This window comes from Lactonifactor sp. BIOML-A5 (assembly GCF_009677585.1).
Lineage (GTDB): Bacteria > Bacillota > Clostridia > Lachnospirales > Lachnospiraceae > Lactonifactor.
Map to the genome: position 1 here is coordinate 1 of NZ_WKYV01000011.1, position 56,063 is coordinate 56,063.

Below are 56,063 nucleotides of genomic sequence, written 5' to 3' on the forward strand. Positions count from 1 at the left end.
TCAAAATGGACGATTAAAAGTTTAATAGGGATAGTATGCGCTTTTTTGGCTATCCGATGGTTTTTGTTTCATAGTAAATAGTTCGATTCTTTCTCGATGATAATCGCTATGCCGTTGTGTTCTTCAACTGCGTTTTTAAGGAACGAACCTATATCAGAAAGAAGCATGTGTGTACCAAGCACGCCATCAAGATTGCCTGATTCATTATATACCGGCCATGCTGCGGACACGGTTAGATCATCCATAACGAAATGTTTATACACAGGGGAGTACACTGGGCCTTTAGCCTCCACCGCAGCTTTATACCAAGCGCGGGTGCGGGGATCGAATTTACCTGCCTGAACTACACGATCACCTGCAGTCAAGTCCTCATTTACGGAATAATACCAGGAGTTTCCGCCGGTCTCAACGTTGTTTCTCATGATCTCAACCACGCCGTTTTCATTTCTGCGAGCGCCGTAGTATTCACCATTTGCAGTGCCGTAACTAAAACTGTATATACTATTGCTGTGAGACTCAAGTACGCCAACAAAAAAACGATCCCGCTGTTTTTCGTCAGATAAATTCAGCATTCCATTCTCTATAACTTTATGATTGACTTCATTCACATGATAAGGAACCTGCATGAAGCTATCGATCCTGTTATAGATTTCTTCGTTGATATCAGCGTCCATATGCGCCGTTGTTTTTGTGGCTGAAGAAACCCAATTCGTAAAAATCAACGCACCATAACAAGCCGCTGATATGAACAAGGAGATAATGAATATCAGCAGGATGCATCTTCTTAATGATAGTGTTGTTCTCTCTTTTGTCATAACTCCACCATCCTCAATTACGGCTGTCATTTGAATGGCAGTCGTATTTATTTTTGCTTTTCAAAAACTCGAGCGCGTCTTCTTCATTAAGAGGCTTGCTGAACAGATATCCCTGTATCCTATCACAGTTGTGTTCTTGCAAATACTGTAACTGGCATTCGTGTTCGACCCCTTCAGCAATTGTACAATGCCCCAGTTTGTGTGACATCGAAATAATATCGCTTGTTATTGCTTTACTCAGGTCTGCATCTAACAGCTTATCGATGAAATATTTGTCAATTTTCAAGCAGTCGAAGCTTAACTCTTTTTCTCTGGCTAAAGAGGAATAGCCAGTTCCAAAGTCATCTATAGCTATGTGAAGTCCGGCTTCTCTCAGCTTCTCGATAATGCTATTGATGTTTTCATAATCGGAGGCAAAGACCGATTCCGTAATTTCAATACCAATATTCCGTGGATTAACCTGCATCTCGTTCATCAATTCCAGAAACCTGCTTGTAAAATCAGGTTTTAAAAGCTGAATAGCAGAAATGTTGATTGAAACGCCGACTTCATCATATCCACTTACTTTGAGCTTATTTAGGAAATAAAACGCGTTGACAATCACTTTTTCACCAATCGGTATAATAAGCTTTGTCTTTTCGGCAATCGGTATGAATTCAACAGGAGACACCAGTCCGAGCTTTTCTGTTTTTAATCTAGCAAGCGCTTCAAACCCGCAGACAGCATTTGTCTGCAACTCAATAATCGGTTGGTATTGCAAAAACAACTTATCATTAGTACTTCCAAGCACTACGCCCGTAAGCGCTTCCCTGATGTCTCCCTCGCGGTTTACCTCAGCCTCCAGTTCCTCGTTATAAAAACAAGCATCAAAGTCTTTTCCCGAAACAGCAATAGCTCTTTCTGATGCAATCAAAAGCTTTCTCAAAAGTAAATCCACATCGTTTTCATCATCGTCCTGCTCAATTTCCAATATCCCAATCCCGCCGCCTATTCGCTCAGTTACAAATAAGGCTTCTACGGCTTCTGCGATGATATCGCTAAATTCAACCAGCTCGTTTTTGTCTTTGTAATCAATGAGATAGAAGACAAACCGATTTTCATAGGCTTGGAACAGTAGGCGATTGTCAGAGCAATACTGGCTGAGTGTTTCAGCAGTTACTTTTATTAGGTTCTGTGTATAGTGAAACCCATAATTAGCGGTTAACAGCTGAACGGTGCTCAAATTGATACTGATGACCGCTCTATTTAGTCCATCCTTTTTTTTGAGGTCATGATTCAGAAGGGCTTCCAAATAATCACGATTATACAAGCCTGTCCAATTGTCATGCTCATTCATGTATCTGAGATGGTTCTCCATCTCTTTTCTGTCTGAGATATCAAGAATAATTCCCTCCAGAGCTTCAACTTCGCCCTCATCGTTATAAATACCTTGCCCCATTTCAAGAACCCATTTCCGCTCACCGGTGGCAGTTGTGATTTCATATTCAAATTTAAACGTCTGCCTTTTTGAAAGAATTTGCGCCCATTTGTTCCACAATGCTTCGCGGTATTCAAGAACAATCAAATCATTAAAAGATAAATCTCTATTATTGACCAAGCTTTCCGTCAAATATCCTGTCAGTTCATAGCAGCCTTCTGAGACAAATTGCATAGTCCAATCGCGGTCATAATTGCACCTATATGCCAATCCTGGCAAATTCGATAACAGAACAGATTCTCTCCGTTCATTTTCCCTTAATGCAATCTCAGCAAGTTTGCGTTGCGTAATGTCACAAGATGAGCCTTGAAACCCGATCGCATTGCCTTTATCATCGCGGATGAAAGAAATACTCAACTCCAGCCAGATAACGGTGCCGTCTGCTTTATAATGTTCAATTTCGATCGTCAGTGACCTGTTTTTATCAATTTCGGGATCTTTTTCTTTTTCTAACTCTTCATAAAAAATCGATTGGATTTTATGCAACGTTTGTGCTGGAAATTTTTCTTCCATCTTCCTATTCATATGCTCTTCGATGGATTCTCCAAGGAGTTTTTCAACAGAGGGACTTACATAAGTCGTTTTCAGGTCTAAATCCATCTGCCAGACAACGTCTGACATATTTTCAGTGATACTTCGATATTTTGTTTCACTTTCAATCAGCGCAGCCAAAGCGGCTTTTTGGTTGGTAATGTCCTGAATAAGACACATATGATTAAGCTTGTTTCCCGCTAAAGGAGCAAGAGACGCAACGACCATGTATACCCATACAACCGATCCATCGGGTTTAACATATCGCTTCTCCATTGAATAGCTTTTAATTTCACCGGCCTGCAGTTTATTAAAATTTTCAATATCTTCATCCAAGTCGTCAGGGTGTGTGATCTTTGCCCAGCCTGAATCAATGAGCTCTTCTTTAGTCCTGCCTGTAATTTGTTCAAACGCAGAGTTTATTTTTATAATATCCTTGTCAGAGAGTTTGGGATCACGGCTGTGAGAAATCGCTATGCCAATAGGTGCCTGGTCGAAAATCATGTCAAAGGTAAGTGTCTGTTCGTCAATTCTCTGCTCCAGCGCTTGCTGCGCTCGCAACAATGCTACGTGAACATTGATCCTGGCTTTCAATGAATCCATATGAAGTGGCTTTCGGATATAGTCTACGGCACCAAGCTTTAAGCCCTTGATTTCATTATCCAATTCATCATAATTAGTCAATATTATGGTGCGCAGCTTCCGAAACCGCTCATCCCGATTCAATGATTCGAGAACCTGTAAACCATTCATATTAGGCATATTGAGATCGAGTATGAGCAAGTTGATTTCATCATTCTCCGCAAGTACACGCAAAGCCTCTATACCGTCGCAAGCAGTTAGCACGTTATACTCACTAAGCATGTTTTTGATGATCAATCTGTCCGATGCCGAATCGTCAACTACCAAAATTTTAATTAGCATTTTAAATCCTCCTCTTTAACCCACACCCACTCTAGGCTTTCTTATTTTAGTTCCTCAAGCAGTTTCCCAAGTAATTTAGAAAACCTGTCTTGCAATGGCACTATTTCGTTTTCCTTTTCTTCATTAAGAGCTTTCTGTAATAACGCAGCTACAGCCTGCAGTGATTTAGCACCGATACTTCCGGAACTGCTCTTAACCTTATGTACGATTTGTGTAGCTTCAGCGTATCTTTTTTCACGTACTGCCGCTTCAAGCTTGTCCAAAGTATCTTGATTCTCATTGCGGTACTCGATTAGCACCTGATTATACAATTCTTCGTTGCCGCCCATATTTTTAAAGCCTAGCTGCCGGTCAAGGACAGCTGTATCCGGTTCTATATTAGGTTCATTTTCAAGGATAATATCTTTTATGGTTTGAATAAAGTGATCGGGATTAATGGGCTTACTGATGTAATGAAATATTCCGCTTTGCTCGCACTTGTCCCGAACACCTAAAATCACATCCGCTGTCATTGCTATAATAGGGACTTGGCTTGAAATCGATCGGATATTCTCCGCCGCTTCATAGCCGTTCATGACAGGCATGTGCAAATCCATCAATATCAAATCGATGATGTCACGATGCTTCTGATATAGCTCAACAGCTTCCTTTCCGTCGTTGGCAATATGAACCTGTTGACCTCATCGCGCTTCATTCGCATGATACGGTAGATGCCGAAATCAAGGTCAGACTGGTCAAACTGAAACATCTCGCGGAGGATGCTCATTAATTTTTTCTGGTTATCAGTCATTTTGTGGTACCTTCTTTCCCGCTGCCCGTGGCAGCGGCATCATCGGGAATTGTTTCCATGATGTCTGTTATATCGCACTGAAGAACATCGCATATCTTTAACAGAACAGCGGTTGTAACATTCTCGTCTTTTCCGAGCTTCGCAAGTGAGGACGAGCTGATACCCGCTGCTTGTCGTAGCTCAGTTTTCTTCATGTTTCTGTCAATTAACAACTTCCACAGCTTCTTATAACTCATCTTCATTGTCTGTCACCTCTTTATTCCATGATTCGCCGTACAGTTCGCAATTACCATCCGACAATTTCAAAACAGTATTACCCGTCAGAATGCGCTGCGTGTCTGGTTTATACGCAGCCTGTTTATCAAAGGCGATAAACACCTGTTTTGTACTTTGAACGTATATTTTCATAATGCCGTCGACAGCACCATCGCCGATGTTTTTCAAAATTAACGAATCGTGCGCTATGGCCGGTAGTGCAGTCAGGTTGAGTATTGCCAAGTCATAGATGACCATGCCTTTGTAATTCGAGCCTGTGCCGGTATCATCCGGCGTTTCAAACCTGTAACTGTTGTACTCGTTGAATGTGAGGCGCGGCGCTTTCCGCACGTCTGCAAAGAGCGAATCGTTATATTCCTTCATTCTATCATTGATAGCACGTTCAATCTCATCAAGGATGCTTTCTATCGCGTGTTTCAACATTTCGTCAGCTTTTTTCTTTGCATCCTGCAGCTCGGTCAATGTAAGGTACGCTTCATTCTGTGCTTTCAGCGCATCAATATGACCTTTAATTTCCGAATGCATATCCAAAAATTCTTTGGACAGGTTGCCGACAAAACCGAGCTGGTTGATTTCTGTCTGCACTGACTGGATTTGTTCCAGCAAAGCAGCAATCTCCAACTCGACCGATTGGCGCTCGCTTTTGAACTGTTCATCGAGTATGGTCGCCAGCTTCTGATGGTATTTTTCTACTTCATACAGCTTCCGAATGTTCACATCAGGGAAAAACTCCTGTAAAGCAGATAAATCTGCTTCTGTCGGATATAGACCATACGCGAGGCTAATATCCAGGAGGCTTACTCGGCGGCGTTTTGCCTGCAAATCGGTTTCGAGACGCAGCTTACTGCCCTGAAGCTGTGATTTTAAACGACTCTTTTCAATGTCTGCTTCGTTATGGCCTTCCACCTGTTCATCAGTCAGATTATCAAGCTGAACCTGCAGGCTGTGTATTTGCGCCAGATTTTCGTCATATTTTGTTTTGCCTCCAACGAGGTCAGGGACAAAGCGATACTTTCGGGCTTCTCGGAAAATCGACAGCCGCTTTTTCTGCTCCTCAAGATTGCCGTTGAAGGCTTCAATGTCCTTATATCTGTCAAACAGGCGGACAAGAATTTCGATGGATTTTTGCATTCCTTCTCCGGGCAAGCCCTTGAGAGGTTTGCGCTCATCGGTATTTTCTTTTCCGTATATCCTGAAGAAGCTGCTCATTGTCTCGCGGAAGGATAGCCCTGCGAAATCAATATGGTATTTTTCTTTCAACCAGTCGGCAAACTGCTGCTTCGTCCATACAACTCCTGTCAGCACATATCCCTCTGAGCATACATGAATATCGGTGGGCGATTCGGTACTGCGGGCAAAGTAGTACGGCGTTCCATCAAATTCAAATGTAAAGAAGATAGTGTGATTGCCAATGTGCTTCACACCATCACTGACAAGGTACGAGTTGCCACCAAAAGCAAAATCAATGGCAAGCATGGCAGAGGATTTTCCGATTGAGTTTTCGCCATCCTCTTTTCCGAGAACGACGTTCAATCCCTCTTTGAAGCGGATTGGAGGTCGTTCTTTTCCTTTTTCCTTAAAGACCGGCGAGGTGATTTCTATAAGCATGAATATACCTCTCCTTTCTCATTGATGTCTATTGCGTTAAGCGCATATAGGCAGTCCATAACCGACAAAAAATCCGTTGCGTCGGAAAGCGAAGGCTTTATCCGAAGATAAAGGTCTTTCACTGCGATTGGATTATCTTGTACCTCTTTGAGCACCGTTGGAATCATCGCCAAGGTGCTGTTTTTATATGAATACAGCTTATTCGGTAATTGCATCGAACACCTCACAGCTCTGCACGAAGTACGAAACCACAATCTGGCAGAAAATTGCGTCCTGTAGCGTAACACGATGTATTTTATCTGCGATTTCATTGAAGATTTCGAGATGCGGTTTGTTTGCCTTTTTTAGTTTCTTATACAATGCGTGAATCTGGTCTTGGATTTCATCGTAGTCAATTTCGCCGCTTTTATCCAGATTTATCATTATTTCTTTTATGCGTATGAAGTATGTGGTGACGTAGTTGGTTACCGCATTGTAAAGCACCATGTCCTGAGACGGGCTAAGTTTCTGCTTGACTTCCTTTGGTTCAAAGGAAGCATCAGACAATTCCTTTTCCCCGAGTTTCCGTATTCTTTTGATTACGCCGACAATGCCCTTTTCCAAAGGCAGGTCATCAAGAAGACGGATGCTTTGTTTATGCGTAGACAACACCGTTTTTATTTCCTTTAGTTCAGCCATCAACTTCTTGCTGTCATCAAGGAGATATGTGGCATAGCACTGCGGGCACATTGCCATGAGGTTTTCGGGCGTAGTCGCTTTAGATTTATCTATCAAGCTAACTTCAAATGTATGAATGGCTTTTCCGTTTTTTGAAATAGTTAGCTGCCTCCCGCACCCCGGGAATGGACAGCACCCATCTGTTTCTGCAAGTAAATAATCGCCGTACTTTTTCTTCAAATCGGATGCAAGAATCTGTTGCTGCTGTTTCTGGAGTTCATCCTGCGGAATCAGCCCAGCAGACTCCTGAATAATTTGTTCCAGCCATTCGGTGACTTTTTCTGCAACATTATCTGCATTTATGGTCGGTTCATAACCGACTAAATCCTCTGCAAATAAAGCCCTTGAAGCGGGGCTTCGCTTGCTTATGCTCCGTGTAAGTATTTTAGGTGTTAGATGATACACGATATTTCCCGCTAAATTCTTGGATAAACCTCGTTTTACATAGCTGCGAATGGTGTTATCGCTGAGTTTTGCGGAAGGGTCTTTACCCTTTGCCCAGTCAGCCTCAGATACAGTCGTAATCTTTGCCATTAATTCGCGGAAAAAATACGGCACATCATCACCGTCGGCTAAATGCTTTTTCATAATTGGGAAAAGTGTTTTGAATTCCACGTCGGCTCGACACTCCTTTACTGAGATTTGCACCACGGTGCACTATGGTGCACCAAACCATCCCCAGATTTCGAAGCCCCATTTTATATAATGAGAGCAGGTTAGGAACGGAAGGCGCTCCTGAGGAAACCCCAAATATAGTATATCACACTTTTGTCCAAAAGTCAAATATTATGTTTGAAAAAAGGATTAAATATTTCCTTGCGCATTCATTCCATAGCCCACCATCAAATGGTGCGTTCCCTGATCTGGAACGGCTCAACGCTATGCGACGGTAGAACTTAATACACTCAGCTGACTATTGAGCAGGAAGCTGCATTCCGAAACGGAGCAATCTGTGAAGGACTGCGGTATGGTATCTTATTGCCATTTTTCAGCCAGCTGCTGCAGACCTCCGTTTCGAGACAACGAAAACGGAGGTCATTTTAATGAAAATTCAATGGCACTTTGCAGACGGCACGAAATCCGAGGTCGAGGTCAATGAGGAGCTTGGGGAATTTATCACCGCATCGCGGCGCGAGGAGGACAACCTTAGTCGCAAGGAACGGTATCACTGTTATTCGCTAGATGCCATTCTCTTTGAGGGCAAGGAGTACGGGGACAATCACACACCCGAAACGGAACTGGAGACAGCGGAAATAAACAAGCAGATCTATCACGCCATGAAAACGCTGACGGCGGTACAGCAAAGGCGTTTGCTTATGCTGGCGGACGGGCTTTCCTTGCGGGAAATCGCACGAGTCGAGGGCGTAGATCATCGTGCTGTCCGTGAGTCTATCGACAGCGCGAAGAAAAAATTCAAAAAAGTGTTCTGAGTACCTCCCCAAAACACCCCTCATTTCTCCGTATGCCGAGGGACACACAAAACCGTCCCTCGGAAAGGACGGATGAAAAATGAAGCACGATTTGAAGATCAGCGTTTCAAAGAAGCCCACCGAAGACGGCGTCGTCAGATGCAAGCGCGTAGCGCTTCGGGAACGATTGCTCCGTTACCTGTTCGGCGAAAAGCGTCGGGTAATGGTCATCGTTCCCGGCGACACCGTGGAGAGCATTTCCATCACGGAACTGCCCGGAGGTGACGAGCTCCGATGAAAAAAGACACTGCTCCGCTGCTTCCAATGCCAATCAAGGCAAAGCCCTACGCGCATCAGGTCGCCGCTTTCAATTTTGTTTGCGGGCTGTTCGGTCTGGTTCCGACGGGAGGTGATTCCGATGACGAAGGTCACGGTGAAATGCGCCCTGTGCGGGAAAGCATTCCAACGGTCGGAAAACCAAATCCGTGAAAACAACTTCTGCTGCCGGGAGCATTTTTACAAATGGAACTCGCAGCGCATGACCGAGTACAACCGCACGGATAACCCCATGAACAAGCCCGGCGGCGTAATGGAGTCGCGTGTTAAGCGGAGTCGCAAGTTCCGTGGTACCGGCGAGGGCAAGGCATATCCCAAGCTACTCGGCAAACACGCGCACCGCAGAATTGCCGAAGCCATACTCGGCAGACCGCTCAAAAAGGGCGAGGTCGTCCACCACATCGACGGCAACAAACTCAACAACGACCCCGCGAACCTTGAGGTGCTCCCGTCGCAGTCGGAGCATTGCAAAGTACACGGTTTCGGGAAGAAGAAAGGCAGGTGATGTAAATGAATATTTCCAGAAGTCAGGGTGTGGCTCTCCTTATGGAAATGGGTTAGCACAGGGAAAACGCTGGTATCCATCGCCGCAGCCGGTGCGCTGTACAACGCCGGACGCATCAAAAGAGCGCTGGTCGTTGCGCCGCTCTCGGTCGTCGGCGTTTGGGACGAGGAGTTCGGCAAGTTTGCCGCCTTTGATTACACCCTCGCCGTGCTCAAGGGCAGCGGCGAAAAGAAAGCAGATGCGCTCCGGCACATGACCGGCGACACGCTGCAGGTGGCTGTCATCAATTATGAATCGGCGTGGCGCTTGGAGAAGGAGCTCGCGGCATGGCATCCCGACCTGATCATCGCCGACGAGGGGCACAAAATCAAGACGCACAACATCTCGGCGTCCAAGGCGATGCACCGGCTGGGCGCAGCGGCAAAATACCGGCTGCTGCTGACGGGAACGCCGGTCACGAACAAGGCAATCGACGTCTTCTCCCAGTACAAGTTCCTCGACCCGCGCATCTTCGGACAGTCGTTTTACAGCTTCCGCAACACCTATTTTTACATGACCGGCTACGGCAATCACACGCCGGTGCTCAAAAAGTCGATGGACCCGGAGTTGACCCGCCGTATGCACAGCATCGCGTTTCGGGCGACAAAGAGGGACTGCCTTGACCTGCCGGAAACGACCGACATCATCCGCAAGGTCGAGCTGGAGCCGAGAGCGGTGAAGCTCTACCAAAGTCTCGTGCAGGAGAGCTACGCCGAGCTATCCGAGGGCGAGGTCACCATTACCAATGTGCTCACCAAGCTGCTGCGGCTGTCACAGCTCACAGGCGGCTTCATCGGCAGCGACGAGAGCAGCGTCGCCGAACAGGTCAGCACGGCAAAACTCGATGTGCTGGAGGACATTATTGATTCGGCGATAGAGGAAAACCGCAAGCTCGTAGTTATCGCCCGCTTCGTGCCGGAGCTTGACGCGATCTGCGCCATGCTCGAAAAGAAGCGCGTCAATTATTCTCTTATCAAGGGCGGCGTGAAAGACCGCGACGAGCAGGTTGCCCGTTTCCAGAACGACCCCGATGTCCCCGTTTTTGTCGGGCAGATCGCAACCGCCGGTCTGGGGCTGACGCTCACGGCGGCAAGCACGATGGTGTTTTACTCGCTGGATTACAGCATGAGCAATTTCGAGCAGTGTAAAGCCCGCATTCACCGCGCCGGTCAGCGTATGGATTACAAAGGCAAGGTCACCGTAAAAATTGACGGCATTGCGGCTTCGGCAGCAAGCGTTATCGCAATGGCGGGAACCGAGGTATTGATGGCACCGACGGCGCTCATGATGGTGCATAACCCGCTGACTATCGCAATCGGTGACAGCGAGGAAATGCAGAAAGCCATCGCTATGCTGGACGAGGTCAAGGAAAGCATCATCAATGCCTACGAAATTAAAACCGGACAGTCCCGTGCCAAGCTCTCCCACCTCATGGACGCAGAAACCTGGCTCAACGCAAACAAAGCTATTGAATTAGGTTTTGCTGATGGCATTCTGGAGGATGAGAAAAAGCGGATTCAACCGGACGACATCACCTATGCTTTCAGCCGCAGAGCAGTAACAAACTCGCTGCTTAACAAGGTCAAACCCAAGATACCCAAACAGAACAAAGGAACACCCGTTGAGTCGCTTGAAAAGCGGCTCTCTTTGATTTCTCACTAAATTTTATGGAGGTAACATCATGAACAAAATTCTTGAACTGCGCGAAAAGCGCGCCAAGGCATGGGAAGCCGCAAAGGCTTTCCTCGATACCAAGCGCGGTACTGACGGCCTGGTTTCCGCCGAAGACACCGCAACCTACGAGAAAATGGAAGCCGACGTGGTCGCTCTCGGAAAGGAAATCGACCGTCTGGAAAAGCAGGAAGCTCTTGACCGTGAGCTTTCAAAGCCGCTGAACACACCCCTCACAGGCAAGCCTGCTGTTCCCGGTATGGAAGCCAGGACCGGCAGAGCCTCCGACGAGTACAGGAAAGCGTTCTGGAACGCCATGCGTACCCGCGCAGGTGAGGGTCTTGATCCTATCGTGAAAAATGCTCTGCAGATCGGCACCGATTCTGAAGGCGGATACCTTGTCCCGGACGAGTTCGAACGCGCACTTGTAGAGGCTCTTGATGAGGAGAACATTTTCCGCAGACTGGCAAAGGTCATTACCACTTCCTCCGGGGACCGCAAGATTCCGGTCGTGGCTTCAAAGGGTACAGCCTCCTGGATTGATGAGGAAGGCGCTATCCTCGACAGTGACGACAGTTTCGGTCAGGTTTCCATCGGCGCTTACAAGCTTGGAACAATGATCAAGGTTTCCGAGGAACTGCTGAACGACAGTGTATTTCCTCTTGAATCCTATATTTCGAGGGAGTTCGCAAGGCGTATCGGCAGCAAGGAAGAAGAAGCCTTTTTCACAGGTGACGGCTCCGGTAAACCGACCGGCATCCTCGCAGCAACCGGCGGTGCTCAAGTCGGTGTGACCACAGCGGGCGCTGCGGCTATCACTATTGAAGAGGTGCTTGACCTGTTCTATTCGCTGAAAGCACCTTATAGAAACAAAGCTGTGTTCGTAATGAACGATGCCACCGTAAAGGCAATCCGCAAGCTGAAAGACGGCATCGGTCAGTATCTCTGGCAGCCCTCTCTGCAGGCCGGCACTCCTGACACCATTTTGAACCGTCCGCTGTATACCTCGGCATATGTACCCGCAATTGCCTCAGGCGCAAAGAGCATCGTGTTCGGCGATTTCAGTTATTACTGGGTAGCCGACCGCCAGGGACGTGTGTTTAAGAGACTCAATGAGCTCTATGCTGCAACCGGTCAGGTAGGCTTTGTTGCCACCCAGCGTGTTGACGGCAAACTCATTCTGCCGGAGGCTATCAAGGTACTCCAGCAGAAGGCTTAACGGAGGTGCGGTATGAGTTATAACACGAAAAACTACACCGAACAGGGCGGCGAGAAAACCGTAATCGGCGGAACGCTTGAAATTAGGGAGGGAGCCTCGGTAACGGGGCTTCCTTCTGCACCGAATCAAGCCGCAAGTACTGCTACAAATGTTGCCGGACTCAAGGACGACCTCAACGCGCTGCTTTTGAAACTGAAGGACACAGGACTGATGAAACCCGATACATGGAATGTCTCAGTTGCTAATGTCACCACTGCTCTGAGCGAAGATATGACAGCCAATCAAGACAAAGTCGAATCCATCACTATCGAGGACAATGTCATTACAGTCACTGTTCCGGTTGACGGGCTAATTGCGTATGAAAGCTCGACCCCCGCACAAGGAACCCACAAATGGGTTGCCATCCTCATAACCACAGGACTTCCTGCCATCACGGCAGTAAAGTATAACGGTAGTCAGCTGACCTCAGCCGATGCAGATGAAGCTGCTGCTGTCGGCGGGCAGGCCGGAGATGTTGTGATGTGGCTGAAGTGCGACGAAATCGTAAATCAGCCGAAGTCGTTCACTCTCTGGTCATCCGGTTATCCCGAAGCCGCATTCACTGTTGTCATCGCAGAACCGGAATCTGAAGAATAAAGAAAGGACGGTGGCGGTATGACGCTGATTGAAAAAGTAAAGGCAAATCTTATTCTTGAGCATACGGCGGACGATGAACTCCTGCAGATGTACATCACCGCCGCCGTATCCTATGCCGAAAGCTATCAGCACTTTCCGGAGAAATTCTACAAGGACCATCCTATGCCGCCTACCACAGAGCAGGCTGTCATTATGCTGTCGTCCCATTTTTATGAGAGCCGGGACGGCAGCACCGGTGGCTTTTTTGCCGACAATGTGCAGGCTGGACAGCAGGTATGGAATACGGTCAACCTTCTTCTTAAACTTGACCGGGATTGGAAGGTGTGAGCATGAGTTTTGGAAAAATGAACTCCTTCATTGACATCGTATCGGCTGAACCGGTCAAGGACGCCGATGGCTTCGTAAATCACGGGGACACAGTTCTTGCTTCGGTCAGGGCATATTTTGAGCAGAAGAACTCTACGGAAAAATGGCGCAATATGGCGCAGTCAGATGAGGTGAATGCCTTGTTCCGCCTGCGCACCATTCCCGGCCTTGAACTTAACACCCGCCATGTTATTGTCTGCGAAGGTAAGCGCTACAACATATACTCGGTTGAAAACGTTAAGAGCCGAGGTATGTATCTTGAAGTATTGGCGGTGAGCGCTGATGGCTAAGGTCGATTTCAAGATGCCGGAGGATTTCCTGCTGAAGGTATCAAGGCTGGCTGAAAAAACCGATGATATCATACCGAAGGTTCTGGAAGCCGGTGCCGAAGTCGTATATGACAAGGTGAAAAGCAATCTGTCCTCTGTGGTCGGCAAAAACACGAAGGTTGAAAGCCGCTCCACCGGAGAGCTTGAGTTGGCGCTTGGCGTGTCGCCGGCAAAGCAGGACAGGGACGGCAATTTCAATGTGAAAATAGGCTTTGCAGAGCCGCGCTCTGACGGCGGCAGCAATGCCAAACTCGCCAACATCCTCGAATACGGAAAGCATGGCCAGCCTCCGAAGCCTTTTCTGAAACCTGTCAAAAGCAGATCCAAAGGTGCTTGCATCGAGGCTATGACCAATAAGCTGGAAAGTGAGATTGAGAAGCTATGAGCATATTATCTGAACTGAACACACTGTTTGAAGCCGCAAATATCCCTGTCGAAACAGGCGTCTTCAGCGGAGTACCTCCTGATGAATACCTGGTACTGACCCCGCTTACTGACACATTTGCCGTTTACGGCGATAATAAGCCGCTGGCGGATGTAAGCGAAGTCAGAATCTCGCTGTTCAGTAAAAACAACTATTTACAAAGAAAGAATCAGCTTGTGAGGATGCTCCTCCAGACTGATTTTGTTATTACCGACCGCCGGTATATCGGACACGAGGATGACACCGGCTATCACCACTACGCCATCGATGTGGCGAAAGAATACGAACTGGAGGAATAACAAATGGCTACTATCGGGCTTGATAAGCTCTATTACGCAAAAATCACAGAGGCTGCAGACGGTACCGAAACTTACGGTACTCCCATCCCTCTTGCAAAAGCAATGAAAGCGGATCTGTCCGTCGAGCTTGCTGAAGCAACGCTTTATGCTGACGATGGACCCGCTGAGGTTGTGAAGGAATTCAAGAGCGGTAAGCTCTCCCTCGGAATTGATGATATCGGAGTGACAGCTGCTGAGGATCTGACGGGTGCAAAACTTGACGACAATCACGTCGTTATATCCGGAAGTGAGGATGGCGGCGCTCCTGTTGCCGTAGGATTCCGTGCGAAAAAGGCAAACGGAAATTATCGATACTTCTGGCTCTACAGGGTGAAATTCGGCATTCCGGCGACAAACCTGGCCACCAAGGGCGACAGCATCACCTTTTCTACACCGACCATTGAGGGTTCGGTGTTCCGCCGTAATAAGACTGACGGAAACGGGAAGCATCCGTGGAAAGCCGAGGTCAATGAGGATGATACGAGCGTCCCTGCTTCCGTAATTACCGGCTGGTACACATCTGTCTATGAACCGGTCTTTACTCCTGCTGTTGGAGGTGTTGATTAATGGCTGATGACAGAAGTGCGATGATCAACATTGGCGGTAAAGAGTATGATATGCTCCTCACTACCAAGGCTACAAAAGAGATCGCCAGGAGATACGGCGGACTTTCCAATCTTGGCGAAAAGCTCATGAAATCAGAAAACTTCGAGATGGCTCTCGATGAGATCGTTTGGCTCATCACACTGCTTGCCAATCAGTCAGTACTGATTCACAACCTTCAGAACCCTGCCGAAAAACAGGAACTGCTGACCGAGGAGGCTGTGGAGCTGCTCACTTCTCCGCTTGAGTTGGGTGAATACAAGAATGCCATCATGGATGCCATGTATAAAGGAACCAAACGCCATATTGAAAGCGAGGAAGAACCCTCTGGAGGTAACACCTCAAAAAACGCGAAGGTCGGGTAAGCGATGAAGAATCGTTTGCCCGACTGATTTTTTACGGTGTGTCTCTGCTCCAACGCACCGAGCAGGATGTCTGGCTGATGCCTATCGGCCATCTGCTCGACCAGTGGGAGATATATAAACAGTTTAACGGTTTGTCGAAGCCGAAACGCGAGTATTACATCGATGAAATCATACCGGGCGGTATCTAAGGAGGTGGTGAGACATGGCAGATAACTTCGGCTTGAAAATAGGAGTCGAGGGTGAAAAGGAGTTCAAAAAAGCGCTCTCTGATATCAACCAGACTTTCAAGGTTCTCGGCAGTGAGATGAAGCTCGTCTCCTCCGAATTTGACAAGCAGGATAAGTCTGTAGCGGCGGTTGCGGCACGGAATGAGGTTCTGAACAAGGCAATCGATGCTCAGAAAGACAAAATCGCCACCCTCGAATCCGCCTTGAAAAATGCCGCCGACAGCTTCGGCGAAAATGACCGCCGTACTCAGAACTGGGCTATACAGCTAAACAATGCCAAAGCCGAACTTAATGGTATGGAGCGCGAACTGGACAATTCGGCAGATGCCGCTGACGACCTTGGCGACGAACTGAAAGAGTCTGGAGATGAAGCTGAAAGTTCCGGCGGTAAGTTTGAAAAGCTGGGCAGCGTATTAAAAGGTGTCGGTGCGGCAATGGGCGCTGTCGCTCTTGCCGCTGGAGCAGCCGCAGTTAAACTCGGCAAAGAAGTCATTTCGGCATACGCTGACTTTGAGCAGCTGGTCGGCGGTGTAGACACCCTCTTTGGTGATGCGTCACAGACAGTGCAGAACTATGCCGCGAATGCCTTTAAAACGGCTGGTTTGTCGGCAAACGAGTATATGGAAACGGTCACGGGTTTCTCCGCAAGCCTGATCCAATCACTCGGCGGCGACACAGCAAAAGCTGCTGAAGTTGCTGATATGGCCATCACAGATATGGCGGACAATGCCAACAAAATGGGTACGGATCTGTCCGCCATTCAAACGGCCTACCAGGGTTTTGCCAAGCAAAACTATACGATGCTCGACAATCTGAAGCTTGGCTATGGCGGCACCAAGTCTGAGATGGAGCGTCTTCTCGCCGATGCCGAGAAAATCTCCGGAATCAAATATGACCTGTCATCCTTCTCGGATCTGACTGAAGCAATTCATGTAATTCAAACAGAAATGGGCATCACCGGGACGACGGCAAAGGAAGCCACTGAAACCATAAGCGGTTCTATGGCCGGTATGCAGTCGGCTATCGACAATCTGATGGCCGGACTCGGAAACGCTGATGCTGACATTGAAATGTTGATCGGTAATGTTGTCGAGGCATTCGGTCATGTGGTGGATAACGTGGTGCCTGTCATTGAGAATATCGTTAAGGCTCTGCCGCCTGCCCTCGACGGTATACTTAGGGCAATCGGGGATTTGCTTCCGACGCTTCTCTCCACGGTAGTCGACCTGTTTACGCAGGTGCTTGAAACACTGCTCAGTCTTTTGCCTGAGCTCATCCCCGCTGCCGTTGATGCAGTGCTCACTATCGTAGGCGCTTTGATTGATAATCTGCCCTTGCTCATTGATGCGGCTGTGCAGCTGATTACCGCCCTTGTGATGGGACTTGGTTCCGCTTTGCCGGAATTGATTCCTGCGGCAGTTGAGGCGATTATCACCATCGTTCAGGGTCTTTTGGACAGCATGGATCAGATCCTTGAAGCTGCCTTTGCCATTATACAAGGGCTTGCGGAAGGGTTGCTGAACGCGCTGCCGGAACTGATTGACGCCCTGCCCGAAATCATCATGACTATCATTGACTTTATTACCAACAACTTGCCCCTCATCATTGAGATGGGCATTGAACTTACCATACAGCTTGCGTTCGGACTGATTAAAGCCATACCGCAGCTTGTGGCGAGACTGCCGGAAATCGTCGCGGCTATCGTGACCGGCCTCGGCAAGGCAGTCGGGGCTGTGTTTGAAATCGGCAAAAACATCGTAACAGGACTATGGGAAGGTATCAAATCTCTCGGTTCCTGGATAGCGGACAAAGTCTCCGGGTTTTTCTCCGGTATTGTAGACGGTGCCAAAAGCCTGCTGGGCATTCACTCGCCCTCAACTGTATTTGCCGGTATCGGTGAAAACATGGGCCTCGGCATCGGTATGGGTTTTACAGATGCCATGAGGGGTGTTGAAAAAGATATAGCCGGTGCGATCCCCACCGATTTTGACCTTGATATGAAAACTGGGATTCATAAAATAATGAACGACACCTCGCTTGATGTGAGGAAAACCGTTGAGCATACAGGTGTGATTCGGGTGGAAGGTGTTAATTCCACCGGTGAAATGACCTCAGTAATAGACATCATCGTCGACAGGCTCAGACAGGAGGTGCGCGTATGAGTTATTTGAAAAATACAGAAACCAATGAAATCATCACGCGCTATGTGAGCCTTCGAAAAACGCAGGAAGTCATCCGCACAGTGCAGATCGCCCTTGACGGGACGGAATATCTTACCCGTTTCGGTTCGCCGACAGTGCATTATGAGCTGACTCTCTATGTGAATGAAGCCGGAAAAGCTGCGCTGATGGAAGCCGAGGATAGCGTTCCGATGCTTGAATGCTCGGTAAAACAGGGTGTTTTCAACGGAAGAATCATTGAACTCGGAGAGTTTGATTATCAGGCGGCTGGCTGGTATAAGGTCACAGCCACCCTTGCGGCGGTAAGCGAGGTGAGTGACCCATGAGAAGCATACCAACGGCGCTGAAAGAAAAACTTGCTAACCGCTTCAAAGTGGAAAACATTGACAGCATGGCAAATCTCCGTGTGGTAGCCACGCAGACCTCCATAAACTCGCTGCTCTCTGAGCCGATTCACGAGGATATTGCTCCCGCGTTCGGCGATGTGGCTGTGCGCCAGACCGCCGGTGAATCCGATTTATCTCTTGCATATGCGATCTGTTTGGACGACGGTATCGCAAAGATATATAAAAGGAAGTTCCCGGCTGGCTTGGAGTATCCGTGGGAGTACCAGTGGACGCTCGGTACTGCAACCGATGTGGCGATTGAATTTAACGGCGTGTGGAAAATGAACGCCGAAAAGGAATGGTATTACCTTCAAACCGAGGAATACCCTTATGTTTTTTATGTGCGGAACGGCAATCTTTATGTTCAGGTCTGGCGTAATAATGATAATGCCACTCTGCTTGCCACAGATGTTTCCCAAATATCCGCCTGCAAAGGCTGGCAGTCCAGCGTTGAACCGGACCTCGACCAGGGCTTGATTATTGGATATCTCAAAAACGGATCAGTATATTACCGGGCGCTCTGCTGTCAGGACAACGGAAGCTATGTATGGGAAGCGGAACATGAAGTGTCTGCGCTTGGTACGGGCAACACGACCCTGTCGGTCATCCGCACAAACGATTTTCGTATCGGATTTCTTGCGCAGAACAGCGGACGGATGCTTCTGGCACTGACGCATCGGAATTATGCCGGGATGAGTGTCCGTCCGGAAACAGTCCATGTTAACACTTCAAATGTGCGGATGTGGATTTCCGATATGACCGAGCTTGATACGCTGAGCAAGGAGTACGCATCAGGGAATGCCGCTTATCCTTATGTTCTCCTGGATGCGCCGGACACCGAAGAAATTTCCGTGTCCTCGGTGGAAAAACTGAACCGTGAGACGGGCTTTGTATGCTATGGCTTTAAAATCCATCTCACAAAGCCTTTGAACGGAAGTATCGATGCGGGATTCCCGGTGAAATGCACCCTCTCCGTTTCCGGGGTGACAGTTGCCTCCGCTTCCTATAACAGCGAGGAGCAGGCGCTTGTTCTATATACGAGCTCCGATATCCGCAGGACGGTAGCAGTAACCATTACAATGCCGGAATACCGTTCTCTCTGGTATTACAAGCTCGGTTTGCAAAGATGGTTTCTGCCCGCTCTGAGCGCTGTAGCCGCCGCAGAAACTATGGACTACTTCACTTATGAAAACGAGACTGCAGCCATATCCACGATTTCGGCGGGAGTTTGGATTGACGGGGCTGTTTTTACCGAGTGTTTCCAGCCTGCGCATACGGCTGTCATTGCGGTTGTGGCTTCGTCTGTAAGTCTGCAGCCTGTTTCAACATTACCGATTTAGGAGGTTTTCAAAATGAAGATACAAGAACGAGCAGTCCTTCACAACCGATTTGATGTCAAAGTGGTCGATGCCGAAAACGGAATAATTAAGCAGACAGCAGTCGGTTTCAACGTCATTACAAACTACTATTTCAACAGCAGGTTAACTGGTTCTCCTCTAAGTAAAACGTCAGATTTATTTCGGTATATTGCTATTGGTACCGGAACCGGGACACCCGCCGTTACGGATACAGCTCTTTTCTCGCATTTAACACGCAAAGCCGTGACAACGTTGGAAACAGTTTATGAATATCCGACCTCGCATATTACAAAGCAAATCAAACTGGAAGCGACGGAATGTAATGGCTCCACCATTACCGAGGTGGCGCTCGAAGGTGTTTACAGCGGAACATGGTCAGACTCATACTACATCATGTCCCATGCTATGCTGCAGGATTCCGAAGGAAACCAGATTGCAATTGCTAAAACTGATACGGATGTGGTGTATATTACGGCTACCTTTTATGCTACCTATACTCCTTCCGGCTTTGGCACAAACGGGATCTATCCCAAACCGGATAACAACTATCTGGTCAGATGGCTGCTCACCGGCAGCACGGATGGGTATGTACGCTTTTCACGTTTCCCGCTTGAGTACTCATCAGATTTGAGCACGAAATATCACGGCAGTAAAAGCTACATCTTCAGCAACGGCACAGGAAATACCACGACCTATCAGTATGACCTGCCCGTCATCACATTCCTTGACAGCGAGTGCAACAATCGTCTGGTCAAACACCTCGGTGTAGCCGGGGTCGGAGCATTTACCTTCCCCAACCACGAGGTTTTTCCTCCATACCAGGTAAATCAAATAATTATCGGCGAAGGCGATGGGGAAACACAAGAATTTAACATCAAAGCGCCGCTGATACAGGCAGGTACGGCGAGGGTCTACTTAGACGGCGAGGAACTGACCGAAGGAACGGATTTTGTAGTGGACTATGAAAACAACTGCGGCGACTGGTATGAAAACTATCATACGGCAGCTTTGACTTGCAGGGATGCCGGAGTGACTTTCGGTGACCTTGCGTCAAAAACACCAAGCAGCAGCTATGACTACCGCGATCCGCTTGCCTGGTGGAACTGCTATGACAGATCCGTATATCCCTCTTCCTGCACAGTAAACGATGTAAATCCAATTATAATTGACTTTGGAACCGAGAAGTCCTGCAACACACTGAAGATTGATATCCTGACGGTTCCGTCTGCAAGGCTCGATACCCTTAAGATCCAATATTCAAGCAATGGCGTTGATTGGACGGATGTCTCCGGGCTCTCAAGGACAGGACAGGTATGGAAATTTACAGAAATATCAGCGAGGTATTGGAGAGTGTTCCTTAGCGGCGAAGGCAATGCCACCGTAGTCATAACATCAAGCAGCATAACAGGTTCTCCAATCACTCTCTCGATACCGGTGGCCTCATCGGATACGGCGAGCATTGTAGCGGACAAGATAAAAACAGCCATTGAAAACAATGCGAATATTACCGCAGTGTATGATGTATCTGTTTCAGGTGCGGATGTGATCTTAACCGCCAAAGCACCGGCAGCAAATGTTTCAAACCTTAATATTGCAATTTCAAACGGAACTTGCGCGGGACTGACCACCGTTTCGACCTCGACCAATACAACAGCCGGTGTTGCCCCGGTTAAGCAGCAGGAAAACATCTACGTGACCGGAACAATTGGAACTGCGGGAAATGCAGCCGTTGTTGTAACGGCCGCCGGGATGGCTAATTCCCCAATTACACTTTCAGTGCCTGTTTCAAGCGGTGATTCGGCTGCAACTGTGGCGTCAAAGGTAAATGCAGCTCTCGCACAAAACTCAGATATAACCGACTTTTTTACAATCAGTCCGGATAACGGAAGATATGTGCGTCTGACCGCTAAAGTTGCTGCGGATAATGATCCCACCATGAACATCAGCATTGCAAACGGTACCTGCACCGGGCTGACTGCTATCCCGACATCGACAGTTGATGCCGCAGGCAATGTGGGAACAAAGCAGGTGGAAACAGCAACCGTATCCGGTAGTATCAGCTACAACTGGACTTACAATCTGTACTACCAGAACTTACCGACAAGGGACGGTCAAAGTTATGGCTCAACCTTCTTTTTAGGTAAAACCGTGCCGGGATTAAAGTTCACAGCACCGCCTCCGGCAGGGGCAGCGATTACGGCCAGTTTTGCGCTTGAGTACCCGTTCAAGACCTCTAACAATCTTCTGCGCTTCACCTACTCGGTTCAGCTGCAGCGGGGGTGATGCCATGACATTGACATTTGAATATACTCTTGATTCCGGAGCAGGCTTGTTCCCGCAGGTGATTCATACCTCGGACAACCTGCTCCGTTTCATATACCTCACCTCTGACGGCACTATGGCAGGCAGCACAGCAGACCCGGTTCTCGGCTTATACGATAACCTGTCCTATACCGAAACCGGGAGGATATCACCAGATGAATCGGTGTCATGTCCAAGCATAAAGAAAGTGGCTCATTACGGGGCATACGGCTTCTGGAGTGCCGAAGGAGACCATCGATTTGTAATGTATATGCTGCCGGCCGATATCACGAATTCCTTTATCGATGGCTCGGTTAGATTCAGCATCGGCAGCGAGGTCTCACAGTTGTCCTGCACCTTGCTCAATATTAAAGGCGCGCTTCTCAATCGCTACCGGGCTTTCGTGACACCGGGCACAAAGATGGAACTGTACTTTTCCCTTGGCAGCAGCGGAGAAATTCCACTCGGCATCTTTTATATCGACCGTGCTTCGGTATCGTATCCGGATGAAAAGGTTTCGGTATCTGCCAGAAATGCAATCGGAAAGCTTCTGAAGGAACAGACCTTCAACGAAGACAACACCTTTGAAGAAACAACGCTTCAGCAGAACCTGCAGGAGATTCTTCGCCTCGCCGAGGTGGAGAACTTTTTTGTCGGTGAGAGCTCAAAGACATGGAAACTGCGCTTCGAACCGGATGTCAGTATACTGGATGGGATCAAGCGGGTAATCTCTCTGCTTGACGGCTGGAAAGTCGATGAAACGGCAAACGGCGTCATCGGTGTTGCTGCAGTCACCGATGCCCGTTTCGACCAGCCCGCTGTGTATACTTTCGAACGTGAAAAGACCTGCTGGAGCTACAGTGTGGAGTATGACGATTCAGAAGCAGTAAGCAAGGTATGTGTCACCTGTGCAGATCCGGAGAACACGGTTTATGCAACGGTTCCCAGGAACAAGTGGTGGGTTCAGCCTTCACATCGAACGACCTACGTAACAGCCGCTGATGGTGCGACTCTCGCCGAAATAACGGCTATGGCCGAGGAACTTGCCCAGGCTATCGCAATATCCGGCAGACAGGAAAGCTTCGTCGGTATCTTCACACCCCAGCTCACCATTGGCGATGAAGTGCGCATCGTCAGTGGTGCAAAGACGGAAACCATCGGTACGGTCACTGATGTGACGCACAACTTCGGCAGGGGTGGTTTTTATACAGCGTTCACCGTGGACAGCGGCGGACGGAAAGGCAAAGCACGACTTTCAGATTTGATCGGAAAAGCATCTGAAAAACCAAATCTGAATGGTGTGACTATTTATTAGGAGGAAAAACAACATGAAAGAAATCTGGACATGGATTCAACTTATGATCGCCGCTATCGGCGGCTGGCTCGGTTGGTTTCTCGGAGGAGCAGACGGCTTTCTCTATGCGCTCATAGCATTCGTGGTGATCGACTACATCACTGGTGTGATGTGCGCCATAGTAGACCATAGGTTATCCAGCGAGGTCGGCTTCAAGGGGATCTCTAAAAAGGTGCTCATTTTTATGATGGTTGGTATCGGAAACATTATTGACGTCCAAGTACTGGGGCAGGCCGGGGTGTTGCGTACTGCGGTCATCTTCTTCTATCTATCCAATGAGGGTGTGTCGATGCTTGAAAATGCCGGACATCTCGGACTGCCCATCCCGGCGAAACTAAAAGAGATTTTAGTACAGCTTCACAGCAGATCGGAGGATAAATAAATGAACCTGCATAAACTCATTCTGACCAACAATGCCTGCTACAAAGCGGGTAAAACCATCACACCGAAAGGTATCATGGTACATTCTACCGGGGCGAACAATCCCTATCTGAAACGCTATATCGGTCCTGATGACGGACTTCTGGGAAAGAACCAATACAACAACCACTGGAATCAGGACAAGCCCGATGGCAGACAGGTCTGCGTCCACGGCTTCATCGGCAAGCTGGCTGTCGGAAGCATCGCCACCTATCAAACCCTACCGTGGAATTATCGGGGCTGGCATGCCGGAGGTGCAGCGAACGATACACATATCGGTTTTGAGATATGCGAGGACGGACTTTCCGACCCCGCATATTTTTCTGCCGTTTACAAGGAAGCGGTCGAGCTGTGCGCCTACCTCTGCAAGCAGTACGGCATCAAGCCGGAGTCGCCGACGCTCATCTGCCACTCGGAGGGTCACAAGCTCGGCATTGCCAGCAATCACGGCGATGTGATGCACTGGTTCCCGAAGCACGGCAAGAGCATGGACACCTTCCGCGCCGATGTGAAGAAGCTGCTTGATGCGGCTTCGCCGGAAACGCCGACCACACCGAAGAAGTATTACCGCGTCCAGCTCGGCGCGTTCTCGGTCAAGGCAAACGCCGATGCCATGCTCAAAAAGGTCAAGGCTGCTGGCTTCACGGACGTTTTTATCAAATACAGCGAGTAAAGGATACACCGCTTTAGCTTACAAGTCCATATACCACAGGTCAAGTTGTTGACCTACAGTTATTGCCCAGCGGAGATTTTTCTCTGCTGGGCAGTATTTTTATGTCGAAACACCTCCCCAAAATTGCTCCATTTTCTCCGTATGGCGAGGAGGTGGTTTTGATGACCAACGAACAGAAATCAACCATACTTCACCTGCGATCTGCGGGTTGTAAGTATGTATCAATCGCCGAAACGGTCGGACTCTCGATAAACACAGTGAAGAGCTATTGCCGCAGACAGGGTTTAGCCTTGGCGGCTGAAAAATCATCTGTCATTGATGACGCTTCTCGCTGCAAGCAATGCGGACAGGCGCTTGTGACTAAGCCCGGGAGCAAGCCGAAAAAATTCTGCTCTGATAAATGCCGTAACGCATGGTGGAAAATGCATCCGAACGCCGAGAACCGAAAGGCGTATTACAGCAGGATATGCACTCACTGTGGGAAAGCATACACGGTCTACGGCAGACCGAACAGCAAGTTTTGCTGTCATGCGTGTTCGGCACAGCACCGCACGAAAAGAGCGGAGGCTGCCATATGACGCAGGACAGAAAAACAGAGCTGATGAAATACAAAGCCGTCGTCGCTGTGTTGAGGAGATGGCTGTCCGAAGGGCATATTACCATCCGTGATTATGCCAAGCTTGAGGAAAATCTCGCGGTCAAATATCGCGTATCTTTGTGCAGTATATGGCGCGAATTGCCTTGACTTTGTCGTCCTTTAGAGCGAATATGTACCCCCTGAAAGGAGGTGGAGTATCAATGGCAAACAGCCGAATTACACAGATAGAGTTTGCGCCGCGAGTTCCCTTTGAGGGAAAGCGCGTGGCGGCATACGCCCGCGTTTCGTCAGGCAAGGACGCAATGCTTCAGTCGCTGGCATCACAGGTCAGCTATTACAGCGACCGGATTCAAAAGCACTGCGGCTGGGAGTACGTCGGCGTATATGCGGATGAAGCGAAAACCGGCACAAAGGACAGCCGTGAGAGCTTTCAACGCCTGCTGGCGGATTGTCGCGCTGGGAAAATCGATATGGTCATCACAAAGTCTATATCGCGTTTCGCCCGGAACACGGTCACACTGCTATCTACGGTTCGAGAATTAAAAACGCTTGGCATTGATGTGTTTTTCGAAGAGCAGAACATTCACAGCATAAGCGCCGATGGCGAACTGATGCTGACAATTCTTGCATCCTATGCGCAGGAGGAAAGCCTATCGGTTTCCGAAAACCAGAAGTGGCGGGTACGCAAGAATTTTGAAGAAGGCAAGCCGTGGGACTGCACGATGCTCGGTTATCGGGTAAAAGACGGAGTATTCCAGATCGTGCCGGAGGAAGCGAAGACGGTATGCCTCGTATTCTCGCTTTTTCTTGAGGGCTACGGAAAACAGGCCATAGCCAACAGGCTTAACGAAATGGGAATACCCACGCGAATGAACAAATCGTGGTGTCAAGCCACCATCAGCAAAATGCTCCGCAATGAGAAGTACGCCGGAGATTTACTGCTGCAAAAGACCTTCCGCACCGACCATTTATCAAAGCAAACAAAAATAAACCGTGGCGAATTGCCACAGTATTTCGTACAGGAGGCGCACGAGCCGATTATTGACAGGGCTACATTTGAGGCTGTACAAGAAGAGCTTTCACGCAGGGCAACAGCTGTGATCGTGAAGCCCGGCTCGGAAACCGCGTTCACAGGAAAAATACGCTGCGGTATTTGCGGCAAGAATTATCGGAGGAAGACAACGCCGACCGGCTTTGTTTGGATTTGCGCCACATTCAATACCAAGGGCAAAAAACACTGCGCTTCAAAGCAGATCCCCGAAGAGACGCTTAAAGCAGAGTGCGCCGCGATGCTCGGAACGGACGGTTTTGATGCCGCCGTTTTTTCAGAGCGAATAGCACTTATCACGGCGCAGCAGAACAATCAGCTTGAGTTTCATTTCAAGGACGGCACGGCAGCGACGACTCGGTGGCAAGACCGTTCACGGCGTGAAAGCTGGACGGAGGATAAGCGACAAAAGGCAAGAGAAAAAGCGACAAGGAGGAATGGCTGATGGCAAGAACAATCACAATGATACCGGCGACGGTCACATCGCGCTTTTCCAATCTTGCCGTATCCGTGCCCAAGCGGCGCAGGGTTGCGGGTTATGCCCGCGTTTCCACGGAAAAGGAAGAACAGCAATCAAGCTACGAGGCGCAGGTGGACTACTACACCAAATACATCAAGGAGCGCCCAGATTGGGACTTCGTATTTGTATATACGGACGAGGGAATTTCAGCGACCAATACGAAGAAGCGCGACGGCTTCAACCAGATGATTAAGGATGCGCTGGACGGTAAAATCGACCTGATAATCACAAAATCGGTCAGCCGTTTCGCACGAAACACTGTCGACAGCCTTACCGCCGTGCGAAAGCTCAAGGCGGCGAACATTGAAATTTACTTCGAAAAGGAAAATATTTGGACTTTCGACGCCAAGGGCGAGCTGCTCATCACGATAATGTCCTCTCTGGCGCAGGAGGAAAGCCGGAGCATTTCAGAGAACGTCACATGGGGATGGCGCAAGCGTATCGCCGACGGTAAGGTGTCCATGTCATACGGTCAGTTTCTCGGATACGAGAAGGGCGCGGACGGTACGCCGCAGATTGTGCCGGAGGAAGCGAAAATTGTGCAGTTGATTTACGCGATGTTCCTGCAGGGAAAAACACCCACCGGGATTGCCAAGCATCTCACGGCACAGGGCATTCCGACGCCCGGCGGCAAGGAACGCTGGCAATGCAATGTGGTCGAAAGCATTCTCACCAACGAGAAGTACAAGGGCGACGCGCTTCTTCAAAAGACCTTCACGACGGATTTTCTGACAAAGAAGATGAAGCCGAATGAGGGCGAGGTGCCACAGTTCTATGTTACAGACAGTCACGATGGAATCATTGACGCCGAGGACTTCGATATGGTACAGGCGGAGTTCGCACGGCGTAAGGCATTAGGGCGCAGCTATAATTGTAAGAGCTGCTTTTCGGCGAAGCTGGTTTGTGGCGATTGCGGCGGCTTCTTTGGCTCGAAGGTCTGGCATTCAACGGACAAGTACCGCCGCGTGATATGGCAATGCAACAGCAAGTTCAAAAAGGGCGAGAAATGTGCCACACCACATTTTACCGAGGATGAAATAAAGGAGCGCTTCATTCAGGCGTGGAACGGTATGCAGGACATTACCGATGAGGTTATCAGTGAGTGCCGGTTGGCACTTGCCGAGCTTTTTGACAGCGCCGCCATTGACGATGAGTTTGCGGCAAAAAACGCGGAAGCCGAGGTGCTTATCGAAATGAATCGCAAGCACATCGCTGAAAACGCATCGGCGGCACAGGATCAGAAAGCCTATAAAAAGCGGCAGGAGGAACTTGTGTCAAAGTACAATGCAGTGGTAAAACGCATCGATGAGCTTAAAGCCGAAATAGAAAAACGAAAAATCCAGCGCACGGTGCTCACAGCTTTTATTGACACGATGGAGCAGCAGCGCGGGCCGCTTACGGAATTTGACGAGAGGCTGTGGTTGGCAGTCGTGGAAAAGGCGACCGTACACGCCGACGGGCGTCTGGTTTTTACCCTGATGGACGGCAGCGAAATTGATTAAGCGATGGGCATAGACTCCCTGTGTCGAAAGCGATGCGGGGAGCTTTTTTATGCGTTGCTTCCGCAGATAAACTGTGAAAATCCGGTTTGCACCAAAGATGCACCAAAGCTCAAAAAATGCACCAAAAATGCTGCTCGTTAACGATTTGTCGGAGGCACAGCGGCGATTGAAAGCAAAATCGGCGTTTCAAAGAATGAAATCAACGCTCGCCGGAACTTCCGGCACTCGCAGCAAACAATAAAACAGCCCGAAAAGCCTGTAAAATCGGCGTTTTCGGGCATAAAAATGCCGCAGAGAACGAATACAAACATTGTATCAATTCTCTGCGACATAGTTGGTCCAGGTAGGGGGATTGGTAATGCCGGACTCGTTAATAAAATCCGTGACAGTCCCGGCAATTGCCGTCCCGATATACTGTCCCAGAGGAGTGGCCAATACAACCATCAAAAGGGCGATTATTGCCACAATAATGATAATTCCATATTCCTCAAGAAACGCTTTCATAGCAATCTCTTCTCCTTTCTTCCGTATTTCGTCTCAGACGTATCATCACCTCCAAAAGCAGTTCTTTTTCACACAATCTGGTGCGCGTCCCATTTTCCAAGGCCAGGGGGATTACCTGAATAAAAGCAGGACATTTCCCAATTCATGAGCATACAGAAATGCTCTCTTCCACAAACAGCACGTATGGTAAGAACCATAAGTAGTCTTGATAAAAATTGCTGATGTTATTTTACTCATTGTTAAATAGGGTTTTTATTGGAAAATAAATGATTTTAGAATTGTTTAAGAAATACTAAATCTCAGATAGCATGTTGTGAAAGCAGCTTAAACTGCAATGCCATGAACACTTGAATGAAACAAGAACCTTATATTTAGTCATTGACAAACCCTGGCAGGCGCCCTACTATTAGCTTACAGTGGGAAACTTATGAGGTTTGCCGTTGACTATGGATTAATTATAATAGTCTGCAGACTATTTGTCAACAATTATTTAACCATTTTATATATCTTATTAGAAAGGAGTCTATTATGAGCCTGTATGAAAGAGTGAAGTCACTCTGCAGAGAATATGAAATCACAATTGCCGGGTTGGAGCGCACCTGCGGATTCGGAAATGGTACCATAAAAAAATGGGAGCACACTACTCCCTCCGGAGACAGACTTGCCAGAGTGGCCGATCACTTCCACGTGACTGTGGACTTCCTTCTCGGCAGAGAACCTATCCCATCCCAGGAAAAGGACACTGAACTTCTGGAAATTGCCAGAGAGCTGAAAGAGAACCCGGATATGAAGCAGCTTCTCGAAATCGCACGCCATTCCTCTCCGGCTCATCTGAAAGCCTACGTATCCTTTTTGAAAGAACTTCAAAAAAAGGAATAATTTCCCCTTTCTATTATTGACATATGTCGATAATAGTTTTATAATAAATGACATAAGTCAGAAACAAAGGAGATGAACTTTATGCCGCGCCCGCCCAAATGCAGACGTATCTGCGATCTGCCCGGTATCAAGAGCTTTGGTCCGTGGGAATCGGACCTCCCTCTTCCCGTTTCCGGGAAGGTAGAGATGACACTTGATGAATATGAAAGTATCCGGCTGATCGATCTGCTGGGCTACACCCAGGAGGATTGTTCCCGTCAGATGAATGTGGCCAGGACAACCGTCCAGGCAATCTATAACAGCGCCAGGGAAAAACTGGCAGATGCCCTCATAAATGGAAAGCAGCTGCTGATTCAGGGCGGCTCATACGCCCTGTGTTCCCTCTCCAGAGAATGCTGCGGAAAGGCGAAAGGCACCTGCTGCTGTCATCAAAGTTCATGTGCCAAAAAATCAAAAACAGGAGGAAATCAAGATGAAACTTGCAGTAACTTACGATAACGGAGAGGTATTCCAGCATTTTGGTCATACCGAGTATTTTAAAATTTATACCATAGAAGACGGAAGTATCACTTCTGAAGAAGTCCTGTCCACCAACGGGCAGGGACATGGGGCTTTGGCTGGGTTTTTACAGGAGCATGAGGTAAACGCCCTCATTTGCGGAGGGATCGGGGGCGGTGCAAGGACTGCTCTTGCTGCTGCCGGCATTGAACTGTATCCAGGGGCCTCGGGCAATGCTGACGCTCAGGTAACAGCATTTCTGTCAGGACAGCTTCAGTACAACCCTGATACCCAATGTGCAGATCACGAACATCACCATCATGGGGGAGACTGTCACGGAGACTGCAGCGGTCACTGCTAAGTGCTGCTTTTAGAAAGACAAAAATAAAAAGGAGGGGCATCCTCCTTTTTATTTGTCTTCTCCTGTCAGATTCAAAATATCCCGTATTTCCTCCTCTGTCATTTCAAGGTAAAATGACAATTCCTCAATGCTGAATTTTGTATCCTCATCCTCAGTCAGCTCTTTCATGGCAGCTTCCAGACGCTCTACCTTGTTTACCATCATCTCATCTCTTCTTTTCTGCTCAGACTGTTCTTCGTTTAATTCCAGAATGCCCCTGCGGATCTCTTCTTTGATAAATGCATCCGCGTCCGCCTCTGTGTCCAGCCGTTCCACAGCCAGCAGGAGATTTACATTGCCCTCAGCCACAGCATCTCCAAGAAAAATATCCGGACCTGCTATTTTTTCAGCTATCTCTGCCACTGTTTCAAGATACAGCTCTGCAAGTCTTCCTTTTGCCAGCGCATCACCCATTATTACTTCCCGGATGAGACGGGCTCTCTCTCCTTCTTCTTCCTTTCGGATCAGAGATAACTCATTTCTGTATTTTTTTAAATAGGCCTCTTCATCCGGTGACAGCTTTTTCTTCTTTCCTTCTGCTAAAGCTTCGTCACCCCTGCACCCGGTGACTGTGATGCCCCTGGCAAGCAGGTATTCCTTTATCATCGCAAGCTGTTCTCCTGACAGACTATCCTCCCGGAAATATTCCTCTATTCTTTCCTGGGACATGCGGTCCCCTGCATCCTTTGCCTCTTCCATCAGCTTCTCCAGCCTTTTTTGAAATTGCAGCTTATCTTCCATAATAACCTCCAAACTTTGCTCTCCCGGCGTATGCCGTTCCCTATACCATACCATAAAGGCAGAGTCTCCACAAGCAGAGTCTCCCTAAATGTTTCATTGCCAACTATTGACTTTTTTACAGTGAGATTATAATATAGTCTCATAACTATTATGAAATTGAGGTGTACTCTTATGCCGGATATATCCCCGGACGATCTCCTGAAAATGACATCTACCATACATAGAAAAACCCAGATGTATCTGAACGAGGAGACTAAGACACTGGGAGTAACCAGCGGTCAGACTCCCTTTATCATGATTATCTGTGAAAACGGGAAAATGGTTCAGAACCAGTTCTGCGAGATTCTAGATATGGATAAAAGCACTGTAGCCAAAATGATGGCCAAGCTGGAAGCCAACGGTTATATTACCCGTTCCCCCAATCCTAAGGACAATCGCTCCATTGACATTTGTCCCACCTCCAAATCTCAGGAACTCTATCCTCTGCTGAAGAAAATCGGAGAAGACTGGTCTCTGAAATTAACAAAAAACCTTTCCGTTCCAGAGAAAACTGTTTTCATTGAAATGCTTAAAAAAGTCACAGACAATGCAGTTAATATGTAAGAACTGAATAATAAATCCAGGGAGTTTTTCCCTGGATTATTTCTATCTTCTGGCCAGTTCTCTGGTAATTTCCTCCCAGGTTACATCCTTTTCCGCCATAAGAACCATAACATGATAGAGAAAATCTGAGATTTCATACTTAATTTCTTCCTTATCCGGATTTTTGGCGGCAATCACAATCTCAGTGCATTCCTCCCCTACCTTTTTGAGAATTTTGTCGATTCCCTTATCAAAAAGATAATTGGTATAGGATCCCTCTTTTGGATGTACTTTTCTGTCCAGTATCACATCATAGACATCCTGAAAAACCTTCAGCGGATTGGTATCCTCATACTCCTTTTTCACCAGTTCCTGAAAAAAACAGGTCCTGCTTCCCGTATGACAGGCCGCCCCTACCTGGGAAACTTTTGCAAGAATGGTATCCCTGTCGCAGTCCAGTGTCAAAGATTTTACATACTGAAAATGTCCGGAGGTCAGACCCTTCATCCACAGCTCATTTCTGCTTCTGCTCCAATAGGTCATTCTTCCAGTTTCCAGAGTGGTCTCAAAAGATTCCTGATTCATATAGGCAAGCATCAGAACCTCACTGGTTTTGTAATCCTGGACAATTACCGGCACCATCCCATCACTATTCTTCTTAAAATCTTTCCACGCAATCCGGCTCTCCCATGTATTTACCGGGATACCCGCCTTGCGGCAAAACTTTTTCAGCTTCATCCGATCAGTCTTGGGATCACTGACATAAGCGCCCGTGACTGCTGTGACACCTGTCTGCTGTAAAACCTCAAGAACCGCCTCTCTTTCTTTGGGAAGAACTGTCACGAGAAGCGCCCCCTCCCAGTCTTCCCTGAAAGACTGCCAGTCGTTGGTAAGAGACAGAATCATGTCCGCATAGCACTTCAGCGGCTCCAGGTTCCTTTTTACCTGCTCCGGCTCTGACACTGCTGCCGCTATCTTATCTTTCCCGAACCGCTTAGACACCTCTTCCAGCAATTCTATATTTCCCGGTTTCGAAAAATTCAACACAGCTCTTTTGCATCCTGCATAGAGAAGCTTTTTCACATCTTCCATACGCCTGATATGGCCGGCGCCAATGACAGGTACCTCTGCATTCTCTGCGATCTCCCGAATCTTTCCAATGGCAGCGTCATGCTCTTCATCTGTTTCTGACAAATCAAAGACCAAAACTTCATCTGCTCCCTGATTCCCGTATAATCTGCCCAGCTCCACTGGATCCGGCACAACAAAAGCTTTTGTGGCCTCCTCACCCAGTCCGCATACGGCCTGTCCGTGTTTCAGGTAAATACAGGGTATTAATAATTTATTTCTCATACTAATTTTATCTCCCATTTCTGTACTTTAATGTACGGCAGTCTTCACGAAAGAGTCCCCTTTGTTGACAGAACGTCTGTTATTCTCCCATCAAAAGATACTGCCGCATCCAAGGCCTTTGCGAATGCCTTAAACAGGGCTTCTGCCATATGATGGTTATTCCCTCCTGTAAGAATCTTCATATGAAGGTTCATTCCCGCACTGTAAGAGATGGCATAGAAGAATTCACGAATCATCTCCGTCTCCATATCTCCCACCTTATCCCTTGTAAATTCCCCTTCAAAAGAGAAGTAGGGCCGTCCGCATAAATCTATAGCGCACAGTACCAGTGTCTCATCCATAGGAAGTATCATGCTTCCGTATCTGCGGATTCCCTTTTTATCCCCCACAGCCTGGGCAATAGCAGTGCCCAGCACGATTCCCGTATCCTCTATGGTATGGTGATCGTCTACCTCCAGATCCCCGTTTACCTTTAGGGTAAGGTTGAACAGCCCATGACGGGTAAACCCTTCCATCATATGATTAAAAAATCCCACACCGGTATCAATAGAACTGCTTCCGCTGCCGTCCAGCTCCAGAGTCAGCTGAATCTGTGTTTCCTTGGTATCTCTGGTCACGGTTGCCTTTCTGCTCATAGCGTTCTCCTTTCCTTCTATCTGTCCTCATCAAAACGCACCCGGATAGAATTGGCATGAGCCGTGAGCTGTTCTGACTCGGCAAACTGTATAATATCTTTATGAATAGGCGCAAGAGCTTCCCTGGAATAATAAATCACACTAGATTTTTTCACAAAATCATCCACCCCCAAGGGCGAGAAAAATTTTGCGGTTCCATTGGTGGGAAGGATGTGATTGGGACCTGCAAAATAGTCACCCAGAGGTTCGCTGCTGTATTCTCCCAGGAAAATTGCCCCCGCATTTTTTATTTTAGTCATCACATAGAATGGATCTCTGGTAACAATCTCCAGATGCTCGGAGGCAATGGCGTTGGCAGTCTCAATTGCCTCCTTTAGGTCTTTTGCAATAAGGATATATCCAAAATTATCCAGAGATTTTTCAATGATTTCTCTTCTGGAAAGTACCCGCAGGAAATTATCGATCTCATGATTTACTCTTTCTGCCAAATCCTCGCTGGTAGTAACCAGAATAGCGGATGCCAGTTCATCGTGTTCCGCCTGCGACAAAAGATCCGCCGCCACATATCTGGGATTGGCGGTTTCGTCAGCAAGTACCAGGATCTCACTGGGGCCAGCAATTGAGTCAATGCTCACATGTCCATACACTGCTCTTTTTGCCAGGGCCACATAAATATTGCCTGGACCTACAATCTTATCTACCCTGGGAATGCTGGCCGTTCCGTAAGCCAATGCCCCGATGGCCTGTGCGCCTCCAGCTTTATAAACCTCATCTGCACCCGCCTCATTTGCGGCCACCAGCACCGCCGGATTTACCTTTCCTTGGCTGTTGGCCGGTGTGGTCATAATAATTCTCTCAACCCCGGCGACTTTGGCCGGCACTATATTCATCAGCACAGAAGAAGGATACACAGCTTTGCCGCCCGGCACATATACACCGACCTTCCCCATGGGAGTGACTTTTTGTCCCAGCATGGTGCCTTCCCCGCTGGTGTCAAACCAGCTGTTACGCTTTTGCTTCTCATGATACTTCTGAATATTGACAAGGGCCTTGCGAATCACCTCTGTAAGAGCAGGATCTGTCTCTTCATATGCCCGTGCAATTTCTTCCTCAGTCACCTGAATATTGGATGCATCTGCCGGAAACTTGTCAAATTGCCGGGTGTATTCAAAAACTGCCTCATCTCCTCTTTCCCTCACCTGGTTGAGGATCTCTGTTACCCGCGCCTCATAAGCACCGTAGTTGGCGGGGCTTCTTTGAAGCATCGTTTCCAGTATATCTGAAATAGCCTCTTTCGTTAATTTTACTGTCCTCATGTTATCTCCTCACTACAGCACAGACTTTAGATCTGTAATTATTTTACTGATTCTGTCATTTTCCATCTTCATACTGACCTGGTTTACTACCATTCGCGCAGAGAGGGGGCATACCTCTTCCAAAACCTCCAGCCCGTTCTCTCTCAGGGTAGAACCGGTCTCAACAATATCCACAATCACTTCTGACAATCCCACAATAGGAGCCAGCTCAATAGAACCGTTCAGTTTTATAATTTCCACTGTCTGATGCTTCTTGTTATAAAAATAATCTTTGGCAATATTGGGATATTTGGTAGCTACCCGGATCAGCTGGCTGTGATGTAAAAGCTCCCTGGCTGACTGGGGCCCGCATACGCACATCCGGCATTTGCCGAATCCCAGATCCAGGACTTCGTAGAGCTTTCTTCCCTCTTCCAGTATCGTATCTTTCCCCACAATGCCGATATCTGCCGCCCCATACTCTACATAAGTAGGTACATCCGGACCTTTGGACAGAAAAAACTTTAATTTTAATTCTTCATTAACAAAAATAAGCTTTCTGGAGTCCTTGTCCTTCATCTCTTCACAGGTGATTCCTATTTTTTCAAATAACTCCAGGGTTGTCTTGGCAAGACGCCCCTTACCTAGGGCAAAGGTCAAATATCTCATTATACTTTCCTCTCTTCTCATAATCCTCTTTGGTTCGGCCCGGATCTCTTTGCAGAAGTTCTGCCTCCCCTCCTTTTTTTCTCCAGGAGGCAGCCATGGCAATTGCCTCTTTCTGCTGCTCTTTAGTATATAAAATCAGAATCCTTTTGGTCTGCACAGGTATCTGTATTCCCTGACGGGATAGTGCGTTCATAAGATTTTCCATGACAATGGTAAATCCAATGGCAGCTGCCGGCTTTCCGAAATGCCCAAGCAGGTGATTGTACCTTCCCCCTTTGATTATGGCATCCCCCGTCCCATATGTATATGCCTGAAAGATAATCCCTGTATAATACTGATATTTGCTCAGCATGGATAAGTCAAAGGATATATACTTCTCGCATCCGTAACAGGCGAGGACCTCGTAAATCTCTTCCAGCCGTTCCAGCGCTTTCACTGCCTGTGTATTCCTTGTAAGCGTCTTAGCTTCTGTGAGCATTTCCACTCCCCCGTAAAGCTTAGGAAGCATAAGAAATGCCTTTTCAAGTTCAGAATTCAGGTTCAGATTAGAGATCAGTTCCTCCACTCCAAAATAATTTTTATTGGAAATCTGCTGGCGCAGCTGTTCTTCCATCTCCTCATCCATACCTGCATCTTCTAACAGAGATTTAAAAAAATCCACCTGACCGATGCTGATCTGAAATTCCCTCAGTCCCGCGGTTAAAAGCAGCTCAACCATAAGCGCCAGAATCTCCCCGTCACTCTGTGCAGAACCATCGCCCACAAACTCCACCCCCATTTGGGTAGACTCTTTTAACCGGCCCTGATAGCTGGAGTTATTGATAAAAGTATTCCCCTTATAGCACAGACGGAGGGGAAATTCTTCCGGCGTGAAGTACATAGATACCGCCCGGGCAATGGACGGCGTAAAGTCCGGACGCAGGACCAGGGTATTTCCCTCCCGGTCAAAAAATTTATACAAATCTTTGGAGGGTATAGTTCCCACCTCACGGCTGAAAACATCAAAGTATTCAAAGGTCGGTGTTTCTATGTCCTGATACCCATAGCTTCTGAGCACTGTATGTAAACGTTCTTCCAGAACCAGCTTTTGTTCGCATTCCCCATTATATACATCTCTTACCCCTTCCGGCGTATGAAACATTCTCTCCATATTATTCTCCTTTGCTTTATCGCGTTAAACTGCTAATTCAATACCATATTAGCAAATAAAATTATAAAGAAACTTTATCCGTTTGTCAATCCTGTATTTTAACCGTCCTGCCATTACTCTCTGGACAGAAGATCTTTTTGCAGCCCTTCCAGAAACGGCACCAAAAAGCCGTGCCCGCTGGTAAAAAAATATTCCGGATTGAGCTCTTCCAGGGTAAAATGCTTACGCCCCCCACTTTGTCCCCGCTCCCAGAATCTCAGCATGTCTTCATAGCGTAGATAGTAAAATTCGTTTCTCCTGGTAAAAAAAAGAATAAGGAAGGCAATGCCTCCCTGTCCCTCAAACTCACCCATAAAATCCACCTGATGCTGGTGGATATTCTGCAGAGGAAATTGATTGGAATGGCATTCCTTTGCATCAAAGCATACCGGAATGCCCTGCACTGCACCAATATAATCCACTGTACTTTTCTTCTCAAAATAGGCCAGTGTAATATGGCGGCTTTCCTTATCAATTTTCACAGGAGTGATAGGCGTGGGGATTTTCTGGATCACTGCCAGCTTCTTTTCCCGGTATTGTTCACAGGTCCGGTTAATAAACTCTTCCAGGGTGGAACCCCGAAGCCCTCTGGAATTCCAAGTACTCATAGCAATCTGCTCCTGTATCTATTTAATCCGTTTAATCGAGGGGAAATAGCGGATTACCGCTTTCCCAAGTATCTTATCTTTCTTTACATAGGTGTTTGTCCAGAATCTGGAGTCCTTGGAATAATTCCTGTTATCCCCCAGCATAAAATAAGATCCTTCCGGAACCTCATAAGGCCCGTAGCTTCCGGCCGGAGTCTCCGGCGTAAAGCTGTCGTCCAGCGGGGTATCTGAGTCATTGATATACACCTTTCCGTCTATGATCGTAACCGTTTCCCCCGGAAGTCCGATAATCCTCTTGATAAAAAGCTGGCTTTCATTGTCCGGATATTTAAAAATCACTACGTCATAGCGCTCCGGATCCTCAAAAAGATATGCCAGACGGTTGCCAAAGATCCTGTCACCTGTCATGATTGTCTTCTCCATGGACTCTGAGGGTATCTTTGCATTAATCAGCAAAAAATTATTGATAACAAAGACAACCGCTACCACGAAGATAATCATTTTAATATATTCCCATAATTCCCTGCCGATGGATGGCCCCGTATTTTTTTTACTCATTCATGTATACTCTCCTCTATGTGTTCTCCCTCCAGAACTTTTTTCATATCTGAAGGTATTGGCGCCGTCAGCACCTTGTGGGATAGATAGTTCAGTTCTCCCTTCATCTCAGGCATTGTAAGCCGATATGCGTGAAGCAGCTGGGACTTCACACCGTAGCTGTCACGGAACAGCTGGTTGCTCTTTTTGCTGCCGTACTTTCCATCGCCAATGACAGGATGTCCGATACTGGCCAGATGACTTCGTATCTGATGGGAACGGCCCGTGATCAAATGTATGTTCAAAAGAGTTACCCTCTGATTGCCGGCTAAGGGACGGTACTCTGTTTCTATAGGAACACTTCCCTCAAACGGCTCATTTTCTACTACTACTTTATTACATTTCTCATCTTTATGCAAATATCCTTTCAGATATGCCCCGGAGGGAACCACGCCCTCCACCAAAGCCAGATATTCCTTTCTGAGGGAACGCAGCTTAAAGGCCTCATTCATCTCCTGAAGGCCTGCCAGGGTTTTTCCCGCGATTACAATACCGCTGGTATTTCGATCAAGACGGTTGCATATTCCGGGATGAAAGCATCTGAAATCTTCCTCTTTCATCTGTCCGCTCTCCAGCAGATAACCGGTCAGGTACTCCACCAGTGAGACATCGCTGCCTGCTGCTTTCTGGGATAACATTCCTGAGGGCTTATTGACTGCAGCTATATGTTTATCCTCATACAGGATGGATAGTTTCCCATGGCTCCTTTCCACTTTTACCTGTGAAAACTTGTCTATGGTCTCATCTGAGAGAAAGAGGCGTACGATATCCTGCTCCTTCAGCTTTTCGCTTCCGGTGGCCTTCTTTCCATTCAGTGTTATATTCTTTTTTCTAAGCATTTTGTAGAGAAAACTTTTAGGCGCCTCGTTGAGGTATTTGGACAGATATTTATCAAATCGCTGTCCGGCCTGGTTTTCCCCTATCACGATCTCTTTCATGGGTGCACCTACAGGGAAATTGCATAGATAGTATGCAGAATCAGTTCGTTTCTGGTAAGCTCCGGATAATTTTCATCGGGAGTAAACCGGATGTCCTTCTCAATACTCTCTCTGTGCTCATTGAGACTGTCCAACCGTTCCAGATAACCTTTCAGTTCCCGGAACACTTTCACGGATACGGAAAAGCCATTTTGTTTCAGGATTTTCTGTATATGCTTTTCCGCAAAAGGTCCGTCGGTCTTATCCCTGCTGCTGTAAGCCGCCACGGTATTCCCGCAGACCACAACAGCATCCAGAAAGCTTTGTTTCTCGTAGGCAGTCACCACCAGCTCATACCCGCATGTAAGCTCTCCTTTATGTGCCTCAATGGCCTCATACTCTTCTTTTTTCATAGGTTTCTGCATGTACATCATAATACTGCTCACCGCCATTTTACAGGCAGGCAGGCATCCCAGGACTGCAATGACTGTAAAAATCGTATTCCTGCTGCCTTTGAGAACCAGCCCTGTAAAAAAAACTAACAGAGGGGCGGCAAATAATGCCAGGGTAATCCAGGTTCTTTTTATTTTCTGGGCACGGATATAGCCGTAGCTGCCTTTGGTTGCTTTCATGTAAATATTGTCCTTCTTTCTCTTATAGTATCAGATTCATAACAGCAAGCAGCACCCGGTGAGGAATGATCCTGCACAGCACATACACAGCATTCATGGGTACACCATAGACAGACAATTCCTTTCCGCCCGCCGCGTCCAGGATTGCCTTGTGTACTACCTGATCCGCCTTTGCCATACATGCCTTCTTCGCAAAGGAAATGCTTCCCCCTGCTTTCTGGAAAAACTCAGTGTCCACAGGACCCGGACACACAGTTGTCACTGTAATCCCTTCCTGTTTTACCTCTCTTCGGAGTGCGCGGGAGAGACTGAGCACATAAGACTTTGTAGCCGCATAGACTGCCAGTCCCGGCTGAGGTACAAAGGCTGCCGCCGAAGCTATCTGTATCACATGACTTCGCTTTCCGCAGTAAGGAAGGCACAAAGTTGTCATCTTTGTAAGTGCGGTACAGTTCAGGGTAATCATGCCCTGAATGGTATTCGTGGTACATTCGCTTACCTTGCCAATTTTACCAAATCCTGCGGCATTTACCAAGACCTTAACGTGAGGTTTTTCTGTTTTTAACAATTTCTGTATGGTAAAAAAGCTGCTGTCTTTTCTGAGATCCAGAGGAAGAATCCGAAGCTTTGCATCTATCCGCTTCTGAAGCTGTTTCAGATTCTCTTCTCTTCTGGCAATGACCCATATCTCATCCAGCCATGGATAGCAGTAAGAGAGCTGGCGGACAAATTCCTTTCCGATCCCTGAAGAAGCACCTGTTACAATTGCTATTTGCATATTCATCTTCCCTTCTTTTTGTGGACATTACGAATGGTTTTCTTTCTGCTTTTCTTCTGCATACCAGGTGAGACCTGTTCTCCTTTTCGGGGCTTTATAAGACATTTGGGACCAAATCCAATGAGATCTTTGCGTCCGGCCAGTTCCAAAGCCTTTCTCACCAGTTCATAATTCTTTGGATCCCTGTATTGAATCAGAGCCCTCTGCATCTCCTTCTCCTGGGGATCCCGGGGAACATAAATCTTCTTCATCGTCCTGGGATCCAGTCCTGTGTAATACATACAGGTAGAGAGCGTTGCCGGTGTGGGATAAAAGTCCTGTACCTGCTCAGGCATAAAGCCCATGTCCCTTACATACTCTGCCAGCTTAACCGCATCCTTCATGGTACAGCCGGGATGCGAAGACATAAAGTAAGGGACCGCATACTGCTTTTTCCCTGCTTTGTGGTTTGCCGCCTGAAATTGCTTCAGAAAGGTGAGATATACCTCATGCCCTGGTTTTCCCATGGCATCCAGCACAGGCTTGGACACATGTTCCGGAGCTACCCTGAGCTGTCCGCTTACATGGTACATGGCCAATTCCTCCAGAAAGCGGGGATCCTTGTCCGCCGTCACATAGTCAAAACGAATTCCGGATCGTATAAAAACCTTTTTTATTCCCGGCAGCTCTCTGAGTTTTCGCAGCAGCTGAAGGTAATCTTCATGGTCCGCCTTCAAATTGCCGCAGGGCTTTGGAAACAGACACTGGCGGTTGGTGCATACCCCTTTGCTTAACTGCTTTTTGCAGGATGGTTGCCGGAAGTCTGCAGTGGGTCCTCCCACGTCGTGAATATATCCTTTGAACTCCGGATCCTCCCGGCAATTTTCTGCCTCTCTGAGAATAGACTCATGGCTTCTCACCTGAACCTGCCTTCCCTGATGGAACGTAAGTGCACAGAAGCTGCAGCCCCCGAAGCATCCCCGGTTGCTGGTCAGACTGAACTTAATCTCCTCTATGGCAGGTATCTTACCCATTTTTTCATACAAGGGATGATAGGTTCTCATATACGGCAAATCATAAATATCATCCATCTCCTGCATGGTGAGGGGAGCCGCCGGGGGATTCTGTACGATACATCCCTTGGTGCCATAGCTCTCTATCAGAGTTTTCCCGGTAACTGCATCTGTATTCTCATACTGCAGAGCTACACTTCTGGCATAGGCCTCCTTGCTGCTGCAGATTTCCTGGTAATCCGGCAGACGGACTCCCTGATAGATATGCTCAGTCTCTTTTGTCCGGTATACGGTTCCCGGGATAAATGTAATCTCCTCCACAGGAATTCCTGCAGCCAGCGCTTCCGCAATGGCCAAAATAGAGTGTTCTCCCATCCCATAGGAAATCAAATCTCCGCCGCTGTCCATAAGCACGGAAGCCCTCACCTGGTCAGACCAGTAATCGTAGTGGGCCATTCTCCGGAGGGAGGCTTCCATCCCCCCAAGAATGATGGGCGTTTTTTTATACGTCTGGCGTATAAGATTACTATAGACCACCGCCGCCCGGTCCGGACGCAGGCCGGATAAGCCACCGGGAGAATACGCATCTGTATGCCGTCTTTTTTTTCCTACTGTATAGTGATTCACCATGGAATCCATATTTCCCGCAGATACAAGAAATCCCAGCCGTGGTTCACCGAATTCCCGCACGCTTTCTTTCCGCTTCCAGTCCGGCTGGGGAAGCATGCAGACAGAATATCCCCTGGATTCCAGGAGTCGGCTGATGATAGCCGGGCCGAAGGATGGATGATCCACGTAGGCATCTCCAATCACATAGACGAAATCCGGCTGTTCTATGCCTCTTTCCAGCATTTCCTGTTTTGTAATGGGCAAAAAATTCATCCTGTTGTCCTCTTGTCTCTCCTTATACTTCTTCGTATGTCCCGTTAATCACATCATAATATGATGTGATATAATAGTCAGCCAGCCGCCGCTTCTCTTCTTCCTGATCCCTGCTGAAAGCATCCTCCACCGCGCAGGTACTCATACCTGCATTCTTTCCGGCAAGTATGCCCATAGGAATATCTTCAAAGACCATACATTCTTCCGGCTCAACCTGCAGATCCTCCGCCACCTTCAGATAGATATCAGGGGCAGGCTTCCCGTGAGGGACATCACAGCATGTACGAATCTTATGAAAGCATCCGTCAATGCCGTGGGTTTGGAGCACTGCCTCTACCAGTTCTATGCTGTTGCTGGAACAGATTCCTGTCTTTATCCCTTTTTCTTTCAGTACCTTTAAAAACTCAGGAACCCCCGCCTTCAGAGGAACCTCCCAGAGATACTTGTCTCTGGCCATTGAAAGCCAAATTTCTTTAATTTCGCCGATACTCTCCGGTATATCAAAGGTCTCTTTAAAATACACCGCCGTCTCCGTAAAGCTCATGCCTTCTATGTCCCTCTGGAGACCGGGCGGAAGTTCTTTCCCCAGCCTTCCCAGATACAAGACATCTATCTCCTTCCACATCCACATGGAATCCACTAACGTTCCGTCTAAATCAAATAATACTGCTTTTTTTCCCTGTAGCATCTTCCCGCAGCCTCTCCAGTTCTTCCTTTGTCAGCGGACGGTATGCCCCCAGGGGCAGTGTTCCGTCCAGATACAGGCTTCCCATAGAAAGCCTTTTTAAGTATACCACATGTTTCCCCACTGCTTCAAACATCCTTTTTATCTGATGGAACCGCCCCTCCCGGATGGTAACCCTTACTTCACATCCATCCCCATTCTGTTCTATTTCCAGCCTGGCCGGAAGCGTGAGCTTTTCATCCCCGATATCCAGTCCATTTTGGAAGGCCTCGGCGTCCTTGTGTTCAGCCGGGAGATCCAGACGGGCCAGGTAAGTTTTATCCACATGTTTTCTGGGAGAAAGCAGTCTGTGAGCCAGATCACCGTCATTAGTGATAAGAAGAAGTCCCTCCGTATCTTTGTCCAGTCTTCCCACAGGAAATAAATCCTTCCTGCTTTTTACGGTAATTAGATCCAGAACCGTTTTTTCCTGCCGATCCTCTGTGGCAGACACATAACCGGCCGGTTTATGAAGCATATAATATTCAAAGTCTGTGTATCCAATCCTGCTGCCCTCTGCCTCCACCACATCTATTCCCGGATCCACCTTAAATTCAGGACGCAGAATCTTTGTGCCGTTTACACTTACCCTGCCCTTGCCAATCATCTGTTTGACCTGACTGCGGGTTCCTGTCCCCATATCAGCCAGATATTTATCTAAACGAAGCATCTTACTGCCATCTCCATCCCGGATAATATTTGTTCTTCAAAATTCCCCCGGACAATTTTCCCCATCCCAGAGGAAATCCATCCACACAAACCATCTGCCAGCCCTTTTTACGGGGGGCGTACAGGTCGCTGACCTCAATGGTCTCCCCCTTCAGATATCGAAGGGTTCTTTCGTCTGCGGAGGGCAAATTTATGGTGGAATCATACTCTTCCCTCTTAAGAGCCATAGCCAGAGCCTGCCCAGGTTCGAACCTGTTTTTCTTCCGCTCCCCCAGATAAAGTCCTGTGCGGAGATACCTGAGTCTCCCGGGCATACTGCTCCCTCCAGGCAGATAGTATACTTTATCCTGCACCATATAAAACCTGTCCTGCTCAAACGGACGGCTGATCCCCTGAAGAAACTCCCGCACCTCCCCGGGTATGTCTTTTCCTGCACTCTGCCCGCAGGCCGCTGTGGTTGGTTTGTAATTTTCTCCAGCCTTTTTTAACAGTGCCATAAAATGGCCTTCCCCATTCATTTTGTGGGGGAAGATCCTGACACAGGAGGAAAGCCCCACCCCCGGGGAAAACCCTTCATAAAGCGCTATCTCTTCCAGAGACAGATCCGGGGCCTTTTCCAGAAGAAATTGAATCACCTCTTCGTTTTCTTCTCTGGAAAAGGTACAGGTAGAATAGAGAAGCATACCTCCCGGCTTCAGCATAGCGGCAGCCGCCAGCACAAGCTCCTTTTGCACAGAGCTGTATTCTGAGGGACCTTTTTCTTCCCACTCTTTGGCCATCTCCGGCCTCCGGTGGAACATCCCCTCCCCGGAGCACGGGGCATCCACTAATATTTTATCAAAAAAACAGGGCAGCTGCTGCTTCAGCTTTACCGGATCTTCACAGGTGACATAACAATTCTCAAGCCCCATAAGCTCCAGGTTTTTCAGCAGCGCCTTTGCCCTTGAGCTGCTGATGTCATTAGCCACCAGCATACCGCTCCCCTTCAGTCTGGCACCCAGCTCTGTAGCCTTGCCCCCCGGAGCCGCGCAGAGATCCAGCACAATATCCCCCTCCTCCACCGGAAGACGGCTGGCCGGGGTCATAGCACTGGGCTCCTGCAGATAATAAAGTCCTGCATAATAATATGGATGGCGGGAGGGCTTTTCTTCCTCTTTATAATAGTATCCGTTAGGAATCCAGGGAACTTTTTCCACAGAAAACGGGCTTATCTTCTCCCATTCCTCCTCAGACACCTTCTTCTGATTTATTCTCAGTCCCAGCCGTACGGGTTTATCATAGGTTTCCAGATAACTTTCATATTCTTCCCGGAGTAAATTTCTCATACTCTCCGTATACTTCATTGGTAATTCCATGCTTAATATCCTTCCAAATCATCTTCCAGTGTAACTGCCTGTGCCCGGTACCCCTCGGATATAATGTCCAGCTGCTTGTGAAAACGCTCCAGCTGCTCAATATCCTTAGCCGAATAAATGCGGTAGAACTCATCCTGTATCTTCGCCACTTCCCTTTTATTGGAATACCGGTAAAGATTCTCAATATTGTTCAGGATATCAGCCACCAGGTTTGCCTGCATTTGGGAGGAGTTCTGTGCGTCCATAACCTCGCTCCTCACAGATGACATTTCCCGATCAAGGGCAATGATAGCATCCGCAGCCTTGCTGAGGCGCTGGGTGAGATGTTCCGGCATATTTCCTTTATATTTATACTGGAGAGAATGTTCAATGGTTGCCCAAAAGTTCATCGCCAGAGTACGAATCTGAAACTCCACTTGAATTTGTTTTGTCCCCTGAAAGGTTTCCACGTTATAGTAAACAATCATATGATAGCTGCGGTATCCGCTCTCTTTCATATGAGTAATGTAATCTTTTTCATACTTCACAGACATATCGCTGCGGCTTCTGATAATCTCAACCACTTTTTCTATATCTTCGTAAAACTGGCAGATAATCCGCATTCCTGCGATATCCTCGACCTGCACTTCCATATTTCCCCAGGTAATATTCTTCCTCTGCATCTTTTCTAATATACTGTTAATGCTTTTTACCCGGCCGGTCACCTGCTCAATGGGGCAGTAGATATCCAGCTGCCGGTGTTCTTTGATCAAATGATTAAACTTGACAGTCAGCTCTTTCACTGCCAGCTCATAAGGATTCAGAATTTCTCTCCACAATTGTATTTCCATAGTTCTTTAAATCTCCTTACCTTTCCGTCACAGAAGAATCATTCCCCTATGGGCGGTAACGTCACACGGCCCACTTATGCTATTATAGCATAAAAATCATTTCTGTGCTTTTTAATATAGATACCTGCGCCTGTTTTTCTCAAGATATTTCAGGACTATGTAGGGATCAACCGGGTATTCTGCCTGGTTTCCCTTCTCAATATAAATGCCCAGATGAAGATGGGGAGGGAATTTTCCTGTGGTCCCCTCCTCACCGTATCCGGTATCCCCCATGAAGCCCAGCAGTTCACCGCCCTTCACGGATTCGCCCTCCTGGAAATCTCTGGCATAGCCGTACAAATGAGCATAATAAAAGTAGCCGCCCGAAGGACTTCTCACTCCGATCCGGTAACCGCCCAAAGGAAGCCATCCTACCTTTTCTACTATCCCGTCTGTTATACTGAGTACCGGATAATATCCAGGCTTCTCATTTGAGCCGAATATGTCACAGCCCTCGTGCTTTCTGGTCCCCCCATAGTTTCTCTCCTCCAGCCAGGTATCCTCATACGAGAATTCTTCCCCAAGGATATCCGACGGAAGAGGAAAATACTTGAGATCCTTCCAGAAAGTACCATAATCCTTCATTTCCTCCCGGTTTATCCCCTCTTCTCTCATAAACGCAAGGGGAATCCCCATCTTTTTCAATTCTGCGTCAGCAGCTTTGTTTCCCAAAAAAGCACTTCCTGCAATGTCGAAAAACAGTACAATTACTAAAAGAAAGAAGGTTTTACGCAATTTGCATCCCTCCACCTCTCAGTCTATGCGTCAGGGCAGAAAAAAAGACCAAAAAAGTATCTTCTTTTTCAGTCTTTTTTCTCTGTTTATCTGATGCGTTCCAAAACGCTGCACAGATATTCCCATACCCTCTTTGTGGAGGAGATGCTCAGGTGTTCCTCTGTTGTATGAATGTCAAAGATATCAGGGCCGAAGGAAATACAGTCCAGTGCGGGTATCTTTTCAAAGAAGAGTCCGCACTCGAGTCCGGCGTGTACTGCCTTGACCTGAGGCTCCTTTTGGAATAAGTCCTTATAAACCTGAACCATCAGCTCCCTGAGGGGAGAATCCTGACGGTACTCCCAGGCCGGGTACTCTCCCTCTGCATCATAATCTCCGCCTAAAAATTCAGTCAGATACTGAATACGTTCCGCGATTGCTGTCTTCCCGGACTTTACGGAACTTCTCACGCTGGAGGAAGCACGAAGTTCATTTGGTGTTAGTTCCAGAATCCCCAGATTTGTGGAGCTCTCTACAAGTCCCGGAATTGTGCCGCTCATTTTCAGGATACCGTTGGGAATATGCATCAGATAAAAAATCACCTTTTCCAGACTGCCGGGATGAAGCGCAGGCTCTGTTCCCATCCCCTGCCTCTCAACCGTCACGGTGATCCCTTCATCCGTCCCTGCATATTCCTTTTGCAGTGCCTCCTGAAATCCGGCGGCAGCCTCAAACAGACGCTCTTCCTCCTCTTTCGGAAGCATCAAAAGAGCGCTCGCCTCTCTGGGAATGGCGTTGTCCTTCAGTCCGCCCTTCAGCTCTGAAAGCAGATATCCCACATGCTCCCGCAGTTCAAAAAGGAATCGGCCCATAAGGATAACGGCATTGGCTCTGATCTTATCAATTTCTGCCCCTGAGTGTCCGCCGCAGAGGCCGTGGATCTTAACCCTATATCTGTGATCTGCTGCTTCTATATATCTTACAGGAATTCTGCTCACTGCCGTAAGCCCCCCGGCACATCCCACCCAGAGACAGGATTCCTCCTCTGAGTCCAGATTCAGCAGAAGCTTCCCCTTCAGAGGGGATGCATCCAGAGACCCTGCTCCAAGAAGGCCAATCTCTTCATCAACCGTCACCACTACCTCCAGGGGCGGGTGAGGCAGCTTGTCATCATCCAGAACTGCCAGGGCATAGGCTACTGCGATGCCATCGTCAGCGCCAAGTGTGGTATCCTTTGCAGAGATAAAATCTCCCTCTGCCTGAAGCTCCAGACCGTCTTTTGTAAAGTCATGCTGAGATCCCGGCTTTTTCTCACAAACCATATCCATATGTCCCTGGAGAATCACCACGGGAGCATTTTCGTATCCAGGCGTTCCCTCCTGAAAGATAATCACATTATTATTCACATCCTGAATATATCGAAGCCCGCGGGCTTTTGCAAAGCCCACAAGGTAATCACTGATTTCTTTTGTATTCCCGGAACCGTGGGGTATCCCTGCCAGTTCTTCAAAAAACCGGAATACCTTCACTGGTTCTATGCCTTCTAATTTTGCCATAAAAGCACCTCCTGATTTTGTCTTTCTACATTGTGTCACAGGCAAATAAAAATAGCAAGCCCCCGCCGTGAGATTTCTCAAGTTTAAACCTATTTTCCCGTCTCTTCTCATATACTATGAGAAAGACAATTTCCTGCTGGAGACAAAAATGAAAAAACGCTGGTATCTTCTTCCTCTCCTTTTACTTTTGTTCTTTCTCCTGTTTTGTCCGGAAATAGCATTTGCAGCTTCAAAAAGGGGACTTCTCCTCTGGTTTCAGAGCCTTCTCCCCTCGCTTCTGCCTTTTATGATTCTGTCCAACATTCTGATTAAAACGAATGTCCTGGAAAAATGGATTGCTCTGCCGAAAAAACTGTGGAATATCCTGTTCGGTCTCTCCCCCAACGGAGCTTACGCTCTCCTTCTGGGGGTGTTCTGCGGTTATCCCATGGGAGCAAAGGTTACGGCAGATCTGTACGGCAGCGGAAAGATCAGCCGGGAAGAAGCCTGCTATCTTCTAACCTTCTCAAATCACCCGGGGCCCATGTTTGTATCCTCTTTTCTTCTTCTGGAAACCCTCCACAAGGAGGAGTACATAGGGATCAGCTTTCTGATCCTGTATACCGGCAGCTTTATCACTTCTCTGCTCTTCCGGTCAGGATACAAAAAAAAAGAAAGCCACCTGACAAAACACAAAAAAGAGGTATCCCGGCGTCCTCCTCTCGGAGTCATCATAGATACCTCTATTATGAATGGGTTTGAAGGAATTACAAAGCTTGGAGGATATATTATCCTCTTCTCTGTATGCAGCGGAATGATACAGACCTTCACCTTTTTACCGGCGCCCCTTCGATATGCCCTGCTGGGGATCACAGAAATCTCCACCGGTACCGCCGCCATCGCTCAGACCGCCTGTCCTTTTTTTCTCAAATACGCAATTATCATGGCTCTTACCTCCTTCGGAGGCCTATGTATTATGGCCCAGACAAAATCCATGATCAATGAGACATCTCTGCCTCTGATGCCTTATGTGAAAGGAAAGCTGTGCAGTCTTGCAATCACCTTCCTATTAGCGCTATTAATCGTCCAAATCGTCTAAATCATCCAGATCATCAAGACCTTCTACTTCCATATCGTCATCCAAATCTGCTGACGAAACAGAGGTGGAAGCCTGCGCTACCTGGGGAGCAAGCTCATTGCGGTTTTTATTCACAACCTCGTAACAGTTCTGAAGAGACTGTACGAAAGAATTATATTTTACAGCCACATCTTCCAGTGCACCGCTCATAATCTGTCCCAGATTTGCCAGCATATCATCGGTGTAGGAGATTGCGCTTAAACGGATGCTGTTGGCATCACTGGTTGCAGAATCCAGAATCTCCTGGGCCTGACGGTTCGCATTGTTGATGGTCTCATTCGCCTGGGCATAGGCCTGCTGCATAACCTCAGACTGGCTTACCATCTCCTGGGTCTGAGCTTTTGCCTCTGCAATCAGTCCTTCTGCCTTCGCCTGGGCATCTGCCAGAATAGCATCTTTGTTGCTGATAATCTTCTGATATCTCTTAATCTCGTCCGGTGTCTTCAGACGAAGTTCTCTTAAAAGGTCTTCCAGTTCTTCTTTATTTACCACAATCTTAGTTGTAGATAACGGCTGAAATTTACAGGTTTCTACGTATTCTTCGATCTCTTCAATGATTTGTTCAATTCTGCTGCTCATTTTTTACACTCCTTATTGTACATTAATTATTTTATCCCTTGAAACTTTTCTTTTACTTTTTCAACTGCATAGGGGGGTAAAAATTCGGAGATATCAGCGCCAAAACTCGCCGCTTCCTTAACGGTAGAGGAACTCAGATATGCATATTCCAGACTGGTGGTAAGGAACATAGTATCAATATCCTTGTCCAGAATCCTGTTTGTCTGTGCCAGCTGCAGCTCGTACTCAAAATCTGTAATAGCCCGCAGGCCTCTTACGATCACTTTCGCATTGCACTCCTTCGCAAAGTTCACAGACAACCCGCTAAAGGACTTAATCTTCAAATTTGGTATATCCTCCGTCACCTTCTTAAGTATATTAACACGTTCTTCTGCAGAAAACAACGGACTTTTTGCAGAATTATTCAAAACGCCGACAATTACCTCGTCGAAAAGCCTGGTTGCGCGGTGTATAATATCCAGATGACCAAATGTTACCGGATCAAAACTTCCCGGATAAATTGCTATTGCCATTTAATTTTTCTCCTTGTACCTTTTTATAAAGACGTGGGTATTCGTTTTATATTTCTTTTGCTTGACTATGGTATATCCCATTTCTTCCAGATATGAAAAATCTGTAGAAAGAGATGCTTCTATTATAAATAACGTATTCTCTGAGACAAAAGATTTGTCCTTGCATACTGACAGCACTTCTTTTTCCAACTCCATATCATAGGGCGGATCCATAAAAATGCAGTCAAAAGCCTCTTCCTGTTCCAGCTGACCCAGCCCTGTAACTACATCGGTATGCATTACCCTGCTCCTGTCCTTTACCCTTGTAAAAGCAAGGTTCTCCTCTATGCAGGCGTAAGCCTTACGATTTTTCTCAATAAACACACAAAAAGCAGCCCCTCTGCTCAAGGCCTCAATGCCGATAGCCCCGCTGCCTGCAAACAGATCCAGAAATCTGCAGTCTGGAATTTCAGGCTGCAGAACATTAAACAAAGTTTCCTTTGTCCTGTCTGTAGTAGGCCGGGTATCCATACCGGGCACTGTCTTAAGCGGAAGGCTTCTCGCTGTTCCTGCTATGACTCTCATATTGTATTTTCCTGTCTTTCTTTCGTCAAAGCGAATTTATACTTGTGTCCGCCAGTCCAAATCACCTCTGGCCAGTCCCAGAATCAGAGATTCTGCCGTTGCTATGTTAGAAGCTACGGGTATGTTGTACTGGTCACAGCATCTGGTAATCTGATATACATCCGGCTCCTTGGGATCGATCATGGAAGGATTGTAAAAGAATATCACCATGTCGATATCTCCCCGCTCTATCATCTCAGTAAACTGCTTGTCGCCTCCCATACTTCCCGGAAGGAACTTATGGACATGCAGATTCGTCACTTCTTCGATTCTTCTTCCTGTTGTTCCCGTAGCGAATATCTCATGCTTTGCCAGTATATTCTTATAGGCGATGCAAAAATCTTCAATTAACGCTTTTTTGCTGTTGTGAGCAATTATTCCTACATTCATATTGTTATCATTCCCTTGATTTTCTACGTTTTCTCAATCATTATAACAAATAACTAAATAAATCGCAAACTTTTTTCTGAATTTATGCGAAATTAATAAATCTCTCAAATTTTGCTAATTCTAGCAAGAACTTCTAGTGTAAAAATAAACATTTTTCACATACTATCCTTGTAACAAAAAACAAAAAAAGATTTCAAGGAGGCAATTTATTATGGCAAATCGTTCTTCTAATACCGCAGCAGTACCAGAAGCAAAAGGAGCTTTAGACCGTTTCAAATTCGAAGTAGCTAACGAATTAGGAGTACCTCTTACAGATGGTTACAACGGTAACTTAACATCCAAACAGAATGGTTCTGTTGGTGGATATATGGTTAAAAAAATGATCGAAGCTCAGGAAAGACAGATGTCCGGCACAGGCATGTCTGGTTCAGGCATGAGCGGAACACAGTTCTAAAACTCATCAAACAAAAAGGGTAATTATTTACCAAAAGAAAAGAGAGGCTTTCCCGTGGGACAGTCTCTCTTTTTCCTTTTTCGTTTCTGATTACAGATCAATACTGCCTGTAACCTCCTGGTTGATTACATAATAAACAGTATGTTCTTCTGGTTTTACATATAATTTCAGATCCGTAAGGTCTTTTTCCTTCTTGCCCAACTCTTTAGTCCAGATATCTTTTACTCTTGCTGTCAGATCCTTTGTCAGAATCTCCTTGCCCCCAAACTGCAGATATATGCTTTCCTCAACCGCCGGTGCTTTTTTCTCAGCCGGTTTCTTCGCTGCCGGTTTTGCAGCAGGCTTCCTGGCCGCCGGTTTTTTAGCCTCTGTCTTTTTGGCGGCTGGTTTTTTTGTTTCCACCGGTGCTTTTTCCTCTGCAGCTGTCTTTGCCCCTGTAGCTGCTGCGGTCGTTTTCACTTCTGGTTTAGCTGCTGGTGCCGCTGCTTTTGTGATAGTTGATTGTTTCGTTGGCATAATAATTCCTCCTCACCATCTTTTCTGACCTAGTTCAATAAATTTCTTTCTCATAATAAACCTATTCTGCGAATTTTTCAAGTATTTCCTACTCCACACTCTTCATAGACTCCACCATATTTATTTTTTTTAATTTAAAATGCATAGCAAAATTCACAAGAAATGAAAAGAAAAATGTAAGGATAATGCTGAATATATAACTCTTTGGTTCTATATTTCTGCCAAACATCATTATGTCTATTTCCGCAGTCAAAATCACAAAATAATGCAGCATTCGTCCGAAAATAACACCTACTATGCTCCCGATCAGAGTCAGCCATATATTTTCCCTGATCATATAGCTTGAGACTTCCATGTCATAAAATCCCAGCACCTTCAAGGTGGCAAGTTCCCTCATTCTCTCACTTAGATTGATCGTATTGAGATTATACAAAACAATAAAGGCCAGCATTCCCGCGGATATAACCAGCACATAGATTACGGTATCCATGCTCTTAAGCATATCCGCAATCCTGTCCGCCAAACCGGAGAGGAATGAGATTTCCGTCACTTGTTCTTTCTCCATGTAACGTCTCTGGAATTCCTCCTCAAATTTCTCGCTGTCAGAACTATTTATGGTATAGATCTGGTGAAACTCAGGTTCTTCCTGATATATTTTTTCATATAAGGCAGGTGTAATATATACATAATGATAGAAATAATTTTCCGTTATATGACTTACCTTTACATTCAGCTTGTGAGTCTCATCCTTTTTCAGATAGATCTCATCCCCTGCTTTCACATCCAGTAATTTTGCAAGCTTCTCTGTGATAATCACCCCGTCATCGGTAAGTTCATAGGGTGTTTTTGTCAGTCTGTCCCTAAGGCTGATAAATTCCGTCAGGCGCCCGGGCTCCTGGGGGATCACCATATAAGAGCTTTTTTCCGTTCCTTTGCTGCCCACATCCACGGACGTCTCACAAACGGAAAGAGAGTTCTTTATTTCTTTGTCATTCTTCACAATTTCCAGAAGCTGATTCTCTTCCTCCTCTGTAACGTCGTCCTTCATAGCTATGCTGGCACTGTAATTGCGGATACTGCCAAACTGAAGCGTGCCGATAGACTTAATGGAATCCTTCAGCCCAAAGCCTACCAGAAGAAGTCCCATACATCCTCCGATCCCTAAGACTGTCATAAAAAATCTTTTTTTGTACCGGAACAAATTCCGAATGGTAGACTTGTTTGTAAAGTTCAGGTGACGCCAAAGGATCCCGATCCGTTCCAGAAGCACTCTTTTCCCGCTTTTAGGCGCTGCCGGCCGCATCAGCTCCGCCGGGCAGGCGTTCAGTTCTTTGTAGCAGGCAAACACAGTAGCTGCCACCGTACAGAAAATCGCAGCGGCAGTAGAGGACAGTGAGTAGGACAAATGCAGCGGATTCAGTATCTGCGGCAGATTAGTATACAAAATTCCATAGGCATTGATAATTACTACCGGCAGCAGTTTCTGTCCCAGCACCAGACCTGTCAGGCTTCCCAGCATAGTGGCTGAAAAAGCATAACAGATATACTTTGCCGCTATGGAAAACTTCCCGTATCCAAGCGCCTTTAAGGTACCAATCTGAATCCTTTCTTCCTCAACCATACGTGTCATTGACGTAAGGCAGATGAGAGCTGCTACCAGAAAGAAGATGACCGGAAATACCTTTCCGATTGCCTCAATTCTCTGGGAATCCTGATGATATTCCACATAAGATTCTATGTAATTTCTGTCTAAAACATACCACTCCGGAAGCTCCAGTTCCCGGAGCTCTTTCTCCGCATCCTGGATTTTACTCTTGGCATCGGCAATCTCAGGCTCAGCTTTTTCCTTAGCCTCTTCGTATTCCTGCTTTCCGTCCAGAAGTTCCTGTTCTTTATCCTTCAACTCCTGTTTTGCATCCCTTAGCTGGTTTACTCCATCCTGCCATTCTTCTTCGGCATCGGACAGCTTTTGCTTCCCATCCTGCCATTCTGCTTCCTTTTCCTCCAGAAGCTCTGCCTGCCCAGACAGCTCCTCCCATCCCCCATTCAATTGAGTCTGGCCATCTTCCAGCTCTGCTCTGGCTGCATCCAGCTGTTCCCAGCCGCTGTAAAGCTGTGCCTTTCCCTCTTCCAGTTCTTTTTTAGACACAGAGAGCTGCTGCCTGGCGGCAGCTTCGTTCTCTTCGATTATCTTTTTGTTCTTTTCCAGCTCTCCGTAGGGATCCGCGAATTGGCTCTCAATGGCTTTCATAGCCTCGGCAACAGCGCTCTCCTGGGCGGCAGATATAGCGGCCGCCAGTTGCGCATCTGCCTCCTCCTGGGTCATAAGTCCGGCTTCCACCGCCGCCTTCAGACTCTCCTCCATAGCGGCCCTTACGCTCTGTTCCGCCTGTTCTCTTGCCTGCAGCTTTGCCTGTTCCCTAGCCGAAGCCAATGCTCCGTCCAGGGCTTCTTTTCCGTCGTTCCACTCTTTCCAGGCTGCTTCAATTTGTTCTCCGGTCTTTGCTTCGCCCTCCTCATACAGCGCCAGCCCTGACTCATACTCCTGCTGTTTTTCCTTCAGGGTCTGTTCGTTGGCCTCAATCTGCTCCCATCCGTCGTATATCTCCTGCTGCTTCTCATCCAGCTGCTCTTCGGCATCTTCTATCTGGGCATATCCGTCGTCTATCTGGCTGCGCCCTTCCAAAAGAACTGCCTCATTGTCGTCCAACTCCTGTTTTCCGTCTGCCAGCTTCTGTTCATTCTCCGCAATTTCTTTTTTTCCGTCCTCCAGCTTTGCCTGGCCGTCCTCCAGTTCTTTGGCAGCATCGGCCAGCTTTTGTTCATTGTCGGCAATCTCTTTTTTAGCATCCGCAATCTTATCCCGGCCCTCCTCCTGTATTCCGTCATAGCGCGCCTGACATCTTTCCTCAGAGATATCTTCAAGCCGATCCTGCACCTCCCCAACCAAATCCTCATAAGCGTCTGAGGTGTCGAGAAGCTCCCTGGCGCCTGTGACTGTCAGGCAAAGTTCGGTATATGCCTCAATGGCAAAACAATCTTTGGGAAGAAAAATAAAGCTGTTCAGATTGCCGTTACCAATCTTCGTGGTTCCCCGATCCAGACTCAGATAATAAGGGATACTTCCGCTGCCTACGATCTTATAGGAAGTCTCCTTCACCGTGTCTTTGATATCATCCTCTGTCCCTGAGGCCACCTTAATGGTGTCTCCAATCTGATATCCTGTATTCGTAATAAACTTTGTGTCTACCAGACACTCCTGATTATTTTCCGGCAGCCTGCCCTCCTCTATCTGTATCTCATTCATAGATTCAGGCACAGACATGAGACGTACTACAATCTGGGCATCTTCCAGATCACAAAGTACGTCTGCTGAGTAACCGCCTTCTGCGCTGCTTACACCTTCTATGCTGCTGACAGCTTCCACGTCCTCATCGGTAAGTCCCAGGTTGCTCAGAATCCGCAGATCCATAAAATTGCTGTCGTCATAAAACTGATCCGCCGACAGATTCATATCCGGACTCGCAGCACGGATGCCGGAGAAAAAGGCAACTCCCAGAACCACGATAAGAAGTATGGAAAAAAAGCGGTTCTTTGTTTTTCTCAATTCCACAAAAAAGTCTTTTTTCAGGGCATTATGCTTCACTACATCACTACCATTCTATTTCTTCTACGGGCGTGGGATTCTGGTTTTCCGCCATACTGCTCACACGTCCGTTCTTAATTTTTATTACTCTGTCAGCCATAGGGGTAATGGCCTGGTTATGGGTTATCACAATCACTGTCATTTTTTTCTTTCTGCAGGTATCCTGGAGAAGTTTCAGGATGGCTTTTCCTGTCTGATAGTCCAGAGCTCCTGTGGGCTCGTCACAGAGCAGCAGCTTGGGATTCTTGGCCAGCGCCCGGGCA

60 protein-coding genes and 2 pseudogenes (1 of these 62 running past the window's edge) are annotated in these 56,063 nt (G+C 47.4%); 29 read left to right on the top strand and 33 right to left on the bottom strand.

What is annotated here, in order from left to right:
- Positions 1 to 68: 68 nt before the first annotated feature.
- The 7 genes from GKG41_RS10480 to GKG41_RS10505 all read right to left on the bottom strand — a co-directional run bounded on the left by GKG41_RS10480 (position 69) and on the right by GKG41_RS10505 (position 7,753).
- Positions 69 to 815, bottom strand: coding sequence for a hypothetical protein (locus GKG41_RS10480; RefSeq protein ID WP_154258434.1), 747 nt, complete (start codon positions 813 to 815; stop codon positions 69 to 71).
- Positions 816 to 828: 13 nt separating this feature from the next.
- Complete coding sequence (locus GKG41_RS10485) at positions 829 to 3,747, bottom strand: EAL domain-containing protein (RefSeq protein ID WP_154258435.1); 2,919 nt, start codon at positions 3,745 to 3,747, stop codon at positions 829 to 831.
- A gap of 41 nt (positions 3,748 to 3,788) precedes the next feature.
- Positions 3,789 to 4,412: a response regulator gene (locus GKG41_RS23870; RefSeq protein ID WP_347563309.1), complete on the bottom strand. Its 624-nt coding sequence runs from the start codon at positions 4,410 to 4,412 to the stop codon at positions 3,789 to 3,791.
- 121 nt (positions 4,413 to 4,533) lie between these two features.
- Entirely contained in the window at positions 4,534 to 4,779 is a 246-nt protein-coding gene (locus tag GKG41_RS10495; RefSeq protein ID WP_073106337.1) for a helix-turn-helix transcriptional regulator, read from the bottom strand.
- Positions 4,763 to 6,421 carry a DUF2326 domain-containing protein gene (locus tag GKG41_RS10500; RefSeq protein WP_154258436.1) on the bottom strand — a complete coding sequence of 553 codons (1,659 nt, stop codon included), beginning with the start codon at positions 6,419 to 6,421 and terminating at the stop codon, positions 4,763 to 4,765. Before GKG41_RS10500 ends, GKG41_RS10495 begins: the two co-directional genes overlap by 17 nt.
- Entirely contained in the window at positions 6,412 to 6,732 is a 321-nt protein-coding gene (locus GKG41_RS23875; protein WP_330392232.1) for an ABC-three component system middle component 7, read from the bottom strand. The genes GKG41_RS10500 and GKG41_RS23875 overlap by 10 nt, the downstream gene beginning before the upstream one ends.
- Positions 6,620 to 7,753 carry an ABC-three component system protein gene (locus tag GKG41_RS10505; RefSeq protein WP_073106346.1) on the bottom strand — a complete coding sequence of 378 codons (1,134 nt, stop codon included), beginning with the start codon at positions 7,751 to 7,753 and terminating at the stop codon, positions 6,620 to 6,622. Before GKG41_RS10505 ends, GKG41_RS23875 begins: the two co-directional genes overlap by 113 nt.
- Before the next feature lie 428 nt (positions 7,754 to 8,181).
- Here GKG41_RS10505 and GKG41_RS10510 point away from each other — a divergent pair, with 428 nt between their 5' ends.
- The 23 genes and pseudogenes from GKG41_RS10510 (at position 8,182) to GKG41_RS10620 (ending at position 27,945) form a co-directional block, all read left to right on the top strand.
- Positions 8,182 to 8,568: a sigma-70 family RNA polymerase sigma factor gene (locus GKG41_RS10510; RefSeq protein ID WP_154258437.1), complete on the top strand. Its 387-nt coding sequence runs from the start codon at positions 8,182 to 8,184 to the stop codon at positions 8,566 to 8,568.
- A gap of 79 nt (positions 8,569 to 8,647) precedes the next feature.
- Positions 8,648 to 8,845, top strand: coding sequence for a hypothetical protein (locus tag GKG41_RS10515; protein ID WP_154258438.1), 198 nt, complete (start codon positions 8,648 to 8,650; stop codon positions 8,843 to 8,845).
- Between the two features lie 120 nt (positions 8,846 to 8,965).
- The gene (locus GKG41_RS23305; protein ID WP_073106355.1) at positions 8,966 to 9,388 is read left to right on the top strand and encodes an HNH endonuclease signature motif containing protein; all 423 of its coding nucleotides are present in this window, start codon (positions 8,966 to 8,968) and stop codon (positions 9,386 to 9,388) included.
- A 27-nt stretch (positions 9,389 to 9,415) separates the two neighbouring features.
- A pseudogene (locus GKG41_RS23490) lies at positions 9,416 to 10,537 on the top strand (DEAD/DEAH box helicase); the annotation flags it as partial.
- 66 nt (positions 10,538 to 10,603) lie between these two features.
- Positions 10,604 to 11,089: pseudogene (locus tag GKG41_RS23495) on the top strand (head maturation protease, ClpP-related); the annotation flags it as partial.
- Between the two features lie 19 nt (positions 11,090 to 11,108).
- Positions 11,109 to 12,317, top strand: coding sequence for a phage major capsid protein (locus GKG41_RS10535; protein ID WP_154258439.1), 1,209 nt, complete (start codon positions 11,109 to 11,111; stop codon positions 12,315 to 12,317).
- A gap of 12 nt (positions 12,318 to 12,329) precedes the next feature.
- Entirely contained in the window at positions 12,330 to 12,953 is a 624-nt protein-coding gene (locus GKG41_RS23880; RefSeq protein ID WP_347563306.1) for a hypothetical protein, read from the top strand.
- 18 nt (positions 12,954 to 12,971) lie between these two features.
- Positions 12,972 to 13,280: a head-tail connector protein gene (locus GKG41_RS10545; protein ID WP_154258440.1), complete on the top strand. Its 309-nt coding sequence runs from the start codon at positions 12,972 to 12,974 to the stop codon at positions 13,278 to 13,280.
- A 2-nt stretch (positions 13,281 to 13,282) separates the two neighbouring features.
- On the top strand, positions 13,283 to 13,609 hold the full coding sequence (locus GKG41_RS10550; RefSeq protein WP_154258441.1) for a head-tail adaptor protein: 327 nt from the start codon (positions 13,283 to 13,285) through the stop codon (positions 13,607 to 13,609).
- Positions 13,602 to 14,033 (top strand): HK97-gp10 family putative phage morphogenesis protein, encoded by a 432-nt coding sequence (locus GKG41_RS10555; RefSeq protein ID WP_154258442.1) that lies wholly within the window; start codon positions 13,602 to 13,604, stop codon positions 14,031 to 14,033. Before GKG41_RS10550 ends, GKG41_RS10555 begins: the two co-directional genes overlap by 8 nt.
- Complete coding sequence (locus tag GKG41_RS10560; RefSeq protein ID WP_154258443.1) at positions 14,030 to 14,371, top strand: hypothetical protein; 342 nt, start codon at positions 14,030 to 14,032, stop codon at positions 14,369 to 14,371. The genes GKG41_RS10555 and GKG41_RS10560 overlap by 4 nt, the downstream gene beginning before the upstream one ends.
- Positions 14,372 to 14,374: 3 nt before the next feature.
- Complete coding sequence (locus GKG41_RS10565; protein ID WP_154258444.1) at positions 14,375 to 14,977, top strand: major tail protein; 603 nt, start codon at positions 14,375 to 14,377, stop codon at positions 14,975 to 14,977.
- Positions 14,977 to 15,378, top strand: coding sequence for a hypothetical protein (locus GKG41_RS10570; RefSeq protein ID WP_154258445.1), 402 nt, complete (start codon positions 14,977 to 14,979; stop codon positions 15,376 to 15,378). Before GKG41_RS10565 ends, GKG41_RS10570 begins: the two co-directional genes overlap by 1 nt.
- A gap of 202 nt (positions 15,379 to 15,580) precedes the next feature.
- Positions 15,581 to 17,767, top strand: a complete 2,187-nt coding sequence (locus GKG41_RS10575) for a phage tail protein (RefSeq protein WP_154258446.1) — start codon at positions 15,581 to 15,583, stop codon at positions 17,765 to 17,767.
- Positions 17,764 to 18,111: a hypothetical protein gene (locus GKG41_RS10580; protein ID WP_154258447.1), complete on the top strand. Its 348-nt coding sequence runs from the start codon at positions 17,764 to 17,766 to the stop codon at positions 18,109 to 18,111. The genes GKG41_RS10575 and GKG41_RS10580 overlap by 4 nt, the downstream gene beginning before the upstream one ends.
- Positions 18,108 to 19,511 (top strand): hypothetical protein, encoded by a 1,404-nt coding sequence (locus GKG41_RS10585; RefSeq protein WP_154258448.1) that lies wholly within the window; start codon positions 18,108 to 18,110, stop codon positions 19,509 to 19,511. Before GKG41_RS10580 ends, GKG41_RS10585 begins: the two co-directional genes overlap by 4 nt.
- 12 nt (positions 19,512 to 19,523) lie before the next feature.
- Positions 19,524 to 21,812, top strand: a complete 2,289-nt coding sequence (locus GKG41_RS10590) for a hypothetical protein (protein WP_154258449.1) — start codon at positions 19,524 to 19,526, stop codon at positions 21,810 to 21,812.
- Between the two features lie 4 nt (positions 21,813 to 21,816).
- Positions 21,817 to 23,145, top strand: a complete 1,329-nt coding sequence (locus GKG41_RS10595) for a hypothetical protein (protein ID WP_154258450.1) — start codon at positions 21,817 to 21,819, stop codon at positions 23,143 to 23,145.
- A gap of 13 nt (positions 23,146 to 23,158) precedes the next feature.
- Positions 23,159 to 23,566 carry a phage holin family protein gene (locus GKG41_RS10600; protein ID WP_154258451.1) on the top strand — a complete coding sequence of 136 codons (408 nt, stop codon included), beginning with the start codon at positions 23,159 to 23,161 and terminating at the stop codon, positions 23,564 to 23,566.
- Positions 23,567 to 24,277: an N-acetylmuramoyl-L-alanine amidase gene (locus GKG41_RS10605; RefSeq protein ID WP_154258452.1), complete on the top strand. Its 711-nt coding sequence runs from the start codon at positions 23,567 to 23,569 to the stop codon at positions 24,275 to 24,277.
- Positions 24,278 to 24,851: 574 nt separating this feature from the next.
- On the top strand, positions 24,852 to 25,022 hold the full coding sequence (locus GKG41_RS10610) for an SHOCT domain-containing protein (protein ID WP_154258453.1): 171 nt from the start codon (positions 24,852 to 24,854) through the stop codon (positions 25,020 to 25,022).
- Between the two features lie 53 nt (positions 25,023 to 25,075).
- Positions 25,076 to 26,368 (top strand): recombinase family protein, encoded by a 1,293-nt coding sequence (locus tag GKG41_RS10615; protein WP_154258455.1) that lies wholly within the window; start codon positions 25,076 to 25,078, stop codon positions 26,366 to 26,368.
- Positions 26,368 to 27,945, top strand: a complete 1,578-nt coding sequence (locus GKG41_RS10620; protein ID WP_154258457.1) for a recombinase family protein — start codon at positions 26,368 to 26,370, stop codon at positions 27,943 to 27,945. The genes GKG41_RS10615 and GKG41_RS10620 overlap by 1 nt, the downstream gene beginning before the upstream one ends.
- A gap of 315 nt (positions 27,946 to 28,260) precedes the next feature.
- Here the strand turns inward: GKG41_RS10620 and GKG41_RS10625 are convergent, their stop codons facing one another.
- Positions 28,261 to 28,449: a hypothetical protein gene (locus GKG41_RS10625; protein WP_154258459.1), complete on the bottom strand. Its 189-nt coding sequence runs from the start codon at positions 28,447 to 28,449 to the stop codon at positions 28,261 to 28,263.
- Positions 28,450 to 28,977: 528 nt separating this feature from the next.
- Between GKG41_RS10625 and GKG41_RS10630 the strand changes: the two genes are divergently transcribed.
- The 3 genes from GKG41_RS10630 (at position 28,978) to GKG41_RS10640 (ending at position 30,187) form a co-directional block, all read left to right on the top strand.
- Complete coding sequence (locus tag GKG41_RS10630; protein WP_154258461.1) at positions 28,978 to 29,328, top strand: helix-turn-helix domain-containing protein; 351 nt, start codon at positions 28,978 to 28,980, stop codon at positions 29,326 to 29,328.
- A gap of 81 nt (positions 29,329 to 29,409) precedes the next feature.
- Entirely contained in the window at positions 29,410 to 29,826 is a 417-nt protein-coding gene (locus tag GKG41_RS10635) for a DUF134 domain-containing protein (protein WP_154258463.1), read from the top strand.
- Entirely contained in the window at positions 29,801 to 30,187 is a 387-nt protein-coding gene (locus GKG41_RS10640) for a NifB/NifX family molybdenum-iron cluster-binding protein (protein WP_154258465.1), read from the top strand. The genes GKG41_RS10635 and GKG41_RS10640 overlap by 26 nt, the downstream gene beginning before the upstream one ends.
- Before the next feature lie 48 nt (positions 30,188 to 30,235).
- On the opposite strand, the gene GKG41_RS10645 is transcribed toward GKG41_RS10640, so the two are convergent.
- Positions 30,236 to 30,967 carry a hypothetical protein gene (locus GKG41_RS10645; protein WP_154258467.1) on the bottom strand — a complete coding sequence of 244 codons (732 nt, stop codon included), beginning with the start codon at positions 30,965 to 30,967 and terminating at the stop codon, positions 30,236 to 30,238.
- A 171-nt stretch (positions 30,968 to 31,138) separates the two neighbouring features.
- Between GKG41_RS10645 and GKG41_RS10650 the strand changes: the two genes are divergently transcribed.
- Positions 31,139 to 31,570 (top strand): MarR family winged helix-turn-helix transcriptional regulator, encoded by a 432-nt coding sequence (locus GKG41_RS10650; RefSeq protein WP_173015590.1) that lies wholly within the window; start codon positions 31,139 to 31,141, stop codon positions 31,568 to 31,570.
- 42 nt (positions 31,571 to 31,612) lie between these two features.
- Here the strand turns inward: GKG41_RS10650 and hisIE are convergent, their stop codons facing one another.
- The 17 genes from hisIE to GKG41_RS10735 all read right to left on the bottom strand — a co-directional run bounded on the left by hisIE (position 31,613) and on the right by GKG41_RS10735 (position 47,983).
- Positions 31,613 to 32,902 carry a bifunctional phosphoribosyl-AMP cyclohydrolase/phosphoribosyl-ATP diphosphatase HisIE gene (gene hisIE / locus GKG41_RS10655; protein WP_154258471.1) on the bottom strand — a complete coding sequence of 430 codons (1,290 nt, stop codon included), beginning with the start codon at positions 32,900 to 32,902 and terminating at the stop codon, positions 31,613 to 31,615.
- A 44-nt stretch (positions 32,903 to 32,946) separates the two neighbouring features.
- Positions 32,947 to 33,537 (bottom strand): imidazoleglycerol-phosphate dehydratase HisB, encoded by a 591-nt coding sequence (gene hisB, locus GKG41_RS10660; RefSeq protein ID WP_154258473.1) that lies wholly within the window; start codon positions 33,535 to 33,537, stop codon positions 32,947 to 32,949.
- A 17-nt stretch (positions 33,538 to 33,554) separates the two neighbouring features.
- On the bottom strand, positions 33,555 to 34,853 hold the full coding sequence (hisD, locus tag GKG41_RS10665) for a histidinol dehydrogenase (RefSeq protein ID WP_154258475.1): 1,299 nt from the start codon (positions 34,851 to 34,853) through the stop codon (positions 33,555 to 33,557).
- A gap of 12 nt (positions 34,854 to 34,865) precedes the next feature.
- Positions 34,866 to 35,501, bottom strand: a complete 636-nt coding sequence (gene hisG, locus GKG41_RS10670; protein WP_154258477.1) for an ATP phosphoribosyltransferase — start codon at positions 35,499 to 35,501, stop codon at positions 34,866 to 34,868.
- A complete protein-coding gene (gene hisZ / locus GKG41_RS10675) occupies positions 35,473 to 36,651 on the bottom strand; it encodes an ATP phosphoribosyltransferase regulatory subunit (RefSeq protein ID WP_154258479.1) in 1,179 nt (392 codons plus the stop codon). Before hisZ ends, hisG begins: the two co-directional genes overlap by 29 nt.
- 113 nt (positions 36,652 to 36,764) lie before the next feature.
- On the bottom strand, positions 36,765 to 37,298 hold the full coding sequence (locus tag GKG41_RS10680; RefSeq protein WP_154258481.1) for a Holliday junction resolvase RecU: 534 nt from the start codon (positions 37,296 to 37,298) through the stop codon (positions 36,765 to 36,767).
- A gap of 18 nt (positions 37,299 to 37,316) precedes the next feature.
- Positions 37,317 to 37,856: a signal peptidase I gene (lepB, locus tag GKG41_RS10685; RefSeq protein ID WP_154258483.1), complete on the bottom strand. Its 540-nt coding sequence runs from the start codon at positions 37,854 to 37,856 to the stop codon at positions 37,317 to 37,319.
- The gene (locus GKG41_RS10690) at positions 37,853 to 38,833 is read right to left on the bottom strand and encodes an RluA family pseudouridine synthase (protein ID WP_154258485.1); all 981 of its coding nucleotides are present in this window, start codon (positions 38,831 to 38,833) and stop codon (positions 37,853 to 37,855) included. The genes lepB and GKG41_RS10690 overlap by 4 nt, the downstream gene beginning before the upstream one ends.
- An 8-nt stretch (positions 38,834 to 38,841) precedes the next feature.
- Positions 38,842 to 39,444 carry a hypothetical protein gene (locus GKG41_RS10695; protein WP_154258486.1) on the bottom strand — a complete coding sequence of 201 codons (603 nt, stop codon included), beginning with the start codon at positions 39,442 to 39,444 and terminating at the stop codon, positions 38,842 to 38,844.
- A 22-nt stretch (positions 39,445 to 39,466) separates the two neighbouring features.
- Entirely contained in the window at positions 39,467 to 40,222 is a 756-nt protein-coding gene (locus GKG41_RS10700) for an SDR family NAD(P)-dependent oxidoreductase (protein ID WP_154258488.1), read from the bottom strand.
- A 2-nt stretch (positions 40,223 to 40,224) separates the two neighbouring features.
- Positions 40,225 to 42,096, bottom strand: a complete 1,872-nt coding sequence (locus tag GKG41_RS10705; RefSeq protein WP_154258490.1) for a YgiQ family radical SAM protein — start codon at positions 42,094 to 42,096, stop codon at positions 40,225 to 40,227.
- A gap of 22 nt (positions 42,097 to 42,118) precedes the next feature.
- Positions 42,119 to 42,784: an HAD family phosphatase gene (locus tag GKG41_RS10710; protein WP_154258492.1), complete on the bottom strand. Its 666-nt coding sequence runs from the start codon at positions 42,782 to 42,784 to the stop codon at positions 42,119 to 42,121.
- Positions 42,753 to 43,490 carry a pseudouridine synthase gene (locus GKG41_RS10715; protein ID WP_154258494.1) on the bottom strand — a complete coding sequence of 246 codons (738 nt, stop codon included), beginning with the start codon at positions 43,488 to 43,490 and terminating at the stop codon, positions 42,753 to 42,755. Before GKG41_RS10715 ends, GKG41_RS10710 begins: the two co-directional genes overlap by 32 nt.
- Position 43,491: 1 nt before the next feature.
- Positions 43,492 to 44,844 (bottom strand): RsmB/NOP family class I SAM-dependent RNA methyltransferase, encoded by a 1,353-nt coding sequence (locus GKG41_RS10720; protein ID WP_154258496.1) that lies wholly within the window; start codon positions 44,842 to 44,844, stop codon positions 43,492 to 43,494.
- A 2-nt stretch (positions 44,845 to 44,846) separates the two neighbouring features.
- Positions 44,847 to 45,674: a GTP pyrophosphokinase family protein gene (locus tag GKG41_RS10725; RefSeq protein WP_154258498.1), complete on the bottom strand. Its 828-nt coding sequence runs from the start codon at positions 45,672 to 45,674 to the stop codon at positions 44,847 to 44,849.
- Positions 45,675 to 45,785: 111 nt separating this feature from the next.
- A complete protein-coding gene (locus GKG41_RS10730; protein ID WP_226903541.1) occupies positions 45,786 to 46,385 on the bottom strand; it encodes a M23 family metallopeptidase in 600 nt (199 codons plus the stop codon).
- A gap of 149 nt (positions 46,386 to 46,534) precedes the next feature.
- Entirely contained in the window at positions 46,535 to 47,983 is a 1,449-nt protein-coding gene (locus GKG41_RS10735) for an aminoacyl-histidine dipeptidase (protein ID WP_154258500.1), read from the bottom strand.
- Positions 47,984 to 48,131: 148 nt separating this feature from the next.
- On the opposite strand from GKG41_RS10735, the gene GKG41_RS10740 reads away from it, so the two are divergent.
- Positions 48,132 to 49,061 (top strand): sporulation protein, encoded by a 930-nt coding sequence (locus GKG41_RS10740; protein WP_154258502.1) that lies wholly within the window; start codon positions 48,132 to 48,134, stop codon positions 49,059 to 49,061.
- On the opposite strand, the gene GKG41_RS10745 is transcribed toward GKG41_RS10740, so the two are convergent.
- From GKG41_RS10745 to GKG41_RS10760, 4 genes are read right to left on the bottom strand one after another with little or no spacing between them, the layout of a single operon-like run.
- Complete coding sequence (locus tag GKG41_RS10745) at positions 49,041 to 49,679, bottom strand: ATPase (RefSeq protein ID WP_154258504.1); 639 nt, start codon at positions 49,677 to 49,679, stop codon at positions 49,041 to 49,043. The genes GKG41_RS10740 and GKG41_RS10745 overlap by 21 nt on opposite strands.
- Before the next feature lie 26 nt (positions 49,680 to 49,705).
- Positions 49,706 to 50,191 (bottom strand): pantetheine-phosphate adenylyltransferase, encoded by a 486-nt coding sequence (gene coaD, locus GKG41_RS10750; RefSeq protein ID WP_072850940.1) that lies wholly within the window; start codon positions 50,189 to 50,191, stop codon positions 49,706 to 49,708.
- The gene (rsmD, locus tag GKG41_RS10755; RefSeq protein ID WP_154258506.1) at positions 50,192 to 50,755 is read right to left on the bottom strand and encodes a 16S rRNA (guanine(966)-N(2))-methyltransferase RsmD; all 564 of its coding nucleotides are present in this window, start codon (positions 50,753 to 50,755) and stop codon (positions 50,192 to 50,194) included.
- A 36-nt stretch (positions 50,756 to 50,791) separates the two neighbouring features.
- On the bottom strand, positions 50,792 to 51,184 hold the full coding sequence (locus GKG41_RS10760; protein WP_072850936.1) for a methylglyoxal synthase: 393 nt from the start codon (positions 51,182 to 51,184) through the stop codon (positions 50,792 to 50,794).
- A gap of 211 nt (positions 51,185 to 51,395) precedes the next feature.
- Between GKG41_RS10760 and GKG41_RS10765 the strand changes: the two genes are divergently transcribed.
- Entirely contained in the window at positions 51,396 to 51,638 is a 243-nt protein-coding gene (locus tag GKG41_RS10765; protein ID WP_154258508.1) for an alpha/beta-type small acid-soluble spore protein, read from the top strand.
- Positions 51,639 to 51,728: 90 nt separating this feature from the next.
- On the opposite strand, the gene GKG41_RS10770 is transcribed toward GKG41_RS10765, so the two are convergent.
- The 3 genes from GKG41_RS10770 to GKG41_RS10780 form a co-directional block, all read right to left on the bottom strand.
- Positions 51,729 to 52,154 carry a DUF6465 family protein gene (locus GKG41_RS10770; protein ID WP_154258510.1) on the bottom strand — a complete coding sequence of 142 codons (426 nt, stop codon included), beginning with the start codon at positions 52,152 to 52,154 and terminating at the stop codon, positions 51,729 to 51,731.
- Positions 52,155 to 52,242: 88 nt separating this feature from the next.
- Positions 52,243 to 55,800 carry an FtsX-like permease family protein gene (locus GKG41_RS10775; RefSeq protein ID WP_154258512.1) on the bottom strand — a complete coding sequence of 1,186 codons (3,558 nt, stop codon included), beginning with the start codon at positions 55,798 to 55,800 and terminating at the stop codon, positions 52,243 to 52,245.
- Positions 55,801 to 55,807: 7 nt separating this feature from the next.
- On the bottom strand, positions 55,808 to 56,063 hold the 3' portion of the coding sequence (locus GKG41_RS10780) for an ABC transporter ATP-binding protein (protein ID WP_154258514.1). It continues 449 nt past the right edge of the window; only the last 256 of its 705 coding nucleotides appear in the window; the start codon falls outside the window, past its right edge; it ends in the stop codon at positions 55,808 to 55,810.

What these genes read in the sequence shown, in the direction of transcription:
- GKG41_RS10480 (WP_154258434.1), bottom strand. Translation starts at nt 815, where the DNA reads ATGACAAAAGAGAGAACAACACTATCATTAAGAAGATGCATCCTGCTG.
- GKG41_RS10485 (WP_154258435.1), bottom strand. Translation starts at nt 3,747, where the DNA reads ATGCTAATTAAAATTTTGGTAGTTGACGATTCGGCATCGGACAGATTG.
- GKG41_RS10495 (WP_073106337.1), bottom strand. Translation starts at nt 4,779, where the DNA reads ATGAAGATGAGTTATAAGAAGCTGTGGAAGTTGTTAATTGACAGAAAC.
- GKG41_RS10500 (WP_154258436.1), bottom strand. Translation starts at nt 6,421, where the DNA reads ATGCTTATAGAAATCACCTCGCCGGTCTTTAAGGAAAAAGGAAAAGAA.
- GKG41_RS23875 (WP_330392232.1), bottom strand. Translation starts at nt 6,732, where the DNA reads ATGAAATCGCAGATAAAATACATCGTGTTACGCTACAGGACGCAATTT.
- GKG41_RS10510 (WP_154258437.1), top strand. Translation starts at nt 8,182, where the DNA reads ATGAAAATTCAATGGCACTTTGCAGACGGCACGAAATCCGAGGTCGAG.
- GKG41_RS10515 (WP_154258438.1), top strand. Translation starts at nt 8,648, where the DNA reads ATGAAGCACGATTTGAAGATCAGCGTTTCAAAGAAGCCCACCGAAGAC.
- GKG41_RS23305 (WP_073106355.1), top strand. Translation starts at nt 8,966, where the DNA reads ATGACGAAGGTCACGGTGAAATGCGCCCTGTGCGGGAAAGCATTCCAA.
- GKG41_RS10535 (WP_154258439.1), top strand. Translation starts at nt 11,109, where the DNA reads ATGAACAAAATTCTTGAACTGCGCGAAAAGCGCGCCAAGGCATGGGAA.
- GKG41_RS23880 (WP_347563306.1), top strand. Translation starts at nt 12,330, where the DNA reads ATGAGTTATAACACGAAAAACTACACCGAACAGGGCGGCGAGAAAACC.
- GKG41_RS10545 (WP_154258440.1), top strand. Translation starts at nt 12,972, where the DNA reads ATGACGCTGATTGAAAAAGTAAAGGCAAATCTTATTCTTGAGCATACG.
- GKG41_RS10550 (WP_154258441.1), top strand. Translation starts at nt 13,283, where the DNA reads ATGAGTTTTGGAAAAATGAACTCCTTCATTGACATCGTATCGGCTGAA.
- GKG41_RS10555 (WP_154258442.1), top strand. Translation starts at nt 13,602, where the DNA reads ATGGCTAAGGTCGATTTCAAGATGCCGGAGGATTTCCTGCTGAAGGTA.
- GKG41_RS10560 (WP_154258443.1), top strand. Translation starts at nt 14,030, where the DNA reads ATGAGCATATTATCTGAACTGAACACACTGTTTGAAGCCGCAAATATC.
- GKG41_RS10565 (WP_154258444.1), top strand. Translation starts at nt 14,375, where the DNA reads ATGGCTACTATCGGGCTTGATAAGCTCTATTACGCAAAAATCACAGAG.
- GKG41_RS10570 (WP_154258445.1), top strand. Translation starts at nt 14,977, where the DNA reads ATGGCTGATGACAGAAGTGCGATGATCAACATTGGCGGTAAAGAGTAT.
- GKG41_RS10575 (WP_154258446.1), top strand. Translation starts at nt 15,581, where the DNA reads ATGGCAGATAACTTCGGCTTGAAAATAGGAGTCGAGGGTGAAAAGGAG.
- GKG41_RS10580 (WP_154258447.1), top strand. Translation starts at nt 17,764, where the DNA reads ATGAGTTATTTGAAAAATACAGAAACCAATGAAATCATCACGCGCTAT.
- GKG41_RS10585 (WP_154258448.1), top strand. Translation starts at nt 18,108, where the DNA reads ATGAGAAGCATACCAACGGCGCTGAAAGAAAAACTTGCTAACCGCTTC.
- GKG41_RS10590 (WP_154258449.1), top strand. Translation starts at nt 19,524, where the DNA reads ATGAAGATACAAGAACGAGCAGTCCTTCACAACCGATTTGATGTCAAA.
- GKG41_RS10595 (WP_154258450.1), top strand. Translation starts at nt 21,817, where the DNA reads ATGACATTGACATTTGAATATACTCTTGATTCCGGAGCAGGCTTGTTC.
- GKG41_RS10600 (WP_154258451.1), top strand. Translation starts at nt 23,159, where the DNA reads ATGAAAGAAATCTGGACATGGATTCAACTTATGATCGCCGCTATCGGC.
- GKG41_RS10605 (WP_154258452.1), top strand. Translation starts at nt 23,567, where the DNA reads ATGAACCTGCATAAACTCATTCTGACCAACAATGCCTGCTACAAAGCG.
- GKG41_RS10610 (WP_154258453.1), top strand. Translation starts at nt 24,852, where the DNA reads ATGACGCAGGACAGAAAAACAGAGCTGATGAAATACAAAGCCGTCGTC.
- GKG41_RS10615 (WP_154258455.1), top strand. Translation starts at nt 25,076, where the DNA reads ATGGCAAACAGCCGAATTACACAGATAGAGTTTGCGCCGCGAGTTCCC.
- GKG41_RS10620 (WP_154258457.1), top strand. Translation starts at nt 26,368, where the DNA reads ATGGCAAGAACAATCACAATGATACCGGCGACGGTCACATCGCGCTTT.
- GKG41_RS10625 (WP_154258459.1), bottom strand. Translation starts at nt 28,449, where the DNA reads ATGAAAGCGTTTCTTGAGGAATATGGAATTATCATTATTGTGGCAATA.
- GKG41_RS10630 (WP_154258461.1), top strand. Translation starts at nt 28,978, where the DNA reads ATGAGCCTGTATGAAAGAGTGAAGTCACTCTGCAGAGAATATGAAATC.
- GKG41_RS10635 (WP_154258463.1), top strand. Translation starts at nt 29,410, where the DNA reads ATGCCGCGCCCGCCCAAATGCAGACGTATCTGCGATCTGCCCGGTATC.
- GKG41_RS10640 (WP_154258465.1), top strand. Translation starts at nt 29,801, where the DNA reads ATGAAACTTGCAGTAACTTACGATAACGGAGAGGTATTCCAGCATTTT.
- GKG41_RS10645 (WP_154258467.1), bottom strand. Translation starts at nt 30,967, where the DNA reads ATGGAAGATAAGCTGCAATTTCAAAAAAGGCTGGAGAAGCTGATGGAA.
- GKG41_RS10650 (WP_173015590.1), top strand. Translation starts at nt 31,139, where the DNA reads ATGCCGGATATATCCCCGGACGATCTCCTGAAAATGACATCTACCATA.
- hisIE (WP_154258471.1), bottom strand. Translation starts at nt 32,902, where the DNA reads ATGAGAAATAAATTATTAATACCCTGTATTTACCTGAAACACGGACAG.
- hisB (WP_154258473.1), bottom strand. Translation starts at nt 33,537, where the DNA reads ATGAGCAGAAAGGCAACCGTGACCAGAGATACCAAGGAAACACAGATT.
- hisD (WP_154258475.1), bottom strand. Translation starts at nt 34,853, where the DNA reads ATGAGGACAGTAAAATTAACGAAAGAGGCTATTTCAGATATACTGGAA.
- hisG (WP_154258477.1), bottom strand. Translation starts at nt 35,501, where the DNA reads ATGAGATATTTGACCTTTGCCCTAGGTAAGGGGCGTCTTGCCAAGACA.
- hisZ (WP_154258479.1), bottom strand. Translation starts at nt 36,651, where the DNA reads ATGGAGAGAATGTTTCATACGCCGGAAGGGGTAAGAGATGTATATAAT.
- GKG41_RS10680 (WP_154258481.1), bottom strand. Translation starts at nt 37,298, where the DNA reads ATGAGTACTTGGAATTCCAGAGGGCTTCGGGGTTCCACCCTGGAAGAG.
- lepB (WP_154258483.1), bottom strand. Translation starts at nt 37,856, where the DNA reads ATGAGTAAAAAAAATACGGGGCCATCCATCGGCAGGGAATTATGGGAA.
- GKG41_RS10690 (WP_154258485.1), bottom strand. Translation starts at nt 38,833, where the DNA reads ATGAAAGAGATCGTGATAGGGGAAAACCAGGCCGGACAGCGATTTGAT.
- GKG41_RS10695 (WP_154258486.1), bottom strand. Translation starts at nt 39,444, where the DNA reads ATGAAAGCAACCAAAGGCAGCTACGGCTATATCCGTGCCCAGAAAATA.
- GKG41_RS10700 (WP_154258488.1), bottom strand. Translation starts at nt 40,222, where the DNA reads ATGCAAATAGCAATTGTAACAGGTGCTTCTTCAGGGATCGGAAAGGAA.
- GKG41_RS10705 (WP_154258490.1), bottom strand. Translation starts at nt 42,096, where the DNA reads ATGAATTTTTTGCCCATTACAAAACAGGAAATGCTGGAAAGAGGCATA.
- GKG41_RS10710 (WP_154258492.1), bottom strand. Translation starts at nt 42,784, where the DNA reads ATGCTACAGGGAAAAAAAGCAGTATTATTTGATTTAGACGGAACGTTA.
- GKG41_RS10715 (WP_154258494.1), bottom strand. Translation starts at nt 43,490, where the DNA reads ATGCTTCGTTTAGATAAATATCTGGCTGATATGGGGACAGGAACCCGC.
- GKG41_RS10720 (WP_154258496.1), bottom strand. Translation starts at nt 44,844, where the DNA reads ATGGAATTACCAATGAAGTATACGGAGAGTATGAGAAATTTACTCCGG.
- GKG41_RS10725 (WP_154258498.1), bottom strand. Translation starts at nt 45,674, where the DNA reads ATGGAAATACAATTGTGGAGAGAAATTCTGAATCCTTATGAGCTGGCA.
- GKG41_RS10735 (WP_154258500.1), bottom strand. Translation starts at nt 47,983, where the DNA reads ATGGCAAAATTAGAAGGCATAGAACCAGTGAAGGTATTCCGGTTTTTT.
- GKG41_RS10740 (WP_154258502.1), top strand. Translation starts at nt 48,132, where the DNA reads ATGAAAAAACGCTGGTATCTTCTTCCTCTCCTTTTACTTTTGTTCTTT.
- GKG41_RS10745 (WP_154258504.1), bottom strand. Translation starts at nt 49,679, where the DNA reads ATGAGCAGCAGAATTGAACAAATCATTGAAGAGATCGAAGAATACGTA.
- coaD (WP_072850940.1), bottom strand. Translation starts at nt 50,191, where the DNA reads ATGGCAATAGCAATTTATCCGGGAAGTTTTGATCCGGTAACATTTGGT.
- rsmD (WP_154258506.1), bottom strand. Translation starts at nt 50,755, where the DNA reads ATGAGAGTCATAGCAGGAACAGCGAGAAGCCTTCCGCTTAAGACAGTG.
- GKG41_RS10760 (WP_072850936.1), bottom strand. Translation starts at nt 51,184, where the DNA reads ATGAATGTAGGAATAATTGCTCACAACAGCAAAAAAGCGTTAATTGAA.
- GKG41_RS10765 (WP_154258508.1), top strand. Translation starts at nt 51,396, where the DNA reads ATGGCAAATCGTTCTTCTAATACCGCAGCAGTACCAGAAGCAAAAGGA.
- GKG41_RS10770 (WP_154258510.1), bottom strand. Translation starts at nt 52,154, where the DNA reads ATGCCAACGAAACAATCAACTATCACAAAAGCAGCGGCACCAGCAGCT.